The organism is Xanthobacter sp. (genome assembly GCF_041911315.1).
GTDB lineage: Bacteria > Pseudomonadota > Alphaproteobacteria > Rhizobiales > Xanthobacteraceae > Xanthobacter > Xanthobacter aminoxidans.
The window spans coordinates 1-44124 of the sequence record NZ_JAYRPE010000013.1 but is presented as its reverse complement, the minus strand read 5'-3'; the positions used below and the strand labels follow the sequence as shown (position 1 = coordinate 44124).

The following is a 44124-nucleotide window of genomic DNA, read 5'->3' as shown; positions in this document are numbered from 1 at the left end:
CCCCTCACTTCATCTCGCACTTTTCCGCATAGGCGTCGCCATAGTTGGAGAAGACCTTCTCCTGCACCATGGTCTCCACCTTGCCGTCCGGACGCTTGCCCACCTTCACGAGGTAGAAGTCCTGGATGGGGAACTGGTTGGTGTTGAACTTGAAGTTGCCGCGCACACTTTGGAAGTCCGCCTTCTTCAGCGCCGCGCGCACCGCCGCCTTGTCGGCGGTCTTGCCGCCGGTGGCCTTCAGCGCGCTGTCGATGAGCTTGGCCGCGTCATAGCCCTGCGCGGCGTAGAGCGCGGGGATGTAGCCGTATTCCTTCTCGAAGGCGGCGACGAAGGCCTTGTTGGCGGGCGTGTCGAGGTCCGGCGCCCAGGCCGCGCCGGAATAGAAACCGAGCGCCGCCTCGCCGGTGGCCGGCAGCGTCGTCTCGTCCACGGTGAAGGCGGAGAGGAAGGGCGTCGTGTCGGCAAGGCCCGCCTGCCGGTACTGCTTCACGAGGTTCACGCCCATGCCGCCGGGCATGAAGGTGAAAACCGCATCGGGCTTCGCCGCGGCGATCTTGGCGAGTTCGGCGGAGAAATCGAGCTGGCCGAGCTGGGTGTAGATCTCGTCCGCCACCTCGCCCTTGTAATAGCGCTTGAATCCGGCGAGCGAATCCTTGCCCGCCTGATAGTTGGGGGCGATCAGCACCACCTTCTTGAAACCCTTGTCCTGCGCATACTTGCCGAGAACCTCGTGGTTCTGGTCGTTCTGGTAGGAGGCGGAGAAGAAGAAGGGGCTGCAGCCGGCGCCGGCGATGGTGGAGGGGCCGGCATTGCCGGAAATCAGGAAGGTCTCGTTGGCGGTGACGGGCTTGGCCACCGCGCCCATGACATTGGAGAAGACCACGCCGGCGACGAAGTCCACCTTGTCGCGCTCCAGCAGGCCTTTCACCTTCTGCACCGCGATGTCCGGCTTCAGCTCGTCATCGACGACCACCACCTCGGTCGGCTGGCCGCCGAGCTTGCCGTTAAGCTCCTTCACCGCCAGCAGGAAGCCGTCGCGCATGTGCTGGCCGAGCACGGCGGAGGGGCCGGAGAGGGTCGAGACCAGCCCCACCTTCACCGGATCGGCCGCGGCCGCGCCGGACAGTGCGAGGGTGCCGAGGAGCGCGGTGGAGGCGAGAAGTCCCTTGAAACCCATGGCGGTGGAGTCCCCGTTGAATGGTTCTGAAGTGATGGTTCTGACGTTATTCGTCTGACGTGGCGGCACCCTTGCAGAGCCGCGCGCGCCAGACAAGCCGGGATGTCGGGCGCGCCGCCCTTACGGCCCCCGCGCGGGGGGCAGGCCGGCGGCGACGCGCTCTTCCAGATAGGGGAAGAAGGGGTTGGAGGACATGCGCACCAGCATCTCCACGCCCACCACCAGCGCCCCATATTCCCCGCGCGCGGCGATGTCGCCGAGGCGGATGCCGAATTTTTCCGCAGGGTCGGGATCAAGCCCATAGAGCCCGTCCGACAGGGGGAAGGGCACCGCCACGTGGGAGAGGGAATAGACATCGTCCGGATAGAGGGCGGAGAGCGGCCGCACCGTCTCCTCCGTCGCATCCGCCAGCGTCTCCCGCACCACGGTGGCGGACGAGCCGGGCGCCGCATTGCCGATGACGGCGGTGCGGAAGCGGCGGGGGGCCGGCGGCAGCAAGGACGAGATGGCGGTGTCGGCCCGTCGGTTCAGCAGATCCTCGAACTGGCCCGAGCGGTTGATATCGACCAGCACCAGCTCGCTGCCGTTGTCCTCCAGCCGGGCGTGCAACTGCTCGATCACCGCCCGCGCGCTCACCGTATGGTCCAGCACCGACTGGAAGGTGAGCACCGGCGCCAGCCCGGTGAGGCGGCCGGAGCGGGCGTGACGCTCGATATTGGCCTGGAGCACCTGCGTCAGCGCGAAGGATTCCCGCGCGGCGTGCACCGGGAAGGAATTGTACTTGAAAGGGTTGAACTCGGGCGTGAGGTTCAGCCACGCCGCCTTGGCGAAGGCCGGGAAGATGGCCGGCAGGCCCGCGAGGCCGGCGAAGCGGGCGAATTCCGTCACCCCCACCATGGGCGACATGAGCACGATGCGCGACGGCGCCACGAGGCTGGGATCATCCAGCGCATCGAGCGCGTGCATCAGCGCCAGCGCGCCACCGTTGGAATAGCCGACGATATGCACCGGCTTGCCCGACCCCACCCGCTTGCGGGCCTCGCGCATGGCGAGGCGGGTGGCGGCGATCCACTCCTCGTGGCCGATCTCGGTCAGCGACCCCGGCACCGTGCCGTGGCCGGGCAGGCGCAGCACGATGGCGATGAAGCCATGGTCCGCATAGAGCTGCGCCAGATGACGGTGGCTGTAGGGCGAATCGGTGAGCCCGTGCAGGAACACCGCCGCCCCGGCCGGCTCGCCTTTCGGCTGAAGCACGTAGGTGCGGTTGAAATCCTGCGCGAAGCTCGGCGGATAGATGGGGCTGGCGGCGAAATAGCGGTTGAAGCGGACGCGGTCCTCCGGGTCCACCTTGTCGGTCACATTGGCCTTCACGCCGGCGAAGGCCTTGTCCTCGGCAGCCATGTAGGCGGCAAGGTCCGCGCGCGCCATGGCGCTGCGGCTCATCTCCGGGGGATGGTAGGTGTGCCAGCGCTCCAGCGGCGGGCCGCGCTGGGAATCCACCGCCCGCACCACGAAGATGGTGGCGACCACGGCGAAGATCAGCAGCGCCAGGATTTTCACCGTGCGCTTCGTCCCCCGCCACATGAGCCCGAACGCCCCCATTCCCGTCTCCCCCATCGCGCGGCGAACCTACAGGGCAAAGCCTTGCCGGCAAAGCCGGGACGCCGGAGGCATGGGGAACAGCTCTCACGTCCCGGACGCATGCAGCGCCAGCGGAGGGGAGGTATTAACCGTCATCGCTCGGACCAGCCGGGCGATGACGGCGGAGAGCCTGGAGTCCGCAGCCCCGGGATGGCATGGTGGGGTTGCGCTTCGTCCCGCCACGGGACCACCTTCATCCCTCCAACCCCTTGCGGCGGGCGGGTGTCGTCGCTATCTGCGGTTCACGCCCAAAAGAGGCTGCATCGCCATGGAAAACCTGAAGCTCATCGCCCTCGACGAGGAAGACCTCGCCATTTTTTCCGCCCATCTGCAGGATGCGGTGGTGAAGATGGTGGACATGGGCTTCCTGCCCCGGCTGCAGCGCTTCGCCCTGGTGCTGAACCGCTTCGACTGGGACCAGAAGGTCGTAGCCAACGAGACCGTCCGCCGCCGCACCGGTCTGCATTTCGAGCGGGTGCGGGACGTGAAGTGCCGCGGCATGGAAGAGGCGCAGCGCACCGGCGTGCTCAACCTGCTCGCCGTCACCTTCATGCCCGGCGACCTGCCCTCGGGCTTCGTCTATCTCACCTTCTCAGGCGGTGCCGAGGTGCGGCTCGAAGTCGAGTGCATCGAGGCGGGCCTGCGCGATCTCGGCCCCGCATGGGGGTGCACCCACGCCCCCAAACATCCGGAAGTTGCCGTGCCCCCCGCCGGCGTCGGCGGGAGCGCCGGGCAGGGCTGAACGCCGCCCATTAACCAGGATCGCGACCGCCCGAGGCCGCCCCTATCCGGCGGCCTTTCCGCGTTGTATCGCAATCTGAATCGCCCGTTTGGGACGCGTCCGCATGGCAGAGCGGATCCGATCCTTCTTTCCGGACGTAATAACGTCGCAAAAATCGGTTAAAGGGCCGGATCCCCCCCCCCCCCGCAGAGGATTGCAGTTCGCGTCGCCATGTCGTTTCGATCTTTCAATACAGCGTCGGTTTCGACATTGCCGCGGCGTTGGCTCCTGATCTACGGAAGTATCATAGTAACGGCCATCGCAGTCTTTGTCGCGATCCTGCAGGCCGATCTCATCCACTCCGTCTTTTTCATCGGCGAGGCGCATGACGCCTGGCATCTCGACGAGCTGTTCGCCGCGTGGATCGTTGCGACTGGCGCGCTCATCGCGATCCTGATCGTCCGAGAAGGTGAGCTGCGCAAGCTCATCGTCCAGCAGCGCGAAACCCTGAAGCTGGTGGACGACGCCTCCGCCTTCGACGGCCTGACCGGCATCGCCAACCGCCTGCAATTCCAGTCGGAATTCGGCCGCGAGCTGAAAGAGGCCTGGCACAAAAGCTCGCGCCTCGCCCTCCTCGTGGTCGATGTGGACCTGCTGCGTTCGGTCAACGAGACACACGGGCATGGCGCCGGCGACGATCTCCTGCGCCAGCTGGCGGCGCGGCTGGTCTCGGTGCCGCACCGGGGCGGCATGGTCGCCCGGCTCGGCAGCGGCGAGTTCGCCATCCTGTTCCCCATGGGGTCGGACGAGACCGAAGAGCTGTTCCGGCTGGCGAGCCGCATCCTGTCGCGGCTGCGCGAGCCGTTCGACTGCAACGGTACCCAGGTGGACATCACCGCCAGCATCGGCATCAGCAAGTATCCGCGCGACGGATCGTCGGCGACGGTGCTCCTGCAATCGGCGGAAAAGGCGCTGCGGCAGGCCAAGGCGGCGGGCAAGGACTGCTATGCGCTCTACGATTCCGGCCTCGACGCCCGCGGGCGGGAGCGCCGGAGCCTGGAAACCGAGTTCCGGCGCGGCCTCGAGGCCGGCGAGATCGTGGCCCAGTACCAGCCGGTGGTCTGCCTCAAGACGGGCGAGACGGTGGGGTTCGAGGCGCTGGCGCGCTGGCAGCACCCCACGCGCGGCCTCCTCGGCCCCGCCGAGTTCATCCCCATCGCCGAGGACGAGGGCCTGATCGACCCGCTCTTCACCGCCATGCTGCGCCGGGCGGGCGATGACCTCGCCACCTGGAAAACGCCGCGGACGGTGGCCGTGAACCTGTCTCCGGTTCAACTGGTGGACCCGCACCTGCCGGACCGCACCCTGGCCCTTCTGGAGGAGATGAACATCCCGCCGGGGCAGATCGAGCTGGAAATCACCGAGACCGGCCTGCTGGCGGACTTCGAGGCGGCCCGCAAGACGCTGGTCGCGCTCAAGGAGGCGGGGGTGCGCATCTCCCTCGATGATTTCGGCACCGGATTCTCCAGCCTGCGCCACCTCAACGAGCTGCCCATCGACAAGATCAAGATCGACCGCTCCTTCACGCGGCGCATCGCCACAGAGGCCCAGAGCTGCAAGATCATCGCCTCCATGCTCAGCCTCGGCCGGGCGCTGGAGCTGACCACCGTCGCCGAAGGCGTCGAAACCCGCGAGGAGGCCGATTTCCTGTTGAGCGAGGGCTGCGAGCTGGGACAGGGCTACCTGTTCGCCCGCCCGCTCTGGCCGCAGGAGGCCTTCGCCACCGCCGGCCGCTTCGGCGGCTGACGCTCCGCCGCAGGGAGGCAGGCCCGGCCGGCGCGCCGTTGCGGGGCAAATGCTGCCGCACCGCTTGGGGCTTCCCTCGCGCGCGAACCTGCTCTAGCAAGGCGGCATGCCGATCCGCCTCACCATCAGCCAGCCCGACTTTCCCGAGCGCTTCATCGAATTCCTCGGCTCCAAGCGCGAGGCGTCCGTGGACGTGCAGGACAAGGTGTCCGCCATCATCGCCGACGTCCGCGCCCGCGGCGACCGGGCGCTGGTGGACCTCTCCCGCACCTTCGACCGGGTGGACCTCGACGCGCTGGGCATCAAGGTGAGCGACGCCGAGCTGGACGCGGCGCTCGCCTCCATCCCGGAAGAGACCCGCGCGGCGCTGGAATTCGCCAAGGCCCGCATCGAATCGCACCATGCCCGCCAGAAGCCGGCGGACGAGACCTATGTGGACGCGGCCGGCGTCACCCTCGGCCACCGCTGGACCAGCGTGGATGCCGTGGGCCTCTACGTGCCCGGCGGCACCGCGGCCTATCCCTCCTCCGTGCTGATGAATGCGGTGCCCGCGCAGGTGGCCGGCGTGCCGCGCATCGTCATGGTGGTGCCGGCCCCGGACGGCGTGATCGCGCCTCTGGTGCTCGCCGCAGCGCGGCTGGCCGGGGTGCACGAGGTCTATCGCGTGGGCGGGGCCCAGGCGGTGGCGGCGCTGGCCTATGGCACGGAAACCATCCGGCCGGTGGACAAGATCGTCGGCCCCGGCAACGCCTTCGTCGCGGCGGCCAAGCGGCAGGTGTTCGGCAAGGTCGGCATCGACATGGTGGCCGGCCCCTCCGAGGTGCTGATCCTCGCCGATGGTGACGCGAGCGCGGACTTCATCGCCGCCGACCTCCTCGCCCAGGCGGAGCACGACACCGCCGCGCAATCCATCCTCATCACCTCCTCGCCGGAACTGGCGGATCGGGTGGAGACGGCCGTGGAGGGGATGCTCGCCACCCTGCCGCGCGCCGAGATCGCCTCCGCCTCCTGGCGCGACCACGGCGCCATCTTCCTGGTGGACAGCCTCGCCGACGCCATCCCGCTGGTGGACCGCATCGCCCCCGAGCATCTGGAAATCCACGCGGCGAATGCCGATGCGCTGGCCGCGCAGGTGCGGCACGCCGGCGCCATCTTCATCGGCGCCTGGACCCCGGAAGCCATCGGCGACTATGTGGGCGGCACCAACCATGTGCTCCCCACCGCCCGCTCGGCCCGCTTCTCCTCCGGCCTCGGCGTGCTGGACTTCATGAAGCGCACCTCGATCCTCAAGCTCGATGCCGACGCGCTGGAAAAGCTCGGGCCGGCCGCCGTGCGCCTTGCCGCCGTGGAGCGGCTCGATGCGCACGGGCGGTCCGTCTCCATCCGCACCAACAGATGACGGGGAAATAGCGATGAGCAACAAGGCGGAGACAAAGCCCTCGGCCCGGCTCAGCGCCGTGACCCTCGACGAAGCCTCCATCGGCCACGGCGGCAGCCCGGACATCGAGCACGAGCGCGCCACGGCCATCTGGGACCTCATCGAAGACAACAGCTTCATGCCCTGCGGCGATCCCGGCGAGGGGCCCTACCAGCTCTTCATCTCGCTGGCCGACAACCGTCTCGTGCTGGACATCAAGCGCGAGAGCGGCGAGCAGGTGGTGCAGCACCATCTCTCCCTCACGCCCCTGCGCAAGGTGGTGAAGGACTATTTCCTGATCTGCGAGAGCTATTACAACGCCATCCGCACCGCCTCGCCGAGCCAGATCGAGGCCATCGACATGGGCCGGCGCGGCCTTCACAACGAGGGATCGACGCTGCTTCAGGAACGCCTCAACGGCAAGGTGGTGGTGGATTTCGACACCGCCCGCCGCCTGTTCACCCTCGTCTGCGCCCTGCACTGGAAAGGCTGACCGGCGATGGAGCCCCCTGCGGCGTCCCAGCGCTCAGCGCGGCCGCAATCGGTTCTCTTCATGTGCGGGCAGAACGTGGTGCGCTCGGTGATGGCGTCCGCGCTCGCCCGGCATCTGTTCGGCAAATCCATCTATGTGGGCTCGGCCGGAGTGATCGCGGGTGATCCCGACCCCTTCGTCACGGCGGTGATGGACGAGATCGGCCTCGATGTGAAGAAGCACCGGCCGCAGAGCGTCGAAGACCTCGAGGAATACGAGGGGCTCAATTTCGACCTCGCCATCTCCCTCTCGCCCGACGCCCACCACCGCGCGCTGGAGCTGACCCGCACCAACGCCCTCAAGGTGGAATACTGGCCCACCCCCGACCCCACCGGCGAAGGCGGCAACCGCGAGCAGCGGCTGGAGGCCTACCGCAACGTGCGCGACGAGCTGGAGCGCCGCATCCGGGCGCGGTTCCGGCAGCCCTAGGGAACCCCTCGCGCCACGGCCCCCGAAAGGTCACGTCTCCTCGGTCGCCACCCGGCCGGAGAACAGCTCCGCCACGAAGCGCGTGTCGGGGTGGTGGGCGCACAAGGTGAGGCCGGCGATCAGGATCGGCACGCCGATGAAGGCGCCGGCAATGCCCCAGAGGAAAGCGAAGAAGAACACCGCCAGCAGCACCAGCACCGGCGACACCGACAGCGCCTTGCCGGCGAGGCGCGGCTCCAGATAGCTGCCCGACAGGAACTGGATGATGTTGAGGCACACGAACACGAACACCGCCATCTCCCAGCTCTCGAACTGGGCGAGGGCGAAGAGCGTGGGCAGCAGCGTCGCCACGAACGGGCCGATGAAGGGGATGTAGTTCAGCGCGAAGGCGATGGCGCCCCAGGCCAGCGCCAGTTCCAGCCCGGCGGTGAGCGTGAAGGCCCACACCACCGCGCCGGTGGCGATGCTCATGAGCGTGCGCACCGCCATGTAGGTCTGCATCTTGCGGGCGATGTCGGCGAGCGCCGGGGCGAGGAAGGGCGCGCGGCCGGAGCGGGAGAGGCGCTTGACCTGGCTCTTCATGGCGTCCACTTCGAGCAGGCCCAGCAGCACGTAGATGAAGGTGAAGACGAGGAAGCTCGCCATGCCCTGCAGGCGGCCGGAGAGATCCTGGAACAGGCGCAGCAGCCAGCGCACGTCGAAATGCTCGGCCCACAGGCCCGCCAGCACGAAGCCATGCCCCTCCAGCCAGACCGCCGCCTGGCCATAGAGCGTCTGGAAGCGGGCGGCGTTCTGGAACACCCAGGCGGCCACATGGCTGAAGCCCCACACCACCACCGAGGACACCGCGCCCACCACCGCCAGCGTGATGAGGAGCGTGCCCAGCACGGCCACCATCTTGGGCAGCTTCGCCTCCAGCCGCGCCAGCAGCGGATGCACCACGGCGATGACGAACAGCGCGAAGACAACCGGCGCCAGCAGCGCGCCCGTCACGTAGAGCGCCGCGAACACGACCACCGCCGCCGCCAGCCCCACCAATCCCCGCATCATCCCGCCTCCGGTTTCCCCATGGCGATTACCTGAGGCCGAGACGATTGGCGAGCCTCACGCAGACAAGATGCGCCGCATGGCCCGAAGCCCGAGGCCGGCGGCGCCCGGCCCGTTGACGAGCGCGAACACGCCGAAGGGCGACGGCGCGGCCGTGCCCTGCCAGGCGAGGAAGCCCATCCACGCCGTGAAGCCCGCCACCGCCCCATCCTTGGTGACGAGAGCGAGGGGGCCGGAGGCATCGGCCACGTCATGCATGATCCAGCCATAGGCCGTGCGCGGCGCCTTCCCGCCGCCGCAGCGGGGGGAGGAGAAGATGTTGCCCTGCTGGTAGGCGAGGGCCGGGCTCTCCATGCCGCCGTCGCCATGGCCCATGCTGGTCCTGAGGAAGGCCAGCATGTCGGTGCCGGTGGAGACGATGCCACCCGCGCCGACGCCGGTGAGGCGGGTGGGCGCATAGTCCGCGCGCGGCGGCAGAGGCTGCCAGTTTTTCCGATAGCCGATGGGCAGTTGCGGCTTCATCCCGGGCCGGAAGATGCCGGTGGCCGACATGCCCATGCCGGCGGCGTAGGCCTTCAGCCCACGGTCGTAGCGCTCGGCCGCCGCCCCCATGCCGCCCTGCCCCGCGCCTGATCCGGCCAGCGCCAGCAGCGACCAGCTGAGGTTGGAATAGGAGTAGCAGCTCCCCGGCGGGAACGGCGGCTGGAGCGTGGCGAGATAGGGGAACATCGTTCCGAAGCTCGCCATCACGCCGGGCGGATGCACCCCGCCCTGATTGTCCTGCGCCATGCCGGACTGGTAGCGCGCGATATCGGCGAGCGGAATGCGCGCGAGGCCCGGCGAGAGCGCGCGGGGGGCGAGCCAGTCGCCGAGATTGCCCTTGAACGGCCCATGCGCCTGATAATGCAGGCAGGCGGTGAACACCTTGGAGATGGAGCCGATGGCGAACGGCGTCCCGCCATCGAGCGTCATGGGTCGCCCGCCGGGATGGGTGAGGTCCGGCGCCTGGGCGAGGAAAAGCTGCCCGTTGCCGCGCGGATTGACCACGCCCAGCACCACCGCGAGCCGCGCCCCATGCTGCGCACGGGCTCGCGCCACCTCGGCGTCCGCCATCTGCTGCAGCGCCTCGAACGGCAGGCGCGGATAGCCCGCGGCGAAGGCCGGGCGGGTCAGCATCCCCGCCGCGAGGGCTCCCTTCAGAAATGCGCGCCGGTCCAGCATGCCCTGCCTCCCTGCCCCCGGAGAATGGCGCGGGGCGAGGCGGATGGCGAGCCTGCGCGTGTATGCAATGCGCATCAGAACCGACGCATCTGCACAAAATTTCGGCCGCAAATGCCCAGCCGAGGCGCAGGCCTTTGCCGGGCGATTCTGGCAAACCGTTGAAAACAAATGCGCGACAGCTTGGCACGCCGGTTGCTTTTAGAGATGTCGAGTTGGTGGCTAGGGTTCCGGCATCCAAAAGATGCGCTGGTCCGAGAGCTGCCACCGCGACGGGAGACATCCGGCGCGGGTGCACGGCGGGATAAAAGCCCGGGAGACCTCAGTGGCCAAGGAATTGGCGGCACTGGTCTCGCCAATTCCCAATTCGTCGAAGCGAAGGGGAATTTGAATGCGCACTCCGGTTTCGTCCAAACTTCATCGTCTGAAATCCGCCCTCGCGGGGGCTTTCGGCCTCGCGGCGGTTGCCGGCCTCGCGCTCGGCGCCGGGCCGGCGCAAGCCGCGCCGAAGAAGGAATTCAAGGTCGCCTGGTCGATCTACGTGGGCTGGATGCCCTGGGGCTACGCCAACGACACCGGCATCGTGAAGAAGTGGGCCGACAAGTACGGCATCAAGATCGATGTGGTGCAGTTCAACGACTATGTGGAGAGCATCAACCAGTACACGGCCGGCGCCTTCGACGCCCTCACCGTGACCAACATGGATGCCCTCTCCGTGCCCGCCGCCGGCGGCGTGGACACCACCGCCGTCATCGTCGGCGACTTCTCCAACGGCAACGACGCCGTGATCCTGAAGGGCAAGAAGGACCTTGCCGCCATCAAGGGCCAGAAGGTCAACCTCGTCGAATTCTCGGTCTCCCACTATCTGCTCGCCCGCGCGCTTGAGAGCATCAAGCTCAAGGAGCGCGACGTGAAGGTGGTGAACACCTCGGATGCCGACATGGTCGCCGCCTACAAGACCAAGGCGGTCACGGCGGTGGTCACCTGGAACCCGCTGGTGTCGGAAATCCTCACCGACAAGAACGCCCACGCGGTGTTCGACAGCTCCAAGATCCCCGGCGAGATCATGGACCTCCTCGTCGCCAACACCGCCGTGCTGAAGGACAACCCGGACTTCGCCAAGGCGCTGGTGGGCATCTGGTACGACACGACCACGCTCTTCACCGCCGACACGCCGGAAGGCAAGGCGGCGCGCGAGGCCATGGGCAAGGCCTCCGGCACCGACCTCGCCGGCTTCGACAGCCAGCTCGCCGCCACCCGCCTCTTCGCCAAGGCGCCCGAGGCGGTGGCCTTCGTCCGCTCGCCGGATGTGGGCACCACCATGGACCGCGTGCGCAAGTTCCTGTTCGAGAAGGAGCTGCTCGGCTCCGGCGCCAAGTCCGCCGACGCCATCGGCATCGAGCTGCCCGGCGGCAAGGTGCTGGGCGACGCCAAGAACGTGAAGCTGCGCTTCACCGACACCTGGATGGCGATGGTCGCCGACGGGAAGCTGTGAGGGGGTAGCGCCATCCTCGTATCCCGGACAAGCGAAGGCGCAGCCTGAGCGCTGATCCGGGATCCAGGGGAAGGCCCTGCGCAGCAGGCGATACCCTGCCAGCCGAGCTGGCAGGAGCCGCCTTCGGCGAACCCGTGCGCTGGGCCCCGGCTCTCCTTGCGCTGACGCTCCAGTCGGCCGGGGCGCGAGGCCTGTCCCCACCGACATTCTCCAGGCCGGGCGGCCCTTCAACCCGCCCGCCGTCTTCCCACCCTTCAGGAGCAGCGCTGATGCGCCTCATCAATGTCAGGCCGGATCGGGGAACGGCGCTGTTCCTTGCCGTCCTCCCGTTCGCCTTGGTCGTTCTCGCCTACATCCTCGGCTCGGCGCAGCGCCTTGCGGAGAACCCGGACGACAAGCTGCTGCCGAGCCTGCCCTCTCTCGGCAATGCCATCGTGAAGATGGCCTTCACCGCCGATGCGCGGACCGGCGACTACCTCTTGTGGACCGACACATTCGCCAGCATGGAGCGGCTGCTCTCGGCGCTGGCCATCGCCACAATCATCGCCCTCGTCATCGGCGTGCTGGTGGGGATGCTGCCCCTCGTGCGGGCGCTGCTGGCGCCGTTCGTCGCCATGGTGTCCATGGTGCCGCCGCTGGCGCTCCTGCCCATCCTGTTCATCGTCATGGGGCTGGGCGAGGAATCCAAGATCGCCCTCATCACCATAGGCATCACGCCCTATCTGGTCCGCGACCTCGCCATGCGGGTGGAGGAGTTGCCGCGCGAGCAGATGATCAAGGCGCAGACGCTCGGCGCGTCCACCTGGCAGATGATGGTGCGGGTCGTGCTGCCGCAGATCCTGCCGCGCCTCATGGACGGCCTGCGGCTCTCCCTCGGCCCGGCTTTCCTCTTCCTCATCGCGGCGGAAGCCATCGCCTCGGATTCGGGCCTTGGCTATCGCATCTTCCTGGTGCGGCGCTATCTCGCCATGGATGTGATCCTGCCTTACGTGGCCTGGATCACCCTCATCGCGGTGGCCATGGATTTCGGCCTCGCCCGAGCCCGCCGCGCCCTCTTCCCCTGGTTCGGAGGCGCGAAATGACCGCCATTTCCGTGCGCCATCTCTGGAAGGAATATGGCGAGCAGATCGTGCTCGAGGACATTAGCCTCGAATTCGCGCCGCGCTCCTTCATCGCCCTCGTCGGCCCCTCCGGCTGCGGCAAGACCACCTTCCTGCGCATTCTCCTCTCCGAGGAAACCGCGACACGGGGCGAGGTGCTCATCGAGGGCCAGCCCATCGCCCGCGAGCCGGGTGCCGACCGGGGCGTCGTCTTCCAGCGCTACTCGGTGTTTCCGCATCTCACCGTGCTGGGCAACGTGCTGCTCTCCGCCGAGATGGCGGAAGCGCCGCTGACCGGCCGCCTGTTCGGCGCCCGCCGTCGGCAGGCGCAGGACGAGGCCCGTGCCCTCATCGAGGAGGTCGGGCTCAAGGGCGCGGAGGACAAATATCCGGCGGCGCTGTCCGGCGGCATGCAGCAGCGCCTCGCGCTGGCGCAGGCGATCATGCGCAAGCCCAAGATCCTGCTGCTGGACGAGCCGTTCGGCGCGCTCGATCCCGGCATCCGCGCCGACATCCACCAGCTCATGCTGAAGCTGTGGAACACCTGCGAGATGACGGTGGTGATGGTGACCCACGACCTCAAGGAGGCCTTCACCCTCGCCACCCGCATCATTGCCTTCGAGCGCCGCCGCAACCGGCCGGAGGAGAAGGCCCGCTACGGCGCCACCATCGCCAAGGACATCGAGGTCTGGCCGAAACGCATCGCCGGCCAGCTGAAGCTCAAATCCACCGCCCCCGGCCGGGACGACCCGGCCATTTCCTCGGGCACCGGCCGGGACGACCCGGCGCTGAAGACGGCTTGAGGAGACAGCCATGACCGTCAGCGTCGAAACCCAGAAGTTCATCGAAGAGAACAAGCGCCGCTACGAGGAGCTGAAGGCGGCCGGCCAGCAGCATGCGCCCAAGGCCCTGCCCGGCCCCACCCTGCGCGGCTCGGCAGCCATGATGCCCGGCGCGGTGCTGCACACGGAGACCATTCCCGGCGGCTGGTACTGGTCCACGCCGCTGAAGGCGGGCGAGGCCCTGCGCATCCATCTGGCGCACGGGCCGGCGGCGGTCTCCATGATCGCCTGGTCGGCCACCGACGCCTCCGAGCGGCTGAACTATGCCGACACGGTGAAGGTGCAGTGGACCTCGGCGCTTGGAAAGGGCCGCGTGCTGTTCTCCGACATGGGGCGGGTGATGTTCTCCCTCATCGAGGACACCACCGGCATGCACGATGCCCTCGTGGGCGGCTCCACCCCCGCCTCCAACCGCGCCCGCTATGGCGAGAAAGTGCTGCGCAACACGCGCGACAACTTCATCCTTGAGGCGCTGAAGCTCGGCCTCGACAAGCGGGACATTCCCCCCGCCTTGACCTTCTTCGCTCCCGTGCGCACGGACGCGGACGGCAATTTCCGCTGGATCGAGGACGCCCGCCAGACCGGCGATTTCGTGGACCTGCGCGCGGAGATGGACCTCATCGTCGCCCTTTCCAACTGCCCGCATCCCATGGACCCGGCGCCGGACTATGCCCCGCCCCCGGTGGAGGCCATCCGCCACCAGCCGCCCGCCCCCGCCGCAGATGACCTGTGCCGTACCGCCACCATCGAGGCCGTCCGCGGCTTCGAGAACAACGCGCGCTGAGGGAGGACGACATGACCCGGTTCTTTGCTTCTCCCGTCCGCGATGCGTCTTCTGCCCTGCGCGATTACTTCGTCCCCGCCAACGCCCCCTTCTCCTGCCTCGTGAAGGCCGGCGAGAGCGTGCGCATTGTCGATCTCGAAGGCCAGCAGGCGGTGGATACCTTGTTCTACAAGGCCGATGACTTTTCCGAGCGCTATTCCTCGCAGGATACGCTGCGCGTGCAGGGCTCGGCCTATATCTCCACAGGCACGAAGCTCATCTCCAGTGAAGGCAATGTGATGCTGACCGTGACGGCCGACACCTGCGGCCGGCACGACACCTCGGCGGGCGCGTGCTCGTGCGAGGCGAATACGGTGCGCTTCGGCCATCAGGTGAAGTATCTGCACGCCTGCCGCGAGAATTTCGTGCTCGAGGTGGCGAAGCACGGCATGACGAAGCGGGACATCGTGCCCAACATCAACTTCTTCATGAACGTTCCGGTGGAGCCCACCGGTGAACTCGCCATCGTCGACGGCATTTCCGGCCCCGGCGACTATGTGGAGATGCGCGCGGAGATGGATGTGCTCCTCGTCATCTCCAACTGCCCGCAGATCAACAATCCCTGCAACGGCTTCAACCCGACGCCCATTCAGGTGCTCGTGTTCGGCGCGGAGGGTTGAGATGTTCTCGAAAATCCTCATCGCCAACCGCGGCGAGATCGCGCGGCGGGTGATCCGCACCGCGCGGGCCATGGGCATCAGGTCCGTGGCCGTGCATTCGGACGCCGACCGCTTCACCCGCGGCGTGCTGGAGGCGGACGAGGCTGTCCGCCTCGGCCCGGCCCCGGCCGCCGAGAGCTATCTCAACGTCGATGCCGTCATCGCCGCCTGCAAGGCGACGGGCGCGCAGGCGGTGCATCCGGGCTACGGCTTCCTGTCCGAGAACGTGCGCTTCGCCCGCCGCCTCGCGGAGGAAGGCATCGCCTTCATCGGGCCGAAGCCGGAGCATCTGGAAGCCTTCGGCCTCAAGCACACCGCGCGCGAGCTGGCCAAGGCGAGCGGCGTGCCCCTGCTGCCCGGCACCGACCTCCTCGAAAGCGCCGAAGAGGCGCTGAAGGCGGCGGAGGCCATCACCTATCCGGTGATGCTGAAATCCACCGCCGGCGGCGGCGGCATCGGCATGCAGCTCTGCCACACGCCGGAGGAATTGCGCGACGTGTTCGAGCGTGTCCAGCGCACGGCCCGCGCCTCCTTCGGCGATGCCCGCGTTTATGTGGAGCGTTTCGTCTCCGAGGCGCGCCATGTGGAAGTGCAGATCTTCGGCGACGGCAAGGGCCGCGTGGTGGCGTTGGGCGAACGCGACTGCTCGCTCCAGCGGCGGAACCAGAAAGTGGTGGAGGAAACCCCCGCCCCCCTCCTCTCCGACACCGTGCGCGCCCGCCTCCACGCCGCCGCCGTCCAGCTCGGCGAGAGCGTCCGTTACGAGAGCGCCGGCACGGTGGAGTTCATCTACGACCCGGCCCGGCAGGAGTTCTATTTCCTGGAGGTGAACACCCGCCTGCAGGTGGAACACCCCGTCACCGAGGCGGTGTTCGGCATCGACCTCGTGGCGTGGATGATCCGCCAGGCGGCGGGCGAAGACCCCATCGCCGCTGCCGGACCGCTCACCCCCAAGGGCGCGGCCATGGAGGTGCGCGTCTATGCGGAAATCCCCCACGCCAATTTCCAGCCCTCCGCCGGCCTCCTCACCGAGGTGAAATTCCCCGCGTGGGCGCGCATCGACGGCTGGATCGAGACCGGCACGGAGGTGACGCCCTTTTACGATCCCATGCTCGCCAAGGTGATCGTGACCGCGGACGACCGGCCGGGCGCCATCGCCGCCTTGCAGAAGGCGCTCGCCGAGACCTCCATCTGCGGCATCGAGACGAACCTTCAGTATCTCTCTGCCATCGCCGCGTCCGACCTCCTCGCCTCCGGCAAGGTGGCGACGACGGCGCTGAAGGACTTCGCCTTCCGGCCCACGAGCGTGGAAGTGGTCGTGCCCGGCGCGCAGTCCAGCCTTCAGGAACTGCCGGGGCGGCTGAATTTGTGGCACGTGGGCGTGCCGCCGTCCGGCCCCATGGACGAACACTCCTTCCGCCGCGCCAATGCCCTCGTGGGCAATGCGGAGACCGCCTGCGCGCTGGAGATGACCGTCAACGGCCCGACCCTGCGCTTCCATGACGATGCGGTGGTGGCCATCTCCGGCGCCCATATGCCGGCCAAGCTCGACGGCGCGCCGGTGCCGCACGATGCCGCCTTCCCGGTGAAAGCGGGCCAGATGCTCGCCATCGGCACCATCGAGGGTGCCGGCCAGCGGGCCTATCTGGCGGTGGCCGGAGCCTTTCAGGCGCCCGTGGTGCTGGGCTCGCGGGCGACCTTCGCCCTCGGCCAGTTCGGCGGCCATGCCACCGGCACGCTGAAGGCAGGGGATGCCCTCCACCTCGCCCCCAAGGCGGAACGCCCCACCGGCCCGGCGGCGCAAGTGCCTGCCCCCGCCCCGCTCACCCGCGACTGGCAGATCGGCGTGCTCTACGGCCCCCACGGCGCGCCCGACTTCTTCCAGCCGGAGGACATCGCCGACCTGTTCTCAGCCACCTACGAGGTGCATTTCAACAGCGCCCGCACCGGCGTGCGCCTGATGGGGCCGACGCCCCGCTGGGCGCGCACGGACGGCGGAGAGGCGGGGCTCCACCCCTCCAACCTCCACGACAACGCCTATGCCATCGGCGCTATCGATTTCACCGGCGACATGCCCATCATCCTCGGCCCGGACGGCCCCTCGCTCGGCGGCTTCGTCTGCCCGGCGGTGATCGCCCGCGACGAACAGTGGAAGATGGGCCAGCTGAAGCCCGGCGACCGCGTGCGCTTCATTCCCCTGCCTCGGCCGGAGGACCCCATCGCCGGCCCGGCCATCATCGGCGCGCCGGAGGAGACCTCCTCCCCCATCCTCGCCATCCATGAGGACGGGCCGGTGCGCGTGGTCTATCGCCGGCAGGGCGACGACAATCTGCTGGTCGAGTTCGGCGACATGCATCTCGATGTCGCTTTGCGCCTGCGCGCGCACCTCATGGCCGAGGCGGTACAACAGGCGAAGCTCCCGGGCCTCATCGACCTCACCCCCGGCATCCGCTCGCTCCAGATCCATTATGACGGCGCGAGCCTGCCCCGCACCAAGCTGCTCGATGCCCTCGCGGAGACCGAGAAGGGCCTGCCGGCGGCTGAGGACGTGGTGGTGCCGAGCCGCATCGTCCATTTGCCCCTCTCCTGGAACGACCCGCAGGCGGAACTCGCCATGCGCAAGTATCAGGAGCTGGTGCGGCCCAATGCGCCGTGGTGCCCGGACAACATCGAGTTCATCCGCCGCATCAACGGGCTCGAAAACGAGCAGGCGGTCAAGGACATCATCTTCGGTGCCAGCTATCAGGTGCTGGGGCTTGGCGACGTCTATCTCGGCGCGCCGGTGGCGACCCCCATCGATCCGCGCCACCGCCTCGTCACCACCAAATACAACCCGGCCCGCACCTGGACGCCGGAAAACGCGGTGGGCATCGGCGGTGCCTACATGTGCATCTATGGCATGGAGGGGCCGGGCGGCTACCAGCTTTTCGGCCGCACCATCCAGATGTGGAACACCTGGCGCAAGACGCCCGCCTTCCCAGACAATCCGTGGCTGCTGCGCTTCTTCGACGAGATCCGCTTCTTCTACGTCTCCCATCAGGAACTGATGGAGGCGCGCGCCGCCTTCCCGCACGGGGCCTATCCCGTGCGCATCGAGGACAGCCGCTTCTCCTATGCGGACTATGCGGCGAACCTTGCCGCCAATTCCGGCGCCATCGCCGCCGGCAAGGCCCGCCAGCAGGCCGCCTTCGAGGCGGAGCGCGCGCGCTGGAAGGCGGAGGGGCTGGATAGTTTCGTGGTGGAGGACGGCGCCGGGATGCTCGGCGAGGGCGAGATGCCGGACGGCTGCTTCGGGGTTTCCGCCAACGTGCCGGGCAATGTCTGGAAGGTGCTGGTGGAAGAGGAAGCGGTGGTCGCCGCGGGCGACACCATCGCCATCATCGAGAGCATGAAGATGGAGATTTCCATCACCGCCCACGCTGCCGGCCGCGTCCGCGAGATCCGCGCCGCGCCGGGCCGCACCGTCCGCTCGGGCGATGTGGTCTGCGTGCTCGAAACCGTGTGAGGACCAAGATGACCAACGAGACCCCGCTCAGCGGCGCTCGCGCCTCTCTCCCGCCGGATGTGGTGCCCATCGCCGTGGTGGGCGCGCATCTTTCGGGCATGCCCCTCAACGGCGAATTGACCGGCGCCGGCGGCGTGCTGGTGAAGAGCTGCCGCACCGCGCCGGACTATCGGCTCTTCGTCCTGCCCGACACCACCCCGCGCAAGCCCGGCGTGGTGCGCGCCCCCGGCTTCACCGGGCCGGGGCTGGAGGTGGAGGTGTGGGCACTCGCGCCCGCCGCCTTCGGCCGCTTCGTCGCCGCCATCCCGGCGCCACTGGGGGTGGGCAAACTTCGGCTGGAGGATGGTTCCGAGGTGCCCGGCTTCCTGTGCGAGGCCCATGCTGTGGAGGAGGCGGAGGAGATCACCGCACTGGGCGGCTGGCGCGCTTATGTGAGCGGAGGGAGGGGTCTGTCCCAGGCATAGGACCGATAGGGCGGCCCTCACCGCCCTCGCGCCCCGGACGCATGCAGCGAAAGCGGAATGCGAGCCGGGGTCCAGCGCAAGGGATCGCCGAAGGCGCTTCCGAACCTGACCGCTCTCAGGCTTTGCCCCGCTACGCGGGAGTCCTGCGCTGGACCCCGGATCGGCGCTCCACCTTCGGTGTCGCTTGTCCGGGGAGCTTAAGGCCCGTTCCCCGAAGGTGATAAAATCCGTGCTGCGGCGCACGCACGGCCCCCACCGACGCCCAATCATTACTTCGTGATCCATTAAGACAGCTGAACAAGTGCTGAATCGCCGGCGTCTCCCCACACCGGCGATGCACTGCGGCCACGCCCGAGCCGCCTTTCTTTTCAACGTCATGCCCCGAAAACCGGCCGGCCTCGCAAATTGCGAAAGCGTGGCCGCATGTTTACGCTTCGGGAACGTCTTGTTCAGCCCCCATTAAGACAAGTAAAAATCCTTTTATTTCCGTGCTTTAGCAAAGTCTTCATTGGCACCTGCCATCTTCATCGAAGTTGGTTTGAGTAGCAGGTGCGTAGATATGACCGATGCCTATCGGCCGAGGGTCAAATATGTGATCGGGCCGGACGGGGGACCCCTGACCATCGCCGACCTGCCGCCGCCGGATACGCGGCGCTGGGTCATCCGCCGCAAAGCGGAGGTGGTGGCCGCCGTGCGCGGCGGGCTTCTCTCTCTCGAGGAAGCCTGCAAGCGCTACACCCTCACCGTGGACGAATTCCTCTCGTGGCAGGCCTCCATCGACCGCCACGGCCTGCCCGGCCTGCGCACCACGCGCATCCAGCACTACCGGCAGTAAAACCAGCGGCGCCGGTCGATGACCGGCGCCGTGTGGTTTTTGCGTTGCTTTCGCTCAGGCGCCGCGCGGGCTTTTTGCGTGTTTTCGCTCAAACGCCGCGCGGGCTTTTTGCGTGTTTTCGCTCAAACGCCGCGCGGGCTTTTTGCGTGTTTTCGCTCAAACGCCGCGCGGGCTTTTTGCGCTCCCGCGACGGGGACGCCCCGCCTCAGCCGTGCATCAGCGCGGTGACGTGGGCGGCGGCGGAGGTGGCGAGGCCTTCGAGGTCGTAGCCGCCTTCCAGCAGCGAGACCACGCGGCCCTCGCACTTCTTGTCGGCGATCTCCATCAGCCGGCGCGTGATCCAGCCGAAATCGGTGTCCACGAGGCGCAGCGAGGCGAGCGGATCGCGCACGTGCGCGTCGAAGCCGGCCGAGATCAGGATCAGGTCCGGCGCGAACGAGGTGATGCGCGGCAGGATGCGCGTCTCCATCGCCTCCTTGAACACCGCGCCGTCGTCGCCCGAGCGCAGCGGCGCGTTGACGATGGTGTTCACCGCCCCCGTCTCGCCCTGCGCCCCGGTGCCGGGATAGAGCGGCATCTCGTGGGTGGAGCAGTAGAGCACGCTGTCGTCGGCCCAGAAGATCTCCTGCGTGCCATTGCCGTGGTGGACGTCGAAATCCACGATGGCGACGCGCTGGAGGCCGTATTTCGCCTGCGCGTGGCGCGCGGCGATGGCCACCTGGTTCATCAGGCAGAAGCCCATGGGCTTGCGCGTCTCGCAATGGTGGCCCGGCGGGCGCATGGCGACGAAGGCGTTGGTGACCTTGCCTTCCATCACCTCATCCACCGCGAAGCAGGCGCCGCCCACCGCACGCAGGGCCGCTTCCCAGCTGCCGGGCGAGAGAATAGTGTCGGAATCGATGCGCACCAGCCCGTCCTGCGGCACGGCCTCGCCCATGGCGTCCACGAAATCCCCCGGATGCACCCGGATGATGTCCTCCCGATCCCCCCGCGGCGCGAGATCGCGCACGAGATGGGCGAACTTTTCCTGCTCGAAGATGCGATCCAGCACGCGGAGCCGATCAGCGCGCTCGGGGTGACCGGCAGGCGTTGCGTGGCTGAGACCAGCAGGATGGGTGACGAGCAGCGTGGACATGGATGGGAACGCCCTCCCTTGGCGCAATCTTTACGTTCTTTATTTTGCCATACCATATTCCAGCAGCACCGGGAGGATGTTGCGCCGGATCAAGACTATTGCCGCGCCGCGCCCCAATGGCCTCATCCCTTTGGGTGCGGCGTGGGCCCAACTACACCATTTCAATTCCCGTCCAGGCGGCGGGAGAACACGATGCGCGGCTCCTCCACATAGCCCTCGGCGGCATAGAAGCCGCGCACCTTCTCGTTGTCCGGGCGCACGAGGAGCATGAGCTTGGGGACGGCGCGGGCGCGCAGCCAATCCTCCACCGCGCGCAGCAGCGCCCGGCCGAGGCCCCGGCCCTGCAGGTCCGGCTCCACCGCGAGGTAATAGACCCAGCCCCGGTGCCCGTCGTGGCCCACCATGGCGGAGCCGAGAATGCGACCGCCGTCCCGCGCCACCAGGATGGTGGAATGCGGCCCGCGCCGGGCGAGCGCGATGTCGGCGTGGGGATCGTTCCACGGCCGGGTCAGGCCCGCCCGCTCCCACAGCGCGGCCAGCGCCTCGGTGTCGGCGTCGGAGGCATGGCCGATGGCGATGGTGAGGCCGTCGACATCGAGCGTCTGGGTGGTCATTGCGGCAACTCGCTCTGGGAGGGTCGGGGGGCGGCGGCGCGGGCGAGGCGGTCGGCGATGGCTTCGCCGAGTCCGTCCCGCGGCAGGGGAACGACGGCGATGGCGGGAACGCCCGACGCATCGAGGCTGCGCAGGGCGCCATAGAGCCGGGCGGCGGCCTCGGTGAGGCTGCCATCGGGGCTGAGGTCGAGAACGGTCGCCGCGCGCGCGATGCCCGGCGGACGGGCGCCGGCGAAGGTGAGGAGCGCTTCGCCGGCCATCACCTCGCCGGCGTCGAGCCGCAGCGCCGCGCGCGGGGCGTAATGGGAGGCGAGGCGGCCGGGGGCGGAGGGCGCGGCGTCGCTGTGCGAGACGGGGAGCAGCAAGGGCCGGCCCAGCGCCGCCTCGATCTCCTCCCGCGCGAGCCCGCCGGGGCGCAGCAGCATGGGATCGGCGCCGGTGCAGTCCACGATGGTCGATTCGACGCCAACCGGCGTCGGCCCGCCATCCAGCACCGCTCCGATGCGGCCGGAGAGGTCGTCCATCACATGTCCGGCCTCGGTGGGGGAGACATGGCCGGAGCGGTTGGCGCTGGGGGCCACCACTGCACCGCCGAAGGCCGCGAGCAGCGCCCGCGCATCAGGATGGGACGGCACCCGGAGCGCCACCGTGTCGAGCCCGGCGCGGGCGAGGTCGCACACGCTGGCCCCGCCGGCGAACGGCACCACCAAAGTCAGCGGTCCGGGCCAGAAGCGCGCGGCCAGAAGCGCCGCATCCGCGTTGAAGGCGCCGAGGCGGCGCGCGGCTTCGGCATCGGCGGTGTGGGCGATGAGCGGGTTGAAGGCCGGGCGGCCCTTGGCGGCATAGAGGGCGGCCACCGCATCCGGGTTCGCGGCATCGGCGCCGAGGCCGTAGACCGTCTCGGTCGGGAAGGCCACCAGCCCGCCCGCCGCCAAAAGCCGCGCGGCCGCCTCCACGTCGCCCGGCATATGGGCGTCGAGGAGCCGGGTGGAGCCTTCGGGAGCGGTCACGGCCATGGCTTGAAACCCGCGCCCCCCGACCAATGGGTCAGGGCACGCCTCTTGACGTAAGAGGCCGGCGCCGCGATGTGGGAGACCGGCAATCGCCGTGCTTAGAGCGCGCCCGCCGGGAGCGGTCAAGCCGGCGCCCCAAAACCTCAAGGGAGGGTTCCGTGAGCTATCGCGCGCCGGTGGAAGAGATCTCCTATTTCCTCAAGACCTCCACCTCGCTCCCCGAGCTGATGGCCCAGGGGGTCGTCGACCTCTCCTTCGACGTGGTGGACGCCGTGCTGGACGAGGCCGGCAAGTTCGCCGGCTCCGTCGTCGCCCCCTTCGACCGCGTGGCGGACAAACAGGGTTGCACCATCAAGGACGGCGCCGTGACGACGCCGGAAGGCATGCGCGCCGCCTATGAGGCCTGGACCGAGGCCGGCTGGTGCGGCGTCGCGGCCGAGGAGGAATTCGGCGGCCAGAACCTGCCCACCTCCGTCACCTCCGCGCTCACCGAATTCTGGAATGCCGCCTCCCCCGCCTTCGGCATCTGCGGGGTGCTCACCCTCGGCGCCATCGAGGCGCTCACCGCCCACGGCGCGCCGCAGCTTCAGCACATCTTCCTGCCGAAGATGGTGGCCGGCACCTGGACCGGCACCATGAACCTCACCGAGCCGCAGGCGGGCTCGGACCTTGCCGCGTTGCGCAGCAAGGCGGTGAAGCAGGCGGACGGCACCTACCGCATCTTCGGCACCAAGATCTTCATCACCTACGGCGAGCACGACATCGCCGAGAACATCGTCCACCTCGTGCTCGCCCGCCTGCCGGACGCGCCCGCCGGCACCCGGGGCATCTCCCTGTTCGTGGTGCCGAAGTTCCTGGTGAACGAAGACGGCAGCCTCGGCGCGCACAACGACGTGGTCTGCGCCGGCATCGAGCACAAGCTGGGCCTGCACGGCTCGCCCACCTGCACCATGACCTTCGGCGAGAAGGGCGAGGGCGCCATCGGCTACCTCGTGGGCGAGGAGAACCGGGGCCTCGCCTGCATGTTCACCATGATGAACAACGCCCGCCTCGCGGTGGGCGTGCAGGGCGTGGCGGTGGCCGAGCGCGCCACCCAGCGCGCCTTCGCCTATGCCAAGGATCGCAAGCAGGGCAAGGCGCCCGGCGTGGAGGGCTCCGCCCCCATCATCGCCCATCCGGATGTGAAGCGCATGCTGCTGACCATGCGCGCCGAAACCGACGCCGCCCGCGCGCTCTGCCTGAAGACCGCCGACGCGCTGGACCGCTCGCGCCTCCTGCCCGACCCCATCGCCCGCGCCGCCGCGCTGGCCGAGGCGAGCCTGCTGACCCCGGTGGCCAAGGCCTTCTCCACCGATGCCGGCATCGAGGTGTCGTCGCTGGGCATCCAGGTGCATGGCGGCATGGGCTATGTGGAGGAGACGGGCGCTGCCCAGCACCTGCGCGATGCCCGCATCTTCGCCATCTACGAGGGCACCAACGGCATCCAGGCCATCGATCTCGTCACCCGCAAGCTGACCCAGGAAGGCGGCGACGTGGTGAACGCGCTGATCGCCGACTATCGCGAGACGGCGGAGGAGGTCTCCGCCCTCAACGCGCCCGACTTCGGCCATGCCGGCCCGCGCCTCGCCGAGGCGGTGGATGCGCTCGGCCGGGCGACGCGGGTGATGCTGGATCGCGTCGCCGACGAGCCGGCCAAGGCGCTGGCCGCCGCCACCCCCTATCTCAGGCTCTATGCCCGCGCGGCCGGCGGCGCCTTCCTCGCCCGCACCGCCCTCGCCGCTTATGCCGAGCGCGCCGGCGGCGCCACCGATCCCCGCCTCGCCGCCCGCATCGCGGTGGCGCGCTTCTTCGCGGAGAACCTCGCGGTGGAGGCGAAGGGGCTGGAAGAGGCCGTCACCGGCGGCGCCGGCGGCGTGCTGGACGCGGAAGCGGTTCTGGCGATCGGCTGAGCCCGGTCTCTACTCCGGCGGGCGGCTGTCGGAGCGCAGGCCGGAGCGCGGCAGCATCTGGCGGCGTGGGGTCTCGTGGGCGGCGTCCTCGGCATTGCGGGGGGCAATGCCCACCGCGCGCCAGGTGCCGCGTCCCGCGTCCTTCGCCGCATAGAGGGCCGTGTCGGCCTCGGCGATGAGGGCGGCGGCATCCAGCGTGCGGTCGTCCGCCACCGCCATGCCGAGGGAGAAGGACGCGGGCAGCACCAGCCCTTCCACCTCCACCGGCCGCGAGAGGTGCTTGTGGAGGCGGTCCGCCATGGCGGCGAACTCTTCCCGGCTCTTGCCCGCGGCGATGATGGCGAACTCGTCGCCGCCATAGCGGGCCACAAGGTCGCCGGCGCGAATGGCCGATTGCAGCCGCCGCGCCGCGGTGGTCAGCAGCAGGTCGCCGGCCATGTGGCCGTGCTGGTCGTTGACCGACTTGAAATAATCGATGTCGATGAGCACCACGGCGAACAGCGCACCGTCGCGCACGAGGCGGCGGCGCGCCTGCTCCAGCGCCCGGTCGAAGCCGGCGCGGTTGGAGAGGCCGGTGAGCGGATCGTGGGAGGCGGCGTGCTCCAGCGCGGCTTCCAGGTGCTTGCGCTGGGAGATGTCGGTGACGGTGCCCACCGCCCGCGTCGGCCGTCCCGCCGGATCACGCTCGACGATCTTGCCGCGCACCAGCACCCACAGCCAGCTGCCATTGCGGTGCCGCGCCCGCATCTCCGCCTGGAACAAGAGGTGGCGCCCCTCGGCATGGTCCTTCAGCGACTTGGCGACGGCGGGCAGGTCCTCCGGATGGACCATCTGGCTGTAGTCCGAGAGCCGCGTCGTCACGTGGTCGGGCTCGAGGCCGAGCATCCGGTGGGCGCGGGCGCTGAAGAACGCGGCGTCGGACGGCAGGTGCCAGTCCCAGATGCCGTCATTGGCGCCTTCCAGCGCATAGGCGAGGCGGCGGCGATCCTCCTGCACCTCGCGCTGCTGGCGGCTGCGCTGGGCCATGATGGCGGCGATCAGCAGCGCCGGCAGCATCACCAGCACGAGCCGCGCCTGCAGGCGCAGCATGGTGACAACGAGATCGGCCGAGGCCTGCGGCGGCGAGACCGGCTGCGGCCACACCTGGGCCATGCCCAGCCCCAGCACCGCGAGGGCATAGGCGCTGGAGGCCACCGCGGTGGCGAACAGGCCGAGGCGGAAGGCGAACCACAGGAGGATGGCGCCGCCGAGGTCGCGCAGCAGCGACTCGCCATAATAGGCGCTCGCGGCCAGCGTCGCGGCCAGCGTGAGGCTGGCGAAGGCCAGTTCCTCCTCGCGGGAGAATTTCGGGCGGTTGCCCTCGGAGCCGCGCAGGCCCTCGTCCTCGGCGCGACCGTGCCACAGCAGGAAGGGCGGCAGCAGCAGCAGCACGCTCGCCATCTCGGGAATCCACCAGCGCAGCAGCAGCGGTCCGAACGTGCCGTTGGTCTCGAGGAATTCGACGAAGGCGGTGATGATGGCGCCCGGCAGCGTGCCGGCCACGGCGACCACGCCGAGGCTCACCACCATGGGCACGCTGCGCAGCGCGCCGCGCTCCATGCCCGCACGCACGCAGCCCCAGCCCACCAGGGCGAAGGTCAGCGCGTTGGCGCAGCCGGTGGCCAGCGCCGAGCCGATGTCCTGCCCCTGCATCGACAGGTGGACGACCATGGAAACGAGGGCGACCACCGTCGCGAGCCGCCCCACCGCATCCCGGAACATGAGGAAATAGACGCCCACCGCCAGCGCATTGGTGGGCCAGACCGCCGGATAGACGCCGAGCCGGCGCCCCAGCTCGGTGAAGGCGATGACGAGACCGCCATAGAACAGGGCGAACAGGACGAGGTCGGTGAGAAGATCGACGACAGAGCCGCGCGGCTCAGGCGGGCCGTTGGGCGCCGCCGCATGCAGGGGGGCAGCCGTTTCCTGCGGCGTTGACGGCAGGCCGTCCGCTCCGGTGGGGCTGTCCTTGGCCTCGGGGACCGGCGGCTTCATCGTCGGCGGCCCCACAGGCTGCATGATGTACGGGCGCATCTCACCCTGATGAGGGCTGCCGGCCTTTCGAGCCGGCGCTGGATCACGGCGGAGGATCCCTCCTCTCCCCGTCGCGTGCACGACTTACGCGTCGGCCACCCTGCGTTTCAAGTGACATCGCGGCTTATGGGTTTCGCACGAATCGCAAAATGCAACAAACTGCGGTATCATGCGGTAGGTTCAACGGCCCGAGAAGCCGTCGAAGATGAAATCTGGCGCGCTGGTGTTGTGACGCGAGGGCACGAGGCGGCCGGCCCACAGCATGGAGACGTTCTGCGCGTCGGCGAAGGAGAGCACCGGCGCCTCGCCCATGAGGCCGCCGGCTCCGCCCTTGCCGGTGCCGAGGCTGCGCCACGCGACGCGGGCGACATCCGCATTCCCTTCCGTCACATACATGGAGCGCAGGGCGGCGAAGGTGCCGGGCGGGGTGCCGTCGAGCTGGACCTCAAGGCGCAGCTCATCCGAGCCCACCTTGACCACCTGCATCCGCGCCTTACCGCCGGCCGCGTAATGGAGCGTGAAGGTGCGGGTCTGCGGGGTGAAGCCCACCTCCTTCAGCCGCACGATGGGCCGTTCCGCCTGCTCCACCGGGCCGACGAGGAAGGAGGAGCCATAGGCGGTATCGCGCATGTGGGCCGGCGACATGGGGCGGGCGCGCATGTAGCCGTCCGGCGGGTAGATCACCAGCACCTCCTCGGCCTTGCCGTCCACGCGCATCCAGAGCTGCACCATGTGCAGGCCCTGCGTCACGTCTCCGCCGATGCGGACGGGCACCGTCGCTGCGCGCCAGAAGGAGGGAAAGATGAAGCCGGTCAGCCACATGTCCGGCGTCTCGAAGATGGTGATTCGCTTCGGCGCGGCGGGGGAGGCGGCGGCGGGATTGGCACCCGGCTTGGTGGCGGGGTTGGCGGCGGAGGGTGGCAGCGGCGCCTTCGCATCGGCCGGCACCACCGGGTCGCCGGACATGTCGCAGGTTTCCCAGTCCGGCGCGGTGTTGTCGGCCAGGAGCATGCCCACATAGGCGGGGTGCCGGACGCTGATGTTGAACTTTTGCACGTCGTCCGACACCAGCTTCAGCGTCACATTGTCGGTCTCGGCGCAGGTGGCGTTCACGCTCTCGTTGCGCACCGTGACGCCGAGGGGTTCCGCGCCTACCGATGCGACCGCCAGAAAGGTGGCGGCGAAGCCGGCGAGAAGCACGGCGGCCAGCTTGGCGCGGGCGGGCATGCAGGTGCCGCGCGAAACGCTGGGATCGAAGGCAGGCATCACGTTCTCCGCAACTCGGTCGGCCGGGGCTGCGCGGACCTTAGCAGCGCGATCCACCGGCGGGAAAGCGCGACCTCTCCCCGCGGCAGCATTCTGGTGGGCGGCGCAGGTGCGGCATGACGTAAGGGAAATTCTATAGCGCCCACCCCTCGCAAATCCCGCCGCCCCTCCCATATGTCCGTCGGCACACGCAGCGGTGCGCAAGTCACCGCGCGGGAGGATCGAGGACAGATGTCTAGATTTCGCAAGGGTTCGTGGATGGGTTCGCGCAAGGCTTCCGGGATGGTGGCGGTGGCCGTGGCGCTGGGGCTGAGCCTCGTCGTCGCCGATCAGGCCGACGCCCGGCAGGGCGGCTCCTTCGGCAGCCGCGGCACCCGGACCTACACGACGCCGGCGCCGACCCAGACCGCGCCGAGCACCGCGGCGCCCATCCAGCGCTCCACCACGCCGCAGCCCGGCCCGCAGACCACCAATCCCGGTGCCCGGCCGCAGACGGCGGGGCGCCCCTCCATGTTCGGCAACGGCTTCGGCGGCGCGCTCATGCGCGGCCTGCTCATCGGCGGCCTCGTGGGCATGCTGTTCGGCGGCGGCCTCGGCGGCATGGCCGGCATTCTTGGCCTGCTGCTGCAGGTGGCCCTCATCGGCGGCGCCATCTATCTCGTGATGCGCTTCCTGCGCAGCCGGAACCCCACCCCCGCCGCCGCCGGCTACGGCCGCTCCATGGCGGGCGGACCGATGCCCGGCGGGCCTTTGTCCGGTCAACCCACGGCCGGCTACGGCGTGGGTGGCGGAATGGGCGCCGGAATGGCCGGCGGCCCGGTTCCGCCCCAGCCCAACGCCGCGCCCGCGGCCCGTGGCGGCAAGACCGACGAGATCGGCGTGCAACCGGCGGACCTCGACACCTTTGAGCGCCTGCTCGCCACCATCCAGACCGCCTTCTCCCGCGAGGACCAGGGCGAGCTGAAGGCCAACACCACGCCGGAGATGTTCGGCTTCCTGGGCGACGAGCTGCGCGCCAATGCGGAGAAGGGCCTGCGCAACCAGGTGTCCGACGTGAAGCTCTTGCAGGGCGACGTGGCCGAGGCCTGGCGCGAGGGCATGCGCGACTACGCCACCGTGGCCATGCGCTACGCCATCAAGGATCAGATGGTGGACCGCACCACCGGCCGCGTCGTCTCCGGCAATCCCGCCGTCGGCGAGACCACGGAAATCTGGACCTTCGTGCGCGAGCGCGGTCCCTTCGGCGCCGGCCCGTGGCTGCTCAGCGCCATTCAGGAAACCTGAGCCGAGCCGCTTCACCGGAGCCGCTTTCGCCCTCCCCGCGAATTCAGAATTTACATCCGCCCGGGTCCACCCCCGGGCGGAACGCGCTATAAGGCGCCCATGCCGAACGTCATCACCGTCTCAGGCCTCAGTAAGACCTACGCCACGGGTCACACGGCCCTGAACAATGTCTCGCTGGACATCCGGCGCGGCGAGATCTTCGCCCTTCTCGGCCCCAACGGCGCGGGCAAGACCACCCTCATCTCCATCGTCTGCGGCCTCGTGAAGCCCACCGCCGGCACGGTCACGGTGTCCGGCTTCGACATCGTCTCCCAGTATCGCGAGACCCGCTCGCGCATCGGCCTCGTGCCGCAGGAGCTGACCGCCGAAGCCTTCGAGAGCGTGTTCGCGACGGTTAGCTTCTCCCGCGGCCTGTTCGGCAAGAAGCCCGATCCCGCCTATGTGGAGAAGGTCATCCGCAGCCTCTCCCTCTGGGAGAAGCGGGACTCCCGCATCATGACCCTCTCGGGCGGCATGAAGCGGCGCGTGCTCATCGCCAAGGCGCTGGCCCATGAGCCGGAGGTGCTGTTCCTCGACGAGCCCTCCGCGGGCGTCGACGTGGAGCTGCGCCGCGACATGTGGCGCCTCGTGCGCGAGCTGCGCGATTCCGGCGTCACCATCATCCTCACCACCCACTATCTGGAAGAGGCCGAGGAGATGGCCGACCGGGTGGGCGTCATCAATCGCGGCGAACTGATCCTCGTGGAGGAGAAGGCCGCGCTGATGAAGACGCTGGGCAAGAAGAAGCTCTCCGTGGAACTCTCCGCGCCGCTGGCCACCATCCCGGCGCGCCTTGCCCCGTTCAACCTGACGCTCTCCGACGGCGGCGGCTGCCTGACCTACACCTATGCCACGACCCCCGACGGCGCCGAGGGCCGCGACCACGGCATCGCCGACGTGCTGGAGGCGCTGGCCGCCGAGGGCATCGCCTTCCGCGATCTCCACACGCAGCAAAGCTCGCTCGAGGACATCTTCGTCAGCCTGGTGAGGCGCTCGTGAATCTTCAAGCCATCCGCGCCATCTACACCTACGAGATGAACCGCACGCGCCGCACCATCGGCCAGAGCATCGTCTCGCCCGTGCTCTCCACCTCGCTCTATTTCGTGGTGTTCGGCTCGGCCATCGGTTCGCGCATGTCGGAGGTGGGGGGCGTGCCCTACGGCGCCTTCATCGTGCCCGGCCTGATGATGCTGACGCTGCTGACCCAATCCATCAGCAACGCGGCCTTCGCCATCTACTTCCCGCGCTTCACCGGCACCATCTACGAGCTGCTCTCCGCCCCGGTGTCGCCGTTCGAGATCGTGGCCGGCTATGTGGGCGCGGCGGCGACGAAATCCGTGCTGCTCGGGCTCATCATCCTCGCCACGGCGGCGCTGTTCGTGCCCATGGAGGTGCGGCACCCGTTCTGGATGCTCACCTTCCTGGTGCTCACCGCCGTCACCTTCTCGCTGTTCGGCTTCATCATCGGCATCTGGGCGGACGGGTTCGAGCGCTTGCAGCTCATCCCCATGCTGGTCATCACGCCTTTGACCTTCCTGGGCGGCACCTTCTATTCGCTGGAGATGCTGCCGCCGGTGTGGCGCACCATCACTTTGTTCAACCCGGTGGTCTATCTGGTCGCCGGCTTCCGCTGGAGCTTCTTCGGCACGTCGGACGTGCGGGTGGAGGTGAGCGCGGCCATGACCCTCGCCTTCCTCATCGCCTGCCTCCTCATCGTGCGCTGGATGTTCCGCACCGGCTACCGGCTGAAGAGCTGATCCCCGAAAGGTCCACCATGTCTGAAGATTTCGCCCGCCCCACCTACAAGGCGTTCACCGAGCGCGCGCCGGACATCTATGCCGGCCTTGCCGCCCTCACCAAGGGCGTCGATGCCACCGGCCTCGACAAGGGGCTGACCGAGCTGGTGAAAGTGCGCGCCTCGCAGCTCAACGGCTGCGCCTTCTGCCTGAAGTTCCATCTCGGCGTTGCCCGCAAGGCCGGCGTCGCGCAGGAGAAGCTGGACCTGCTCGCAGCGTGGGAGGAGGCCTCCGCCTTCTCCGAGCGCGAAAAGGCCGCGCTGGCCTGGACCGAGGAGCTGACGCTGCTCGGCACCGGCGCCGCCTCGCAGGACGCCTGGGAGGCGGTGCTGGAGGAATTCTCGGCGGACGAGGCGATGTTCCTCACCGTTGCGATCGCCACCATCAACGCCTGGAACCGGATCGGCATCGCCTTCAATTTCGAGGCGTGAGGGGAAGAAACTGCCAGGGCTGACAGAGCGCCGGTCGATACCCTCACTTCCGTCATGGCCGGGCTTGTCCCGGCCATCCACGTCGGGCCGCAGGGGACCAAGTCAGCGATTCACTCCCGGCTGGACCACGTGGATGCCCGGCACGAGGCCGGGCATGACGCTTGTTGGGGCCGTGAGCGCTGTTCAGAAGCTCTACCGCCTCACATCCCGCCCATGCAGACGTACTTGATGTTCAGGTAGTCGTCGCAGCCGTACTTGGAGCCCTCGCGGCCGACGCCGCTCTCCTTCACGCCGCCGAAGGGCGCCACCTCGGTGGTGATGACGCCGGCATTCACGCCCACCTGCCCATACTGCAGCTGCTCGGAGACGCGGAAGGCGCGGCCGAGGTCCTTGGTGAAGAAGTAGCAGGCGAGGCCGTATTCGGTGTCGTTGGCGTAGGAGACGGCCTGTTCCTCCGTCTCGAACTTGAACAGCGGCGCCAGCGGGCCGAAGATTTCGTCGCGGGCGAAGGCCATGTCCTGCGTGGCGTTGGCGAGCACGGTGGGCTCGAAGAAAGTGCCGCCCAGCGCCGGCTGCTTGCCGCCGGTGAGCACGGTGGCGCCCTTGTCGAGCGCGTCCTTCAGCAGCCGCTCCACCTTGGCCAGCGCCCGCGTGTCGATCAGCGGGCCGGCCACCACGCCCGCGTCCACGCCATTGCCCACCTTCAGCTGCTTCGAGGCCTCGGCGAACTTCGCGGCGAAGGCGTCATAGATGCCCGCCTGCACATAGAAGCGGTTGGCGCACACGCAGGTCTGGCCCACGTTGCGATACTTGGAGGCGATGGCCTGCTCCACCGCGAGATCGAGATCGGCATCGTCGAAGACGAGGAAGGGCGCGTTGCCGCCCAGCTCCAGCGAAACCTTCTTCATGGTCTCGGCGGACTGCTTCATCAGCAGCTTGCCGACGGGGGTCGAGCCGGTGAACGTCACCTTCTTGACCGCCGGGTTGGAGGTCATCTCGCCGCCGATGGCCGGGGCATCGCCCACCACGATGTTGACGACGCCCGCCGGAATGCCCGCCATTTCCGCCAGCACGCCCCAGGCGAGGCCCGAATAGGGGGTCAGCTCGGAGGGCTTGCACACCACGGTGCAGCCCGCCGCCAGCGCCGCGCCGATCTTGCGCGAGAGCATGGAGGAGGGGAAATTCCACGGCGTCACCGCCGCGCACACGCCCACCGGCTCCTTGGTGACGAGGATGCGGCGGTTGGGCCACGGCGAGGGGATCACGTCGCCATAAAGGCGGCGGGCCTCCTCGGCGAACCAGCGCACATAGGCGGCGGAGCCACCGACCTCGCCCTTGGCCTCGGCCAGCGGCTTGCCCTGCTCGGTGGTGAGGATGAGCGCCAGCTCGTCGGCATTCTGGGTGATGAGGTCGGCGAGCTTGTGCAGCTTGGCCGCGCGCTCGGCGGCGGTGGTGGCGCGCCAGGTCTTGAAGGCCTCGGCTGCGGCCGCGATGGCGCGACGCGTCTCGGCGGCGCCGGCCTTCGGAATGGTGCCGATGATCGCGCCCGTGGCCGGATTGTTGACCTCGATGGTCTCGCCGCCATCGGCATCCACCCACGCCCCGCCGATCAGCATCTTGTCGCGCAGCAGGGTGAAATGGTGGGGCTCGGAGGTGAAGGCGGGCTGGGTGGCGGCCATGGACATGCTCCTTGGGTCTTGCTGCCTCCGGCCGTGGCATGCCGGAGGGCGCGCGCTCGTACCGGGCGCGGCGGCGCCCGTGGGATATACGATCAGCCGGGACCGGACCAGTGGGTCGGTATCAGCGCACGCAGATGTTCAGCGCACGCAGGTGATGGAGTGGAAGGGCACGATCTGCTCCTTCTGCCCGATCCCCACCGCCACCTGGCAGCGCAGATAATCCTTGCCGACGCTCAAAGGGGCAAAGCCGGTGATGGTGTTGCCGCCGACCACCTGGATGATGATGGCCTGACCTTCCTTGTGGCCGACGATGTCGAGCACGGCCTGGCGGAAATCGTCTTCCTTGTTCTGGCACTGCATCGCGTCCCTCCCGTGGGGAACCGGGCGCTCTCTTCCTTGGAGTAAGAGGGCGATTCACCGATCAAGTTGTTTCAACTTGATCGGATCGCGCTCTTCCGGCCCGGCGGACCGGCGCGCCTCTGGGAACTATAACGCCGCTTCGGCCGATCCGGTCATGCTCTAAACGCATGCGACATGCGGCGGCCATCTCCCGTTGATCCGCGTCAAGGGCGCCGTTGGGGAAGGGGCTAGAAGTTGAGCGTCTGCCCGCGGGAGCTTTGTCATGCTCAAGATCGCGATTCTCGTCTGGCTCGTGCTTGCCACCACTTTTGCGGGTGCTGCGGTGCTGGCCGTCCTGTCCATCCCTTCGCTGGCCGGGCAGGACATGCGCCTCATCCCCATCGCTGCCGGTGTCGGCGCGGTCGTGGCCATTCCGTTCGCGCTCATCATCGCCAAGCGCATCCTGGCGCTGACGGCGACAAAGGCCTGAGCGGCGCCGGGCGACGTTTCACACCGCGGAGGCGGCAGTTGACCGCCCCCTTCGGCCGCGGCCATTCTTTGCGTTTCCGTGAGGGGCGCAAAGGAAACGGCCGTGGGTTTTGATGTCGTGTTGGGATCGATGACGCTTGAGACCTGGGCGGCGTTCGCCGGGGCCTCGGCCGTCCTCCTCGTCATTCCCGGCCCCACCGTGCTCCTGGTGGTGTCCTATGCCCTCGGGCAGGGGTGGCGGACGGCGCTGCCCATGGCGGTGGGTGTCGCGCTCGGCGATTTCACGGCTATGACCCTGTCCATGCTCGGCGTCGGCGCGCTGCTGTCCGCCTCGGCGAGCGTGTTCCTCGCGGTGAAATGGGCGGGTGCGGCCTATCTCGTCTATCTCGGCATCAAGCTCTGGCGCGCGGGCGGGACGCTCGATGCGGCGCCGCGCACGGAACGCTCCGCGCCGCTGAAGATGATGGCCCACGCCTGGCTGGTGACGGCGCTGAACCCCAAGAGCATCACCTTCTTCGTGGCCTTCCTGCCCCAGTTCCTCGACCCGCACGCGGCCTTCCTGCCGCAGTTGCTGGTGTTCCAGGCGACGTTCCTCACCCTCGCCTTCCTGAACGCGCTCGCCTATGCGCTCGCCGCCTCCCGCGCCCGCCGCGCGGTGCGCAGCCCGCGTGTGCTCGGCGCCATCAACAAGGCGGGCGGCTCCCTGCTCATCGGCGCGGGGATCGCCACCGTGGCGGTGCGCAGCGGCAATTCGTGAGGCTCACCCCCGCGCGATGGCGTGGAAGAAGCTGCCGGTGACGCTGCCTCGGCGGCTGCCAGCCAGCCCGAGGGGGCGGCCTTCGGCGTCCGAGAGGTCGGCGAGGGGTTGGTCCTCTCCACGCGAGAGCACGGTTGCATAATGGAATTCGTGGCCGCGCACCCACGCCCCCTCCGGCCCCAGCGGCGATGGGGCGATGAGGCGCGCCTGCCGGTAGCCGAGATTCATGCGGCGCTTGGCGAAGCTGGTTTCCAGATCGACGAGGCCGAGCATGGCATGGCGCACGCCCTCCGCATCCAGGAGGCCGGCGCCCAGCGCAATGTAGCCCCCGCACTCCCCATGCACCGGCTTCCCCGCCGCCGCGAAGGCATGGACGCCGGCGCGGAAGCGCTCCGCCGCCGCGAGGCGCCCGGCGTGCAGCTCGGGATAGCCGCCGGGCAGCCAGAGCGCATCGCAGGAGGCATCCGGCGCCTCGTCCGCCAGCGGCGAGAAGGGCACGATCTCCGCCCCCTGCCCCCGCCAACCGGCCAGCATGTGGGCATAGACGAAACCGAAGGCCGCATCCTGCGCCAGCGCGATCCGCTGGCCCGGCGGCGGCAGCAGCGCATTGCTGTCCCCCTGCCCCTCCCCCGCCCCGGCCCCGGCCTGAAGCGGCGCGGCGGCGGCGATGATGCCGTCGAGGTCGAGATGGGCTTCGGCGAGATCGGCCAGCGCCGCGAGGCGGGCCGGCAGATCGTCTGTCTCCCCCGCCTGCACGAGGCCGAGATGGCGTTCGGGCAGCACGATGTCGGTGGCACGCGGCACCGTGCCCAGCACGGGCACGCCGAGGGGCGCGACCGCCTCCCGGATCATCCGCTCGTGCCGCTCGCTGCCCAATTTGTTCAGCACCACGCCGGCGATGCGCACCGCCGGATCATGCCCGATGAAGCCGCGCAGCACCGCCGCCGCCGTCTGCGACTGGCCGGAGACATCCAGCACCAGCAGCACCGGCAGGCCCAGACGGGCCGCCACATCCGCCCCCGCGCCGGTGCGGCCTTTTTCCACCGCCACCCCGTCGAACAGGCCCATGGCCCCCTCGCCGATGACGATCTGAGCCCCCTCCCCCGCCAGCCCAGCGAGATGATCGAGCAGCGCCGGGGGCATGGCCCAGCTGTCGAGGTTCAGCCCCGGCCGGCCGGTGGCGGCGGCATGGAAGGCGGGGTCGATGTAATCAGGCCCCGACTTGATGGCGCGCACCGCCTTGCCCCGCCGACGCAGCGCCGCCAGCAAGGCGAGCGTCACGGTCGTTTTGCCCGAGCCCGAGCGCGGGGCGGCGATGAGCAGGCCGCGGGGCGCATCACTCATGACGCGCACCCTTCCTTGCCGGCCCCCGGACGGCTATCACGGAGCCCATGAACACGGGCGACACCGCCGACGACGCACCCGACAGGCCGCTCAAGCGCGGCTGGACCACCGGCACCTGCGCGGCCGGCGCGGCCAAGGCGGCGTTCGCGGCGCTGGTCACGGGCGACTTTCCCGATCCGATCGAGGTAGAGCTGCCCTCCGGCGCCCGCCCTGCCTTCGCCCTCGCCATGCATGATCGCGGCAGTGAGACGGCCACCGCCGGCATCGTGAAGGATGCGGGCGATGATCCGGACGTGACCCACGGCGCCCTCGTCCGCGCCACCGTGCGGCGCGGCGCGGCGGGTGCGGGCATCACCTTCAAGGCGGGCGCCGGTGTCGGCAAGGTCACGCGGCCGGGCCTGCCCATTCCGCCCGGCGAGCCCGCCATCAATCCCGTGCCCCGCCGCATGATCGCCGCCGGCATCGCGGAGGTCGCCGCCGCCCATGGCGTCGCGGGCGATGCGGAGGTGGAGATTTCCATCGAGGATGGCGCCGCGCTGGCGCTGAAGACGCTCAACCCGCGCCTCGGCATCGTCGGCGGCCTGTCGGTGCTGGGAACGACGGGCATCGTCGTGCCCTATTCGTGCGCGGCGTGGATCCACTCCATCCATCGCGGCATCGATGTCGCCCGCGCCATGGGGCTCGATCATGTGGCCGGCGCCACCGGCTCCGCTTCCGAGGCGGCGGTGGCCAAGCTGCACGCCCTCGATGAGGTGGCGCTCATCGACATGGGCGATTTCGTCGGCGGCATGCTGAAATATGTTCACGCCCACCCCGTGCCCAAGGTGACGGTGGCCGGCGGCGTCGCCAAGATGACGAAGCTCGCGCAGGGTTTCCTCGATCTGCATTCCAAGCGCGGCAGCGCCGACCTTCCCGCCCTCGCCCGCCTCGCCGCCGAGGCCGGTGCCGACGCCGATCTCTGCGCCCGCATCGCCGGGGCGAACATGGTGGCGGAGGCCTTCCAGATCGCGGGCGCGGCCGGCTTCCCGCTGGGGGATTGCGTCGCCCGCGCCGCCTGGGCCACCGCCGCCCGCGCCCTCGACCGGACGGAGGTGCTGCTGGAAATCACCGTCTTCGACCGCGACGGCGCCCTCATGGGCCGCGCGCCGCTCCTGCCCGCCAAAGGACCCGCAAGGCGCTGAGCGGCGGATCATTCACCACCCCCGCGAAAGCGACGGACATAGGCCGTGTCGTATAGCGCACTCTCGCGGAAATCCTCCGCGGCCAGCGCCCGCCCCACGAGGATCAGCGCCGTGCGCGGGATGGGATCAGCGGCGAGCTTGTCCGCGATATCGCCGAGCGTGCCCCGCACCACCCGCTCGTTGGGCCACGTCGCCCGCGCCACCACCGCCACCGGGCAGTCGGCGCCCAGCACGGGCACCAGCTCCGCCACCACCTGATCGAGCGCATGGATGGCGAGATGGATGGCGAGCGTCGCCCCGGTCTGGGCAAAAGCCGCCAGCTTCTCCGCCTCCGGCATGGCCGAGGCGCGGCCTGAGACGCGGGTGATGACGAGGCTCTGCGCCACCTCCGGCACGGTCAGCTCGCGGCCCAGCACCGCGGCCGCCGCCGCGAAGGCCGGCACGCCGGGCGTCAGCGTGTAGGGAATGCCCCGCCGCTCCAGCCGGCGCACCTGCTCGGCCACCGCGCTATAGACGGAGAGGTCTCCCGAATGCAGCCGCGCCACGTCCTCCCCGGCCTCGAAGGCGCGGACATATTCCGCTTCGATCCGGTCGAGATCGAGCGGCGCCGTATCGACGATGCGCGCGCCCGGCGGGCACCAGCCGAGCATTTCCGCCGGCACGATGGAGCCGGCATAGAGGCACACCGGGCAGCGGGCGATGAGATCGCGCCCGCGCACGGTGATGAGGTCCGCCGCGCCGGGGCCCGCGCCGATGAAATGGACGGTCAAACCACACCCTCCCGCCGCGCCAGCGCGCAGGTGACAGGCCCGAGCGCGAGGCGCGGACCCAGCAGCCGGCCATGAGCCCCCGCCGCCGCCAGCGCGGCCGTTTCTGCGGCGGAGGGCACGCGCAGCAGCGCCACCACCCGCTCGGAATGGGTCTTCGCCCGGCTGGAGGCGGCCTCGAGCTGGCTCTGCGGCACCAGCACCAGAGGCAGGCCGAGCAGCGCCGCCGCCTCGCTGATGCCCGCCTCGCCGCCCTTGATCGCCGGGGTGGCGACGAGGGATACGTCGTCCCGCCCAAGCTCGGCGCGCGCGAGGGCGGCGTCGAAGGCGGCGATCACCTCCTCCACCGATACCCCCCGCTTCGAGCCGATCCCGGCCACGATCATGCGCCCTCTCCCTGCCGGGATTTTTCCCAGCGCCATTGCGTCACCGGCATGGCGGGCCGCCAGCCGGTCATGCCCTTCACCGCCACCGAGCGCGCCAGCGAGATGCGCGTGAGCGTCCCGCCGAGGCGGGCCTGGGCGGCGATCAGCAGGGCCTCGGTTTCCAGCGTCACCGCATTGGCCACCATCCGCCCGCCGGGCTTGAGTGCCTCGCGCGCGGTGTCGAACACGCCGGGTTCGCTGGCCCCGCCGCCGATGAAGATCACATCCGGCGTGGGTAATCCGGCAAGGGCGCTCGGTGCCGCACCCTCCACCACCTTCAGGTGCGGCACGCCGAGCTTATGGGCGTTGCGACCGATACGGGCGGCGCGTTCCGCATTCCCCTCGATGGCGATGGCGGCAAGCGAGGGATGCGCCAGCAGCCATTCGATGGCGATGGAGCCCGCCCCGGCGCCAATGTCCCACAGCAATTCCCCCCGCCGGGGCGCGAGCGAGGAGAGGGTGAGGGCGCGCACCTCGCGCTTGGTGATCTGCCCGTCATGCTCGAACAGATCGTCCGCAAGGCCGGCAGCGAGCGGCAGGATGGGCGCGTCGGGCGCCGCCCGCACCTCCAGCGCCACCACGTTGAGGGCGGCCACATCGGCAAGGTCGAAACCCTCGGCCGTGGCGCTGCGGATGCATTCCGCTGGCCCGCCCAGCGCCTCCAGCACCGTGAGGCGCGAGGCGCCGCAGCCGTGAGCCGTGGCGAAGGCCGCCACCTGCGCCGGGCCCTCCCCGTCCGAAGTCAACAGCAGCAGCTTTGCACCGTCCTGCAGGAAGGGACGCAGGCGCGCCAGCGGGCGGCCGTGGAGGGAGACCATGTCCACCTCCTGCTGCGCCCAGCCAAGCCGCGCGGCGGCCAGCGCGAAGGCGGAGGGGGCGGGAAAGGCGGCCATCTCCCGCGCAGGCACATGGCGCGCAAGGCTGGCGCCCACGCCGTAGAGAAACGGATCGCCCGAGGCCAGCACGCACACCCGCCGCCCGCGCGCCGCCAAGACCCCATCGAGGCTGAAGGGGCTCGGCCACACCCGCGCCTCGCCCGTCACCAGATCCCCGGCCAGCGCCAGATGCCGCGCCCCGCCGAACACAATGGCGGCAGCGGAAACGGCGGCGCGGGCGGCGGGGGAGAGCCCTTCCGCCCCATCCTCGCCGATGCCGACGATGGACAGCCAGCGCCCGGCCGAGGCAGTGTCGGCGGCGATGGAAACCCCTGCCTCAGCCATGACACCCCACATCCTTCTCCTCGGCGGCACCGGCGATGCCCGCGCGCTTGCAACCCGGCTCGCGCCCCGCACGAACATCCGCGTCACGCTCTCGCTTGCCGGCCGGACCGAAAACCCGGCGCCCCAGCCGGTACCGGTGCGCGTCGGCGGCTTCGGCGGGCCGGCCGGGCTGGAAGAGTATCTCAAGGCGGAAGGCATCGCCGCCGTCATCGATGCGACGCATCCCTATGCGGCGCGCATGTCCTTCAACACCGCGCTCGCCTGTGCGGCTGCGGGCGTGCCCCTGCTCGCGCTGCGCCGGGCGCCATGGCAGCCCCAGCCAGGCGACCGCTGGCGCGAGGTGGCGGATGTGCCGGCCGCCGTGGGGGCGCTGGGGAAGGTGCCCCGCCGGGTGTTCCTCGCCCTCGGCCGCAACGAGGTGCGGGCCTTCGAAGCGGCGCCGCAGCATGTCTATCTGGTGCGCAGCGTCGATCCCGTCACGCCGCCGCTCAACGTGCCGCAGGCCGAATACGTGCTCGGACGCGGGCCGTTCGGTGAAGCGGAGGATCATGCGCTGCTCAAGGCCCACGGCATCGACACCATCGTTGCCAAGAACAGTGGCGGCAGCGCCACCTATGGCAAGATGGCGGCGGCGCGGGCCTTGGGCATCGAGGTGATCCTGATCGCCCGCCCGCCGGTGCCGGACGTCACCGCCGTGGAGCGCCCGGCCGAGGCCGAGGCCTGGCTCGACGGCATCCTCGCTCACGGCGCGGGCGCCGAGCGCGGCGCATAGACGAGGGGCGACTTCCCCTCGCGCGACACGATGCGCGTCTCTGTGGTGCCGATGAGGACGCAAGTCGCCATGTCCGCCCGCGCCGGATCGGCTTCGGCCAGCGTCGCAAGCGCGATGCGCTCGTCGTCCCGCCCCGCCGCGCGGCCGAACACCACGGGCACGGAGCCCGGCAGCTTTTCCCGCAGCAGCTCGAACGCGCGGCCGAGCTGCCAGGGGCGCGCCTTGCTGATGGGATTATAGAGGGCGATCACGAAGCCGGCCTCGGCGGCGAGCGCGAGGCGCTTTTCCACCAGCGGCCAGGGCTTGAGATTGTCCGAGAGGGAGATGGCGCAGAAATCGTGCCCCAAAGGCGCGCCGCAGCGGGCGGCCACGGCCAGCATGGCAGTGACGCCGGGGACGATCTCGACGTCCAGCGCCCGCCACTCCGCCGGCCCATGCTCGATTGCCTCGCACACCGCCGCCGCCATGGCGAACACGCCGGGATCGCCACCCGACACCATCACCACCTTCGCCCCGGCCACGGCCGCCTCAAGGGCGGCAGAGGCGCGGGCGATCTCCTCGCGATTGTCTGAAGGCCGCCGCTCCTGCTCCGGCCGTTCCGGCAGGCGGGCGAGATAGGGGACGTAGCCGAACAGGATGTCCGCCGCCGCAACAGCTTCAGAGGCCTCCGGCGTCATCTGCCGCGCCGATCCCGGACCGAGGCCGACCACCGTCAGCCGCCCGCTCACGCCGCGCGCTCCCAGCCGGGCACCAGCACGATGGCGAAATAGGGCGCGCGCTCGTCCGCCCGCTCGGCGAGGGGAATGAGCGCGCAATCGGCCATGGTGCCGCGCTCCACATAGACCGCCCGATCGAGCCGGCCGGCAGCGGCGAGCGCGCGGCGGATCTTCGGCAGGTTGCGCCCCACCTTCATGATGACCGCCGCATCCGCCTCCGCGAGGCGCCGCGCCAGTTCCGCCTCATCCAGCGTGCCGGGCAGCACCATCAGTACGTCGTCGCCCTGCGCGATGGGCGCGCCGGCTTCCGACCAGCAGCCGGACATGCCGGTGACGCCGGGGATGACCTGCGTCTGGAACCGTCCGGCGAGACGCACATGGATGTGCATGTAGGAGCCGTAGAAGAGCGGATCGCCCTCGCTCAGCACCGCCACCGTGCGCCCGGCCATGAGATGCTCGGCCACCGCGGCGGCGGAGGCGTCGTAGAAGGCGCCGATGGCCGTGCGATAGGCCTCGTCGTGCCGGTGGATTTCGGTGGTGACGGGATAGAGCAGCGGCAGCTCCACCGCGCCGGCGGGAAAGTGTGCGGCGGCCACGGTGCGCGCGTGGCTGACATTGCCGGCCTTGGCGAAATAGCCCACCACATCAGCGCTTTGCAGCGCCTTCACCGCTTTGAGGGTGAGCAGATCGGGATCGCCCGGGCCGACGCCTACGCCGATGAGATGTCCCTTCACAGCCCGGCCCTCGCAAGCGCATTCACGGCAGCGGAGGTGATGGCGCTGCCGCCCAGCCGCCCGCGCACGATGGCGAAGGGCACGCCGCGCGGATCGTCCGCCAGCGCATCCTTGGATTCCGCCGCGCCCACGAAGCCCACCGGCATGCCGAGGATGGCCGCCGGCTTGGGCGCGCCGCGATCGAGCATCTCCAGCAGGTGGAAGAGCGCGGTGGGCGCGTTGCCGATGGCGACCACCGCCCCGGCGAGGTGATCGCCCCACAATTCCAGCGCGGCGGCGGAACGGGTGGTGCCGAGTTTTTCCGCCAGCGCCGGCACCGCCGGATCGCGCAGGGTGCAGATCACTTCGTTGCCGGCCGGAAGCCGCGCGCGGGTGATGCCGTGGGCCACCATCTGCGCATCGCACAGGATGGGCGCGCCGGCCTGGAGCGCCGCGCGCGCGGCGGCAACCGCGCCGGGGCCGAACACGAAGTCCCGCGCCGCCTCCACGAGGCCGCAGGCGTGGATCATGCGCACCGCCACGTCCTCCTCGTCCGCCGAAAAGCGGGAGAGGTCGGCTTCCGCGCGGATGATGGCGAAGGATCGCTCGTAGATGGCCGTGCCGTCGCGCACGTAATCGAGGGGAAGGGTCATTCTGCGCGGCTCGTCACGTCGTCTTTTCCGGCCCGTCTGTTGTCGCCGTGCCCGCCCACAGGCCCGCCAGATCCAGGCGGGCAAGGAGCGCACGTGTCGTTTCACCCGGATTTCGCCGGGCCGCCAGCGTCGCGGCGAGGGATGCGACAGCGGCGGGAAGGTCCGCCGCCAGCCGCACCGGGCGCGCCGCGCCGGAGGCAGGGCCGTCATGCACCAGTGCGGCGCCGCCGTCCATGCCCACGAAGGCGAGGGTCGCCGGCGCGGGGTGGGCGCAGCCCTTGGTGCAGGCGGAGAGGTGCATAGACACCGTCCCATCCAGCAGCGGCGCGAATGCCTGCGCCAGCACCGGCGCGAGCGCACGGGCCGGGATGTGGGCGGAGGCGCAGGCCGGCGCCCCGGCACAGGCGGCGACGGCGGCGCGGGGATCGCCGGCAGCCGTGATGCAGCCAAGGGCGGCGATGCGCGCGGCGAAGGCATCGACACCGGCTGGCGAAAGCCCGGTGGCGAGGAGCGTGCGCTCGGGTGCCGGACGCAGGTCCCGCACGCCGGTCGCTTCCGCCGCTTCGGCAAGGGCCTCGAACTGCGCGGCATCCCCCGCCCCGAAGGGCAGGCCGAAGCCGAAGGCCAATGTGCCATCGGCCAGCGGAATGCGCCCCAGCGGCGGCGCGGCTTCGGCCACGCGCGCCCGGCCGCCACATCCCGGCAGATCGGTGGCGCGGGCCGCACGACCCAAGGCGGCGATGGACGCGAGCGCGGCCAATGCCTCGGCCGCCGCGTCGCCCTCGGACAGCACGCGGGCCGGCCCATTGCCGATGGTGAGCGCCCAGTGTCCCGGCCAAGCTGCGACGAGGCGCACATCCGCCTTCTGCCCGGCGAGGCTGACGGCGCCGCCGCCCTCCACCACCACCGACACCTTCGGCCCCAGCTTCCCCACCAGCGGCTGCGCGCCGGCGATGATCGGGGCGGCCAGCTTGTGCCCATCCGCGACCTCGGTCGGGTCCATCCCGCCCAGCGGCGAGACATCCGCCGCGAGGCCGAGGCGCGGCGTGATGCCCAGCGCCAGCACCGCATCCTGAAGCAGCGGCACGGACTCTTGCGTCAGCCCGCGCACCTGAAGGCTGCCGCGCGCCGTCACCTCCATCATCCCGTTGCCGAGGCGGCGGGCAGCGTCGGCCAGCCCGCGCAATTGCGCCAGGGAGAGCCGGCCATCGGATGGGACGAGGCGCAGGATGAGGCCGTCGCCGGTCTCCATGGGCGCGAGGAAGGCCGGGCAGGCGCCGCGACGGGTGGGGGGGATCGGCGTCATTCCGCAGCCTCCCGGCCGGCTTCGGCGCGGAGGGCGTCGAGATCGCTGTCGAGATCGTTGCGCCGCGCATGCCACAGGCCGCGCCGCCGCGCATCGGCGAAGCGGCGGGCGATGGCGCGGGCGGCGGCGGGGTTCTGCGCGAGCAGGAAGGCGCGCACCTCAGGGTCCATCACATAGGCCGCGTGGAGGCGGTCCAGCAGCGCAGAGGGCACCTGCTCGGTGGTCTCGGCGAAGGCGACGAGGCGGTCCACCGTCTCCGCCAGCTCCGAAGCGCCGCGCGGGCCGTGTCGCATCTGCCCGGCGATGAAGCGGGCGGAGACGCGCCCGTGCACCAGCCGCGTCAGCGCTTCCTTGAGCGGTCGGGCGCGGGGGCGGTCGGGATCGGTGGTGTCGAGCACGACGAGATGGGCCGAGCGGCCCAGCGCCGCGCCGGCCGCCGCGAAGCCGCCCAT

The 44124-nt window shown here is 69.7% G+C and carries 41 protein-coding genes, 1 pseudogene and 1 riboswitch; of the genes and pseudogenes, 22 read left to right on the top strand and 20 right to left on the bottom strand.

Annotated features, from left to right (window positions below; translation table 11 throughout):
* Positions 1-4: 4 nt before the first annotated feature.
* Positions 5-1177 carry an ABC transporter substrate-binding protein gene (locus ACE3QW_RS05580; RefSeq protein WP_374250769.1) on the bottom strand — a complete coding sequence of 391 codons (1173 nt, stop codon included), beginning with the start codon at positions 1175-1177 and terminating at the stop codon, positions 5-7.
* Positions 1178-1297: 120 nt separating this feature from the next.
* Entirely contained in the window at positions 1298-2779 is a 1482-nt protein-coding gene (locus ACE3QW_RS05575) for an alpha/beta hydrolase (RefSeq protein ID WP_374250768.1), read from the bottom strand.
* A gap of 307 nt (positions 2780-3086) precedes the next feature.
* On the opposite strand from ACE3QW_RS05575, the gene ACE3QW_RS05570 reads away from it, so the two are divergent.
* The 5 genes from ACE3QW_RS05570 (at position 3087) to ACE3QW_RS05550 (ending at position 7723) form a co-directional block, all read left to right on the top strand.
* Positions 3087-3560 carry a DUF2948 family protein gene (locus ACE3QW_RS05570; RefSeq protein ID WP_024279949.1) on the top strand — a complete coding sequence of 158 codons (474 nt, stop codon included), beginning with the start codon at positions 3087-3089 and terminating at the stop codon, positions 3558-3560.
* Positions 3561-3809: 249 nt separating this feature from the next.
* On the top strand, positions 3810-5345 hold the full coding sequence (locus tag ACE3QW_RS05565; RefSeq protein WP_374250767.1) for a putative bifunctional diguanylate cyclase/phosphodiesterase: 1536 nt from the start codon (positions 3810-3812) through the stop codon (positions 5343-5345).
* A 106-nt stretch (positions 5346-5451) separates the two neighbouring features.
* Positions 5452-6744 (top strand): histidinol dehydrogenase, encoded by a 1293-nt coding sequence (hisD, locus tag ACE3QW_RS05560; RefSeq protein WP_374250766.1) that lies wholly within the window; start codon positions 5452-5454, stop codon positions 6742-6744.
* Positions 6745-6757: 13 nt separating this feature from the next.
* Positions 6758-7255, top strand: a complete 498-nt coding sequence (locus ACE3QW_RS05555; RefSeq protein WP_024279952.1) for a UPF0262 family protein — start codon at positions 6758-6760, stop codon at positions 7253-7255.
* Positions 7256-7261: 6 nt separating this feature from the next.
* Complete coding sequence (locus ACE3QW_RS05550) at positions 7262-7723, top strand: low molecular weight phosphatase family protein (protein ID WP_024279953.1); 462 nt, start codon at positions 7262-7264, stop codon at positions 7721-7723.
* A gap of 30 nt (positions 7724-7753) precedes the next feature.
* On the opposite strand, the gene ACE3QW_RS05545 is transcribed toward ACE3QW_RS05550, so the two are convergent.
* On the bottom strand, positions 7754-8773 hold the full coding sequence (locus tag ACE3QW_RS05545; RefSeq protein WP_374250765.1) for an AI-2E family transporter: 1020 nt from the start codon (positions 8771-8773) through the stop codon (positions 7754-7756).
* A 54-nt stretch (positions 8774-8827) separates the two neighbouring features.
* The gene (locus ACE3QW_RS05540; protein ID WP_374250763.1) at positions 8828-9991 is read right to left on the bottom strand and encodes a serine hydrolase domain-containing protein; all 1164 of its coding nucleotides are present in this window, start codon (positions 9989-9991) and stop codon (positions 8828-8830) included.
* A 208-nt stretch (positions 9992-10199) separates the two neighbouring features.
* Positions 10200-10309: riboswitch (guanidine-I (ykkC/yxkD leader) on the top strand.
* 70 nt (positions 10310-10379) lie between these two features.
* Here ACE3QW_RS05540 and ACE3QW_RS05535 point away from each other — a divergent pair.
* From ACE3QW_RS05535 to ACE3QW_RS05500, 8 genes and pseudogenes are all read left to right on the top strand, one after another.
* Positions 10380-11483, top strand: a complete 1104-nt coding sequence (locus ACE3QW_RS05535) for a putative urea ABC transporter substrate-binding protein (RefSeq protein WP_374250762.1) — start codon at positions 10380-10382, stop codon at positions 11481-11483.
* 269 nt (positions 11484-11752) lie between these two features.
* Complete coding sequence (locus ACE3QW_RS05530) at positions 11753-12565, top strand: ABC transporter permease (protein WP_374250761.1); 813 nt, start codon at positions 11753-11755, stop codon at positions 12563-12565.
* Positions 12562-13386, top strand: a complete 825-nt coding sequence (locus ACE3QW_RS05525) for an ABC transporter ATP-binding protein (protein ID WP_374250760.1) — start codon at positions 12562-12564, stop codon at positions 13384-13386. Before ACE3QW_RS05530 ends, ACE3QW_RS05525 begins: the two co-directional genes overlap by 4 nt.
* 10 nt (positions 13387-13396) lie before the next feature.
* Positions 13397-14209: an urea amidolyase associated protein UAAP1 gene (locus ACE3QW_RS05520; RefSeq protein WP_374250759.1), complete on the top strand. Its 813-nt coding sequence runs from the start codon at positions 13397-13399 to the stop codon at positions 14207-14209.
* Positions 14210-14220: 11 nt separating this feature from the next.
* Positions 14221-14868 (top strand): urea amidolyase associated protein UAAP2, encoded by a 648-nt coding sequence (locus ACE3QW_RS05515; protein ID WP_374250758.1) that lies wholly within the window; start codon positions 14221-14223, stop codon positions 14866-14868.
* 1 nt (position 14869) lies between these two features.
* Complete coding sequence (gene uca / locus ACE3QW_RS05510) at positions 14870-18412, top strand: urea carboxylase (protein WP_374250757.1); 3543 nt, start codon at positions 14870-14872, stop codon at positions 18410-18412.
* A 62-nt stretch (positions 18413-18474) separates the two neighbouring features.
* Positions 18475-18876, top strand: a pseudogene (locus ACE3QW_RS05505) (amidase); the annotation flags it as partial.
* A 559-nt stretch (positions 18877-19435) separates the two neighbouring features.
* Positions 19436-19711 carry a DUF1153 domain-containing protein gene (locus tag ACE3QW_RS05500; RefSeq protein ID WP_012113328.1) on the top strand — a complete coding sequence of 92 codons (276 nt, stop codon included), beginning with the start codon at positions 19436-19438 and terminating at the stop codon, positions 19709-19711.
* 205 nt (positions 19712-19916) lie between these two features.
* Here the strand turns inward: ACE3QW_RS05500 and ACE3QW_RS05495 are convergent, their stop codons facing one another.
* The 3 genes from ACE3QW_RS05495 to ACE3QW_RS05485 form a co-directional block, all read right to left on the bottom strand.
* The gene (locus tag ACE3QW_RS05495; protein ID WP_374250756.1) at positions 19917-20846 is read right to left on the bottom strand and encodes a histone deacetylase family protein; all 930 of its coding nucleotides are present in this window, start codon (positions 20844-20846) and stop codon (positions 19917-19919) included.
* A 161-nt stretch (positions 20847-21007) separates the two neighbouring features.
* On the bottom strand, positions 21008-21460 hold the full coding sequence (locus ACE3QW_RS05490; RefSeq protein WP_051679115.1) for a GNAT family acetyltransferase: 453 nt from the start codon (positions 21458-21460) through the stop codon (positions 21008-21010).
* Positions 21457-22470 (bottom strand): L-threonylcarbamoyladenylate synthase, encoded by a 1014-nt coding sequence (locus ACE3QW_RS05485; RefSeq protein ID WP_374250770.1) that lies wholly within the window; start codon positions 22468-22470, stop codon positions 21457-21459. Before ACE3QW_RS05485 ends, ACE3QW_RS05490 begins: the two co-directional genes overlap by 4 nt.
* 161 nt (positions 22471-22631) lie before the next feature.
* Here ACE3QW_RS05485 and ACE3QW_RS05480 point away from each other — a divergent pair, with 161 nt between their 5' ends.
* Positions 22632-24422, top strand: a complete 1791-nt coding sequence (locus tag ACE3QW_RS05480) for an acyl-CoA dehydrogenase (RefSeq protein WP_250166746.1) — start codon at positions 22632-22634, stop codon at positions 24420-24422.
* A gap of 9 nt (positions 24423-24431) precedes the next feature.
* Here ACE3QW_RS05480 and ACE3QW_RS05475 read toward each other — a convergent pair whose 3' ends face one another.
* On the bottom strand, positions 24432-26456 hold the full coding sequence (locus ACE3QW_RS05475) for a diguanylate cyclase domain-containing protein (RefSeq protein ID WP_374250755.1): 2025 nt from the start codon (positions 26454-26456) through the stop codon (positions 24432-24434).
* Positions 26457-26675: 219 nt separating this feature from the next.
* Positions 26676-27761, bottom strand: a complete 1086-nt coding sequence (locus ACE3QW_RS05470; protein WP_374250754.1) for a hypothetical protein — start codon at positions 27759-27761, stop codon at positions 26676-26678.
* 258 nt (positions 27762-28019) lie between these two features.
* Here ACE3QW_RS05470 and ACE3QW_RS05465 point away from each other — a divergent pair, with 258 nt between their 5' ends.
* The 4 genes from ACE3QW_RS05465 to ACE3QW_RS05450 all read left to right on the top strand — a co-directional run bounded on the left by ACE3QW_RS05465 (position 28020) and on the right by ACE3QW_RS05450 (position 31311).
* Entirely contained in the window at positions 28020-29045 is a 1026-nt protein-coding gene (locus ACE3QW_RS05465; protein ID WP_374250753.1) for a Tim44-like domain-containing protein, read from the top strand.
* Positions 29046-29144: 99 nt separating this feature from the next.
* Positions 29145-30083, top strand: coding sequence for an ABC transporter ATP-binding protein (locus ACE3QW_RS05460; protein ID WP_250166750.1), 939 nt, complete (start codon positions 29145-29147; stop codon positions 30081-30083).
* Positions 30080-30841: an ABC transporter permease gene (locus ACE3QW_RS05455; RefSeq protein ID WP_029557637.1), complete on the top strand. Its 762-nt coding sequence runs from the start codon at positions 30080-30082 to the stop codon at positions 30839-30841. The genes ACE3QW_RS05460 and ACE3QW_RS05455 overlap by 4 nt, the downstream gene beginning before the upstream one ends.
* 17 nt (positions 30842-30858) lie before the next feature.
* Positions 30859-31311: a carboxymuconolactone decarboxylase family protein gene (locus ACE3QW_RS05450; protein WP_374250752.1), complete on the top strand. Its 453-nt coding sequence runs from the start codon at positions 30859-30861 to the stop codon at positions 31309-31311.
* 200 nt (positions 31312-31511) lie between these two features.
* Here the strand turns inward: ACE3QW_RS05450 and ACE3QW_RS05445 are convergent, their stop codons facing one another.
* Together ACE3QW_RS05445 and ACE3QW_RS05440 are read right to left on the bottom strand one after the other, a co-directional pair.
* Entirely contained in the window at positions 31512-32990 is a 1479-nt protein-coding gene (locus ACE3QW_RS05445) for an NAD-dependent succinate-semialdehyde dehydrogenase (protein ID WP_374250751.1), read from the bottom strand.
* Between the two features lie 138 nt (positions 32991-33128).
* Positions 33129-33350, bottom strand: coding sequence for a hypothetical protein (locus ACE3QW_RS05440; protein WP_024279974.1), 222 nt, complete (start codon positions 33348-33350; stop codon positions 33129-33131).
* Between the two features lie 262 nt (positions 33351-33612).
* On the opposite strand from ACE3QW_RS05440, the gene ACE3QW_RS05435 reads away from it, so the two are divergent.
* Together ACE3QW_RS05435 and ACE3QW_RS05430 are read left to right on the top strand one after the other, a co-directional pair.
* Positions 33613-33819: a hypothetical protein gene (locus ACE3QW_RS05435; protein WP_029557634.1), complete on the top strand. Its 207-nt coding sequence runs from the start codon at positions 33613-33615 to the stop codon at positions 33817-33819.
* Between the two features lie 129 nt (positions 33820-33948).
* Entirely contained in the window at positions 33949-34575 is a 627-nt protein-coding gene (locus ACE3QW_RS05430) for a LysE family translocator (protein WP_024279976.1), read from the top strand.
* A gap of 3 nt (positions 34576-34578) precedes the next feature.
* Here ACE3QW_RS05430 and ACE3QW_RS05425 read toward each other — a convergent pair whose 3' ends face one another.
* A complete protein-coding gene (locus tag ACE3QW_RS05425) occupies positions 34579-35919 on the bottom strand; it encodes a cobyrinate a,c-diamide synthase (protein WP_374250750.1) in 1341 nt (446 codons plus the stop codon).
* Positions 35920-35966: 47 nt separating this feature from the next.
* On the opposite strand from ACE3QW_RS05425, the gene ACE3QW_RS05420 reads away from it, so the two are divergent.
* On the top strand, positions 35967-37100 hold the full coding sequence (locus ACE3QW_RS05420) for a cobalt-precorrin-5B (C(1))-methyltransferase (protein ID WP_374250749.1): 1134 nt from the start codon (positions 35967-35969) through the stop codon (positions 37098-37100).
* Positions 37101-37108: 8 nt separating this feature from the next.
* On the opposite strand, the gene cobM is transcribed toward ACE3QW_RS05420, so the two are convergent.
* From cobM to cbiE, 3 genes are read right to left on the bottom strand one after another with little or no spacing between them, the layout of a single operon-like run.
* Complete coding sequence (gene cobM / locus ACE3QW_RS05415; protein WP_374250748.1) at positions 37109-37870, bottom strand: precorrin-4 C(11)-methyltransferase; 762 nt, start codon at positions 37868-37870, stop codon at positions 37109-37111.
* On the bottom strand, positions 37867-38253 hold the full coding sequence (locus tag ACE3QW_RS05410) for a cobalamin biosynthesis protein (protein WP_029557630.1): 387 nt from the start codon (positions 38251-38253) through the stop codon (positions 37867-37869). Before ACE3QW_RS05410 ends, cobM begins: the two co-directional genes overlap by 4 nt.
* Complete coding sequence (cbiE, locus tag ACE3QW_RS05405; protein WP_374250747.1) at positions 38250-39512, bottom strand: precorrin-6y C5,15-methyltransferase (decarboxylating) subunit CbiE; 1263 nt, start codon at positions 39510-39512, stop codon at positions 38250-38252. The genes ACE3QW_RS05410 and cbiE overlap by 4 nt, the downstream gene beginning before the upstream one ends.
* Here cbiE and ACE3QW_RS05400 point away from each other — a divergent pair.
* Positions 39511-40284, top strand: coding sequence for a cobalt-precorrin-6A reductase (locus ACE3QW_RS05400; RefSeq protein ID WP_374250746.1), 774 nt, complete (start codon positions 39511-39513; stop codon positions 40282-40284). The genes cbiE and ACE3QW_RS05400 overlap by 2 nt on opposite strands.
* Here the strand turns inward: ACE3QW_RS05400 and ACE3QW_RS05395 are convergent.
* The 5 genes from ACE3QW_RS05395 to ACE3QW_RS05375 all read right to left on the bottom strand — a co-directional run.
* Positions 40254-41012: a precorrin-3B C(17)-methyltransferase gene (locus tag ACE3QW_RS05395; RefSeq protein ID WP_374250745.1), complete on the bottom strand. Its 759-nt coding sequence runs from the start codon at positions 41010-41012 to the stop codon at positions 40254-40256. The genes ACE3QW_RS05400 and ACE3QW_RS05395 overlap by 31 nt on opposite strands.
* Positions 41009-41734: a precorrin-2 C(20)-methyltransferase gene (locus ACE3QW_RS05390; protein WP_374250744.1), complete on the bottom strand. Its 726-nt coding sequence runs from the start codon at positions 41732-41734 to the stop codon at positions 41009-41011. The genes ACE3QW_RS05395 and ACE3QW_RS05390 overlap by 4 nt, the downstream gene beginning before the upstream one ends.
* The gene (locus ACE3QW_RS05385) at positions 41731-42366 is read right to left on the bottom strand and encodes a precorrin-8X methylmutase (RefSeq protein ID WP_374250743.1); all 636 of its coding nucleotides are present in this window, start codon (positions 42364-42366) and stop codon (positions 41731-41733) included. Before ACE3QW_RS05385 ends, ACE3QW_RS05390 begins: the two co-directional genes overlap by 4 nt.
* 13 nt (positions 42367-42379) lie before the next feature.
* The gene (gene cobG, locus ACE3QW_RS05380) at positions 42380-43672 is read right to left on the bottom strand and encodes a precorrin-3B synthase (RefSeq protein ID WP_374250742.1); all 1293 of its coding nucleotides are present in this window, start codon (positions 43670-43672) and stop codon (positions 42380-42382) included.
* Positions 43669-44124 (bottom strand): cobaltochelatase subunit CobN (locus tag ACE3QW_RS05375; RefSeq protein WP_374250741.1); only part of this gene is annotated, 456 nt, incomplete at its 5' end. The genes ACE3QW_RS05375 and cobG, both read right to left, overlap by 4 nt.

Coding starts and splice junctions, on each gene's coding strand:
- ACE3QW_RS05470 (WP_374250754.1), bottom strand. CDS start 27,761: ATGCCTGCCTTCGATCCCAGCGTTTCGCGCGGCACCTGCATGCCCGCC.
- hisD (WP_374250766.1), top strand. CDS start 5,452: ATGCCGATCCGCCTCACCATCAGCCAGCCCGACTTTCCCGAGCGCTTC.
- ACE3QW_RS05520 (WP_374250759.1), top strand. CDS start 13,397: ATGACCGTCAGCGTCGAAACCCAGAAGTTCATCGAAGAGAACAAGCGC.
- ACE3QW_RS05535 (WP_374250762.1), top strand. CDS start 10,380: ATGCGCACTCCGGTTTCGTCCAAACTTCATCGTCTGAAATCCGCCCTC.
- ACE3QW_RS05425 (WP_374250750.1), bottom strand. CDS start 35,919: ATGAGTGATGCGCCCCGCGGCCTGCTCATCGCCGCCCCGCGCTCGGGC.
- ACE3QW_RS05555 (WP_024279952.1), top strand. CDS start 6,758: ATGAGCAACAAGGCGGAGACAAAGCCCTCGGCCCGGCTCAGCGCCGTG.
- ACE3QW_RS05445 (WP_374250751.1), bottom strand. CDS start 32,990: ATGGCCGCCACCCAGCCCGCCTTCACCTCCGAGCCCCACCATTTCACC.
- ACE3QW_RS05440 (WP_024279974.1), bottom strand. CDS start 33,350: ATGCAGTGCCAGAACAAGGAAGACGATTTCCGCCAGGCCGTGCTCGAC.
- ACE3QW_RS05450 (WP_374250752.1), top strand. CDS start 30,859: ATGTCTGAAGATTTCGCCCGCCCCACCTACAAGGCGTTCACCGAGCGC.
- ACE3QW_RS05575 (WP_374250768.1), bottom strand. CDS start 2,779: ATGGGGGCGTTCGGGCTCATGTGGCGGGGGACGAAGCGCACGGTGAAA.
- ACE3QW_RS05530 (WP_374250761.1), top strand. CDS start 11,753: ATGCGCCTCATCAATGTCAGGCCGGATCGGGGAACGGCGCTGTTCCTT.
- ACE3QW_RS05385 (WP_374250743.1), bottom strand. CDS start 42,366: ATGACCCTTCCCCTCGATTACGTGCGCGACGGCACGGCCATCTACGAG.
- ACE3QW_RS05570 (WP_024279949.1), top strand. CDS start 3,087: ATGGAAAACCTGAAGCTCATCGCCCTCGACGAGGAAGACCTCGCCATT.
- uca (WP_374250757.1), top strand. CDS start 14,870: ATGTTCTCGAAAATCCTCATCGCCAACCGCGGCGAGATCGCGCGGCGG.
- ACE3QW_RS05400 (WP_374250746.1), top strand. CDS start 39,511: ATGACACCCCACATCCTTCTCCTCGGCGGCACCGGCGATGCCCGCGCG.
- ACE3QW_RS05540 (WP_374250763.1), bottom strand. CDS start 9,991: ATGCTGGACCGGCGCGCATTTCTGAAGGGAGCCCTCGCGGCGGGGATG.
- ACE3QW_RS05475 (WP_374250755.1), bottom strand. CDS start 26,456: ATGAAGCCGCCGGTCCCCGAGGCCAAGGACAGCCCCACCGGAGCGGAC.
- ACE3QW_RS05410 (WP_029557630.1), bottom strand. CDS start 38,253: ATGATCGTGGCCGGGATCGGCTCGAAGCGGGGGGTATCGGTGGAGGAG.
- ACE3QW_RS05580 (WP_374250769.1), bottom strand. CDS start 1,177: ATGGGTTTCAAGGGACTTCTCGCCTCCACCGCGCTCCTCGGCACCCTC.
- cobG (WP_374250742.1), bottom strand. CDS start 43,672: ATGACGCCGATCCCCCCCACCCGTCGCGGCGCCTGCCCGGCCTTCCTC.
- ACE3QW_RS05460 (WP_250166750.1), top strand. CDS start 29,145: ATGCCGAACGTCATCACCGTCTCAGGCCTCAGTAAGACCTACGCCACG.
- ACE3QW_RS05420 (WP_374250749.1), top strand. CDS start 35,967: ATGAACACGGGCGACACCGCCGACGACGCACCCGACAGGCCGCTCAAG.
- ACE3QW_RS05545 (WP_374250765.1), bottom strand. CDS start 8,773: ATGATGCGGGGATTGGTGGGGCTGGCGGCGGCGGTGGTCGTGTTCGCG.
- cbiE (WP_374250747.1), bottom strand. CDS start 39,512: ATGGCTGAGGCAGGGGTTTCCATCGCCGCCGACACTGCCTCGGCCGGG.
- ACE3QW_RS05465 (WP_374250753.1), top strand. CDS start 28,020: ATGGGTTCGCGCAAGGCTTCCGGGATGGTGGCGGTGGCCGTGGCGCTG.
- ACE3QW_RS05495 (WP_374250756.1), bottom strand. CDS start 20,846: ATGTCCACGCTGCTCGTCACCCATCCTGCTGGTCTCAGCCACGCAACG.
- ACE3QW_RS05500 (WP_012113328.1), top strand. CDS start 19,436: ATGACCGATGCCTATCGGCCGAGGGTCAAATATGTGATCGGGCCGGAC.
- ACE3QW_RS05515 (WP_374250758.1), top strand. CDS start 14,221: ATGACCCGGTTCTTTGCTTCTCCCGTCCGCGATGCGTCTTCTGCCCTG.
- ACE3QW_RS05435 (WP_029557634.1), top strand. CDS start 33,613: ATGCTCAAGATCGCGATTCTCGTCTGGCTCGTGCTTGCCACCACTTTT.
- ACE3QW_RS05525 (WP_374250760.1), top strand. CDS start 12,562: ATGACCGCCATTTCCGTGCGCCATCTCTGGAAGGAATATGGCGAGCAG.
- ACE3QW_RS05430 (WP_024279976.1), top strand. CDS start 33,949: ATGACGCTTGAGACCTGGGCGGCGTTCGCCGGGGCCTCGGCCGTCCTC.
- ACE3QW_RS05490 (WP_051679115.1), bottom strand. CDS start 21,460: ATGACCACCCAGACGCTCGATGTCGACGGCCTCACCATCGCCATCGGC.
- ACE3QW_RS05550 (WP_024279953.1), top strand. CDS start 7,262: ATGGAGCCCCCTGCGGCGTCCCAGCGCTCAGCGCGGCCGCAATCGGTT.